The following is a 57671-nucleotide window of genomic DNA, read 5'->3' on the forward strand; positions in this document are numbered from 1 at the left end:
GGCGTGCGACGGCAAGCAGTGGGTCAACACCTACAACCAGGACGTGGAGAACGAGAGCACCTCCGAGCACGGCCCGTACGCCATGAAGGAGGCCATGGCAAAGTCGGTCAACACCTACTTCGTGCAGATGATCTCCGACATAGGCCTGTGCCCGGTGGTCAACATGACCGACAAGCTGCACGTGGTGCAGGGCAACGGCGAGAAGCTGCCCCAGGTGCCCGCCATCGCCCTCGGCTCCAAGGGCATCTCCCCGCTGACGATGGCGACGGCGTACGCCGCATTCGCCTCCCGCGGGGTGTACTGCACCCCGATCGCCATCGAGTCGATCACCCAGAAGATCGGCGGCCAGGAGAAGTCCCTGGCGGTCCCGAAGTCGACCTGCTCGCGCGCCATGTCCGTGAAGACCGCGGACACCGTCAACACGCTGCTGCAGGGCGTGATCGACTCCGGTACGGGTCGGCTGGCCGGACTCTCCGACCGCGACAACGCCGGTAAGACGGGTACGACCGACGAGCGCAAGAATGCTTGGTTCGTCGGCTACACGCCGAACCTGGCGGGCGCGGTGTGGGTGGGCAGCGCCACCCAGAAGGTCCAGATGACCAACATCCGGATCGGCGGCGTTCTGCACGGCCTCGTCTACGGCGCCGACGTCCCCGGCCCGATCTGGCGGGACGCGATGACCGGCGCCCTTCAGGGCAAGCCGGCCCCGTCCTTCCACCTCGTCGACATCCCCGACAAGGAGAAGGACAAGGACAAGAACAAGGGGCGCGGCCACGGCGGCGACGGGAACAACCGTGACAACGGCGGCCTCATCGGGGGCCTCTTCGGCGGCGTGACCAACGGCGGCACGACCGGGGGCGGCCCGAACCCGTCACCCACCATCTCCATCCCGGATGGCTTCGTCCAGGGCCAGGACGGCGGCGTACGCGGGAACGGGAACGGTGGCCGGCTCGGTTGACGGTGGCCGGCTCGGTTGACGGTGGCTGACGCGGCTGACGCGACAGGAATGTACGACGCCAGGGACGTACGACGACGGGAACGTACGAACGTACGAGCAAGGGGCGCACAGCGGAAAGCCGGCGCCCCTTCGCTTGCGCGCCCCAAGGGCCCCTACCGGAAACGGCCGGAGGGGACGGACGGCCGGATCAGCCGGCCAGCAGCTTCTTCACCGCGGCGGCGACCCGCCCGCCCTCGGCCTGGCCCGCGACCTTCGGGTTCACGATCTTCATGACCGCGCCCATGGCACGCGGCCCCTCGGCACCGGCGGCCCGTGCCTCCTCGACGGCCTGGGCGACAATCGCGTTCAGCTCGTCGTCGGACAGCTGCTTGGGCAGGTAGGCGGCCAGCACCTCGCCCTCGGCCTTCTCACGCTCGGCCGACTCCGTACGACCACCCTGGGCGAAGGCGTCGGCCGCCTCACGGCGCTTCTTGGCCTCCTTGGTGATCACCTTGAGGACCTCGTCGTCGGAGAGGACGCGCTTCTCCTTGCCCGCGACCTCCTCCTTGGTGATCGCGGCGAGCGTCAGCCGGAGCGTCGAGGAGCGCAGCTCATCGCGCTCCTTGATCGCGGCGTTGAGGTCTTCCTGCAGCTTCGACTTGAGCGTGGTCATGGTCCTGATTGTCGCAGGTACGGCAACGCCGGTGCGCGAGGATTTACGGGATGCCGCGCGCGTTGCCGCCGCCCGTCCGTACCGGCGTCCGTGCAGAACGTCCGTACAGGGCATCCGTACCGGACGTCCGTACAGAGCGTTCGTACAGGGCCGTCGCACAGGGCGGTCGTACACGGCCCAATTTCCGCTGCCCGGCACGCTCCTGAGACGATGGACGCATGCGCGCGCGATACCGAGTTCCCCTGGGCATCACGGCGGTCGCGACCGCCGGTCTTCTCTACTCGGCGGGCTTCGAGGCCCGCTCCTTCCGCCTGCGGCGGGTGACGGTCCCGGTCCTGCCCTCCGGCACGCGCCCCCTGCGCGTCCTGCAGGTCTCCGACATCCACATGGTCAGCGGCCAGCGCAAGAAGCAGCGCTGGCTGCGCTCGCTGGCCGGTCTGCGCCCGGACTTCGTGATCAACACCGGGGACAACCTCTCGGACCCGGAGGGCGTACCGGAGGTGCTGGACGCGCTGGGCCCCCTGATGGAGTTCCCGGGCGCGTACGTCTTCGGCTCCAACGACTACTACGGCCCGAAGCTGCGCAACCCCGCCCGCTATCTGCTGGAGAAGGCCAGCGGCCGGCACGGCCTGAACGGCAACGCCCCGGTGGTCGGCGCGATCCACAACCCGTGGGAGGACCTGCGCGACGGCTTCGAGGAGGCGGGCTGGCTCAACCTGACCAACACGCGCGGGATCCTCAAGGTCGAAGGCGTCTCGGTGGAGCTGACCGGCCTGGACGACCCGCACATCAAGCGGGACCGCTACGCGAAGGTGGCAGGCGGCCCGTCCGGCGTGGCGGACTTCTCGATGGGCGTGGTCCACGCGCCCTACCTGCGCTCCCTGGACGCCTTCACCGCGGACGGCTACCCCCTGATCCTGGCCGGCCACACCCACGGCGGCCAGCTCTGCATCCCCTTCTACGGCGCCCTGGTCACCAACTGCGACCTGGACACCGACCGGGTGAAGGGTCTGTCCACGCACACGTCCGAGGGCCGCACCTCTTACCTGCACGTCTCGGCCGGCTGCGGCACCAACCGCTACACCCCGGTCCGTTTCGCCTGCCCTCCGGAGGCGACACTGCTGACGCTGGTGGGGCGGGAGTAGCCGCGGGGTAACCCGCCCAGCCCACCCGGATCGCCGGTCATGCCCTCCCTCCCTACGGTGAGGTCATGACCGCCGCCCCCACACCCCCCACACCGGAAACACCGCCACCACCACCGGAAACAGCACCACCACCGGAAACGCCGCCACCCCCCGCACCTTCATTCCCTCGAGACATACCGGACCTCCCCGCGATCCCGGGTATCTCCGTACTGATGCCCTCGACCGTCCCGGCGACCGCGGTGATGACCCCCGTCCGGCGTCGGTGGACGGCGGCGTACCGCCTGCTGATCGCCGCGGCGGCCGCGGCGGCGGTGACCGCGGACATGGTGATCGGCCCCCCGCTGCGCGTCCTGAGTCACTTCGCGATCCAGAGCAACATCTTGGTCGCGCTGGTCCTCGCGTTCTCGGCCCGCAGGGCCTGGGCCGCCCGCAGCCCCGTACCCGCGGCACTGACCGGAGCGGTTGTGCTCTACGTCACGATCACCGCCCTGGTCCACCATGTGCTGCTGACCGACACCTCCCCGCCGTTCTCGATCACGGGCACCCCCGGCACCCACCCCCTGTGGCAGTCGGTGGCCGGCCACCTCCTCCACACGGCGGTCCCGATCGCCACCCTGCTGGACTGGCTCCTGCTGACCGCCCCCGCCCCTGTGCGTCTGCGCCAGGCGGCACCGTGGCTGCTCTACCCCCTGGCCTACCTGGCCTTCTCCCTCACCCGCGGCGAACTGCTCCCCCCGAGCGCGACGGACCGCTACCTCTATCCCTTCCTCGACGTCGCCCAGCACGGCTACAAGCACGTCCTTGCCAACGCCCTCCTCCTGGGCCTCTCCTTCTACGCCCTGGCCGTCCTCCTCGTGGCCGCCGACCACACCCGCCCGAACCCGATCCGCCGCCGCACGAAAACCGGATTTCGTCTCCGGCCACCGGTGGGCTAAAGTAAACGTCGTCGCCGCGACAAGCAGCGACACCGGGGTGTAGCGCAGCTTGGCAGCGCGCTTCGTTCGGGACGAAGAGGTCGTGGGTTCAAATCCCGCCACCCCGACGGTGAAGTACCAGGTCAGGGGCCTGATCCGCTCAGCGGGTCGGGCCCCTGAGTGGTTCCTGGAGATCGTTTGGGAGAAATCTGGGAGAAGATCTTGGTCGGGGTCTCCCAGGTGGCTGCAGCCAAGCCAGCCTGATCACCGCGTCGCCGCGTCATGCCCATGTGCGCCTTCGCGAATTGAGCGCTCCAGACGACCCGGAGGCGTCCCGCTGATCAGTCCGTGCAAGTCCGACTGAATCCCGACCAGCAACGGTCGCTCGGTGGCCACTGCCATCCCTGACCCGAGCAAAGGCAGTCATCCGGCGCCTGGGCAAGCAACGCCACGGGCGCTGACGGCAACCTGGCCTCCGTGGGCCTGCAGGAGACATAGGTGACCAGGAGGATGAAGCCGATGGCCAAGCTCACGGAGGAGCAGCGTCGGCAGCGAGCAGCCAAACGCGCTCAGCGCGCGGCGCTGGATGCCGAGGCGGAAGACCAGCGACGCCGTGAGCGGGATGGTCTGTGGAAGCGCGAGGGCACACGGCTCACCTGGGCTGAGTACGTGGCTGGTGAGCCTTGTCGCGGTTGCGGGTCGCCCATGAGAGACGACCTGGGGAGCTGGCCACCGCTCATGAAGATGTCCGAATCAGAGAAACGCGAGTACGACGAAGCCGACAGACGGTTCCGGGAGCGGCACACCGACTGCAGAGCTGCCCGATGGAGCGTCGACGGCTCCCGCGTGACCCATTGCTGCTTCTGTTGTCCGCCACCGCCCCTGAGCGCGAAGCAGATCGAGGGGATCGCCAAAATCTTCGCTTCCATGCCATCGCGCGAGGAGCGCAAGAAGGATCTCGATACCTGGGACCTCACCCTCCGATGTGAACACGTGGTCCCCTACATTCAGCATCGCGATAACGCCTATGTCTCCGCTCGTGTCGTCGACTGTCCGGACTGCGGGGAGCGTCGCGGAGTGGTGAGCAGTGAGCGCGTAGGGCCCGCGTACAGCGATGACGGGACTATCCGTGAGCATGCGGCAGCTGATCGGGAGCGGCTCGGCCAGGAGCTGGCAGCTGCCGAGGCGAAGCTGGCGCGTCAGCGGAAGAACGCGGCAGCAACCCAGCGGCGTATCACCGAGCTCCAGGAAAGGCTTGGCAATGGGTCCTGACGGAGCGAGGAGCAGTTGGTGTCTCCGGGCCATTTCCCGGTATCGGTTGCGGTGTGTTACCGGTCGGGTGTGATCTGTCTCATGCAGACGTGGGCAGCGCTCAACGAACGGCAGCTTACGGTCCTGAAGCGCATCGGTGCTGGCAGCGAGCCAGTGACCTCCAAGGACTCTAACCTGGCGACGACGGTGTACGCCTTACGCGGCCGGGGCCTCGTCACGACGCCGCGCCAGAACGGTGTGTGGCGCGCGGAGATCACCGAAGCGGGGACCTACTACCTGGAGCACGGGCGCCACCCCGACCTGCCGGACAGGGAACGTACCGCGTCGCGGCTTCCGTCAGCGAAATCGCCAACGCCTGCCAAGGACAAGCGTCGGGAAACGGACTCTATCCCCGCTGACGCGAAGGCAGAATCTGCCAGCCGGGCGGGGGCGCCCGCCCGGCTGGCACGGAAGACGCGTATCACCATCACTGCCGAGGAACTCATCGCTCAGATCCGCGCCGCAGGCGGCACCTTGCGCGTCGAAGATCCGAAGGATGACCTGCGGGCCGCTTATCGGCGCGCGATCGATGCAGCCAAGCGGCAGAAGGCAGTGCCGGCAGGCCATCATCTCCGGTACACAGGCAGGACCAACGGCAGCGGCGATCTCGTCGTCCAGCTGGCCGACGACAACAACCCGGACGAGACCTCATGGAACCGCGAGCGGCTCAAGCGCAGCCGGACGCTCACTGACGTGGACGCCATCATCAGCGCGGTCCAGCAGGACCCGGTTGCCCTGGAGGTGTCTACCACTGCCCTGCCTCGTGCTCTGGATCTCATCCGCGCGCTGGCCGAGGAGGCACTGTCACGAGGGCATGGCTTCTCCGTCAACAAGAAGCGGCGCCATCCCCGCCCGCGCGTGCAAGTCGATGGCGGAACGTGGGAGTTGACGTTCAAGGAGGAGCAGGAGCAGAAGCCCCACGTCCCCACGGCTGAGGAACTGCGGCAGCGGAAGGTCTACAGCTGGCAACGCGTGACGCCCAAGTACGACTCCGTGCCGTCGGGTCGACTGACGCTGGAGGCGCGGGCGAGTAGCTACGGCACGCCCATCCAGTGGTCCGACACCAAGCGGGTCCGGACCCTGGAAAAGCAGGTCCGCACGGTCTTCAAGGACCTTGAGGCGCAGGCCGAAGCCAGCCGCCAGGCCCACCGCGCCTGGGTGGAGGAGCAGAAGAAACGCGAGGAGCAGCGGAAGCGCGAGGAGGCCGAACAGCGGGCCAGGTGGGAGAAGGCGATGAATGCTGCCCGGGTCAAGGCCCGGGAAGCGCATCGCGAAAGGACTTTCCAGGACGGCCTGGAGCGGTGGCACGCTGCCGAGGACATCCGCGCCTTCTGCGCGGCACTGGAGGAGTCGGCTGCGGCGGATAGTGATCCCGTACGGATTGAACGGCTCGCACAGTGGGTCCGCTGGGGCCGCGTAAGGGCTGAAGCGATCGATCCGACGCGTGGTCCCGCGGGCTTCGGGGCCGAGGAGTTCGACATCGATCCCGATCCCGAGGCCCTCAGGCCGTTCCTCGGCAAGTGGAGCCCATACCGCCCTGAGGAAGAGTTCCGCTACAGTCCCCCGCCATCACAGCGCCAGCCAGTCACGGAGACTCCCCGGGACGAAGGTTGGAGATATGGACGCCAAGGTCGCGCTCAATGGTGGCGGCGATGACGCCGTGGCCACGGTCCCGGAGTGCCTTGGTGGCGCGTTCGACCAATTCGCCCAGTCGGATGACCTCAGCGCGCAGGGCGACCAGTTCGTCGTAGCGTTCGGCCTTCTCCTGGCCGCACCATTCCCCCAGCGCCCGCAGAAGTGACTCCTCGGCGCGGCGCTCCTTGTCGTTGAAGCGACGGTTCCAGGAATACTGGTGGTACTGGTCCTGCGCGAGCGTCTCGTGTCGCCGGGCCAGCTCCTGGAGCACCTCGTCCGCCAGCTTCTCGGCCACGCGACGCGCGAGGCGCCGGGTGACCGGCCAGGGCGCGATACACCGGCCGCCGCGGTCCTCGAAGAGCAGTGGAGCCGCACGCAGTTCCTCGGCGTCGAGGTCCAACCAGGAGGCGGTGCTGTCGAGGTCCTTGATCTCCAGGACACCCGCGTCCACCTTGCCGCGCCGCAGCCGGACCCTGTTCTTCGGCCTGACGAAGCCGAACACGAGCCGCGCTGCTTCCAGTTCGGTGCTGCCACGCACCGTGCATGACGCCTCAGCGGCAGCCACCTCACGCTCGTCGTCCGCCCGGAACACATCGACCTGACTCCAGGGCACCACGAGAGTGCCCGGGTTCACCCACTCCTGCACGCTGGCTTCCTCACCGTCCAGGAACCGCACATGTACAGCTCCGTAGCGGCGCGGCCCCCCGATCCGAACGATCTCCACGCGGTGGACCGGCGTGCCGATCGCCTTGGGACTCGGCCGGTACGCCCATACCTCACCCGTCTCCATGAAGACCATTCAGTCAGAGTCCATGTCGCCGGACCAGCGGACTTGACAAGCGCTGTCCTCGGTGTTGATAGGCGGCACCGCATGTGTCTGGACCGCCGCCGTCGGGGCGAGGCGTTCCGAATCCCGGTCGTCCGACCTTGCGGCCCGGTCCGTGCCAAGGCGCTATCGCTCCCCTGCCCACTGCGTCAGCGGCATCCGCTTTGCAGGCCATTGGTCTGGAATGCGCTGGTGATCCCGCTTGCGGTCGGGCACTCGTGTCGGCCGCGAGAGCTGCCACCGAACCCCGAAACGATCAGGCCATTCCATCGTTTCCGGTTCCACAGCCGTTCCTGCGTACCACGCGCGTCGGATCCCGCGATACGTCCGTATCGCGCTCAACGACCGAACCCACCCTCTACGTTCCGATTAAGCCAGCACGCCGGTCTGTACCCTTGTGTGCGCTCCTCGCCCCTGTCTTACGGTCACGCCCTTCCTACGGCGATCCGGCATTGCACAGGGGGTAGAACACGATGACGGCCGCAGCAGTCGTACTCGAGAACCTGATGAAGCCTTGGAACGTCCAGGTCGACTCGACCGCCAATCTGGCGGGCGCCGTAGCGGACGCTGCCGCGAAGGACGACAAGGAGCGGCAGGAAGACGGACGGGAACCGCTGCGGCGGAAGCCGGAGCTGAGGAGGCTGCCGGCGGCCGAGGCCAACCCGTCGGTCACGCTGACTCCGTGGGAGGTGCTGCACGCGCTCGGGCGTGCCACCGTGCTGTCCCGACAGGGTGCGGGGCGCGGGCTGGCTGAGCACTGGGGGTGTCTGAAGTACTGCCAGGCCCTGGAGGGAAGTACCGGAAAGTACATGGTGTTGTCGGCGGAGGGGCTGAACCCCAGACGCCATTACAAGACCGTGCAGTCCGGGTGAGCTGGGGATCGGGTTCGCGCTCGCCGTCGCCGAGCGTGTCGTCCGGAAGCGGTATCCAGGGCACATGGTCTCCGTCGTGGACGCGGACATCGCCCTGCAGGCCGGCTGGGCCCTGACGGGCAAGGACGTGCGCCGCCAAGACTGGGTGCGGCTGCGGCCTGACTTCTTTCTGGAGGCGTGGAAGCCGGGAGAACCGTCGAAGGTCATCCCTCTCGCCTGCAAGGGGACACACGGAAAGACCCCTTACGTGTAAACCCAGTTGGCCAACGCCTCGGCTCAGGTGGAGGCGGTGCACGTGGGTCCGTGGAACCAGACGCCAGTGCTGGTGACCTCGACAGAGCTACTCGGGCAGGACGGCATCACTGTTCACGTCCTGCACGCCCCCGGCGATGGGTCGCTGGCTGTCGCGCTCGACGGTGTGGCTGCCGACGCCGATCGAGCGCTCGACGATCTGAACATCTACCCGGACGTGCGTATCCCCGACCCTGACGGCGGTGAGGAGCAGCGGGTGAGCGGCTTCCAGGTGCCGCCGGAGAAGTTCGTCTGGTTCCGGCGGGCTCTCGCGCGCGCAGGGGCTGCTGGGCTGATGGGTTTCACTGGGGGTGGAGAGCCCACCGCCCAATACCTGACGAAGCGGCAGGGCCGGCGGCACTTCGAGGGCTTCACCCATGCAGGTACCGGCATCATCCAGGATGTCGACGTGGAGATCGACGGAGTGACCTTCGTCGGCACCGACCACGTCTTCCGATTGAACGGCACGCGGGTCGAGGCGTTCTCCGGCCTCGCTGAGGATCTCTTCCACCACCTCCGGGACGGACGGGTCGAGCAATACCGGCGTGACGCCCACGCCTTGCGCTCATCCTGGCGCTCCACCCGCTTCGTGGACGGCTGGGACGGCCCGGTCTCCCTGCATGAGGACGGCTCGATCATGGCAATGAGCCTGCTGCCCGAACCGCGCAGGAGGCACCGAGCCAGGCAGCGGGTCTGACCGGCGGGCGAAGCGCCGTACGACCGGGCGGACAAAGCTGGCCGGATGCCACCGCCCTTGTCTGCCCCTCGCTGTTGCCACCGGCACCTTCATGCCAGAGTCAGCGTGCGCACAGCACGGACAGCGATGATCCGAAAGCAAGGAGTGGTGCATGCAGGACAGCGCACCCCGATGGCAGATCGTTGTGCCCACCGGCGGCGACGCGCTCCGTCAGGAGCGGCTCACCCGGGATCTGTACGACACCCTGCAGGCGACGGACGGTCTGACCGTCGGCTTCAACGACGACGACAAGCCCGCCGAGCCCGGGCACAAGGGCGCAGCCGTGGGCGAGATCGCGCTCTGGGCGGCCACCGCCACCGCCGTCGCACGTCCGGCCTCCCAGGTCCTGATCGCTCTGATCAAGGAGTGGTGCGCCAAACAACGGCACCGCAAGGTCGAACTCACCTACGGGGTCCACTCCGTAAGGATCACGGGGCGTCCGGACGCGGCGCAGGAGCGGATGGTCCGCGACTTCCTGGACCGGGCGGCCGGCGGCGAGGACGCCGGACCGGAGGACGGCGCAGCGTGACCCGTCTGAACAAGCGCCGTGCCCTGCTGATCGGGAACGAGCACTACGACGACGACCGCTTCGCGCCGCTCCCGTCCGCGCGGGCGGACGTCTGGGGGATGCATCAGGTCCTGAAGCACCGCAACATCGGTGCTTTCGTCTCCGTGCGGACCGAGTCCGATCTGACCGCCGACGACATGCGGCTGGCCATCGGCGAGTTCCTGGAGGAGTGCGAGGAGGACGAGCTGGCGCTGGTGTACGTCTCCGGGCACGGCGTACGGCTGGTTCGGGACAGCGGCGAGTTCCACTTCGTCGCCCGGGACACCGACTTCAACAGGGTGGCCGAGACCGGTGTGAGCGCGGGCTTCGTCAACGAGTCGCTGGAACAGTGCTTGGCCCCGCAGAAGATCGTGATGATCGACTGCTGCCGCAGCGGCGGCTTCGCGGTCGGCCTGCGTACCTCGGACCGGCGGCCCGGGAGCTTTGTGGCTAAGTCCGGCGAGCAGGCCCTGTTGACCAGCAGGGGCGTGTACGTCCTGTCGTCCTCGCGGGCCGGGGAGGACTCGTACGCGGATGCGGGCAACGGCGATGACGTGAAGCCTTCCGCGTTCACGGCCGAGGTGATCGAGGCCCTGCGGACGGGCAAGGTCAGCAAGGACGGCAGCAGCGAAGTATCGGTGGACGACCTGTTCCACTACATCTGTCGGCGTATGCGCGCCCAAGGCGGCCATCAGGTGCCGGTGCACTCCGCGCACGGCGTCGACGACCGCATCGTCATCGCGGCGTGCCCGCTCGGCAGGGCCCCGATCCTCGACCCGCTGAGCGGCCGGCCGCGCCCCGGCGCAGAGGAGCCGCCGCAGCCGCGCGTCTCCAAGTCCGTCCATTTCCAGCCGACTTGGACCGACCTCCTGGACTACTACCGCGAGTGCGTCCTGGCCAACGACACCGAGACGCCTCTCATGGACGTGGGCCACCACAACACGTCGTACGTGTGCCTGGCCGGCACGGAACGATTCGTCTCGGGCGACGTCGACGACGACGGCTGCGTCGCGCTTCCCGAGGAAGCGGCCTCGCTCATCGAGTCGGCGACCGAGCAGGACGCCGAACTCTGGGCGGGCTACCCGGCCGTGGTCCTCACGGGGCCGCGCTCCGGACGCCCCTGGCGGCATCCGAAGTTCGCTCCTTTGCTGATACGCCGCGTCGAGATCGTCCAAGGAGAGGGCGAGGTGCGGCTGAAGCCCTACGGCCCGGTCCAGCCGCATCCTCAGCTGGCCCTCGACTGGCTCGGTGAGGAGGAGGCCGCTCAGCTCGCTGACACGTTCCAGCCCTCCTGGCACCGGGGCCAGCACGACCGCATGGCGGTGGAGGCACGCAACCTTCTCACGCAGGAGTTTGAGCTGCCCTGCGTGCAGGAGCTCCGTCCCGACCAGCTCGCGGACCGCATCGACATCCACACGCCCGGTCACGGTGCCCGCAACACCGCGGTCCTCTTCACCGCCCTGCCCGAGACCGGCTTCACGAAGCGGCTGCTCGACGACTTCACCGACATCGCGAAGCAGACGGACCGGATCCAGGCGACCGCCCTCGGCGCCCTCGCGCCCGACGCCTCGCAGCGCACGCGTGCACTCGCCCTGACGGACCCCGAACCGGCGCGCCTCGCGACGCCTCTGCCCTGCAACGAGGCGCAGACCGCAGTCCTCCGGTCCGCCATGACCCGCCGCCTGACCGTGGCCACGGGCCCGCCCGGCACTGGCAAGAGCCAGCTGGTGGCCAACCTCGTGGCCACCGCCGTCGCCGACGGCCAGACCGTCCTGGTGGCGTCCACCAACAACGAGGCCGTGGACGAGGTCTGGCGCCGTTGCGACAGGCTGGTGCCCGGCAGCGTCGTACGCACCGGTTCGGCACGGAAGAACGCCAAGAGCTACGCGGAGTACGAGACCGCCGCGCTGCACGCACTGCGCACTGCCGCGGAGCCCGCCGTCAACGCGGCCACGGCGGCCATGGACGCCGAGGTGGCGGCCGACCGTCTGGCGGATGTGCGGCAGCGCCTCGCGCACATCGCGGCAACGGAACGGAGGCTGCGCCAGGCAGGCGAGACCCGCGAGGATCATGCCGGGCAGCTCGGCGTCTCCGCCGCCGCGCTCCACGACCTGCTCGGCGGGTTGCCCCAGCCGAAGGAGATGGAGAACAAGGCGCGCCGCCTCGCCCGCACATGGTTCTTCGGGCCGTGGCGTCGAGCCCGCTTCCTCCGCGGGTCCGGCCTGGGCGCGTACGACGGCGACCTCGTCGCAGGCTGCCTCGCGCTCGCCGGTTTCGCCGCCACCGAGTCGGATTGGCGCGACCTGCGCGGGCGAGTGACCTCCGTGGACGACACAGCACTCACGGGCGCACTGCGCGATGCCGAGACCGCCGTCCAGGTCGCTTCACGCACCCTCCTCGCCGGCACGGTCCAGGCGGCCGCCCGGACCGGACGCCGCCGCATCCTCGACCTGCTGCTCGCACGGGACAGCGACCGCAGCGACTGGCCGGAAATGCGAGACGTCCTGGGCCGCTCGTATGGTCGGACGGACAAACCCGCGGTGGCCGGCTGGGCCGTGACCAGCCTTTCCGCCCGGCGTTTCCCTCTCGGCCCGGCCCTGTTCGATCTCGTCGTCATCGACGAGGCCAGCCAGTGCGCCATCCCGCACGTCCTGCCGCTGCTCTTCCGCGCGCGGCGCGCCCTGGTCATCGGCGATGCCATGCAGCTCACGCACATCGCGAAGACCAGCCCGGAACGCGAGGCTCTCATCCGACGCAGGATCGGCCTGCGGTCCGAGTGGCTGGAAAAGTACCGCCTCGCCTACCGGCGCCACTCCGCCTTCCACGCCTCCGAGAGGTCCGTCGGCGGCACCCTGCTTCTCGGCGACCATTTCCGCTGCCACCCGCATATCGCCGCGATCTCCAATGACCTCTTCTACGACGGCGGACTAACCGTCCTCACCGACACCCGCGGCCGACCCGCCCTGCCGCGTCCCGCGGTCATCTGGACACACGTACCCGGACGGGCCGCCCGCCCCCGGTTCGGCGGCTCCTGGGTCAACGCGGACGAGATCGAGAAAGTGGACGCCAGCGTCCGCTACCTGCTGGAACAACTGCCGCCCGAGGCCACCGTCGGCGTCATCACCCCCTTCAAGGCGCAGGCCGACGCCCTGCGCAACCGGTTGAGCCAGTACGACGAGGAGCGTCTGCGCGTCGGCACGGTGCACACCTTCCAAGGCGGTGAACGCGACGTCATGGTGTTCTCCCTCGTCGCCGGTGAAGGCATGCGCCCCGGTGCCGTCGAATGGGTCGGCGGACAGCTGAATCTCTGGAACGTCGCCGTCACGCGGGCACGCAGCCACCTCATCGTGGTGGGGGACAAGGACCGCTGGCGGAAACGGGGAGGCGTGGCCGCCGCGTTGCTGGACGCCGCGGAGCACAACGGTTCACACCCTCACGACAACGACGAAGACGCCCTACTCAAGCGCCTCTACCAGGTGCTCTCCCGGCAGACGGGAGCCACCGTCGCCTTGGGCGAGAGTGTCCACGGACATCCGGCGGACGCGCTGGTGCGCAGCGTCGACGGCACCGCGCCCAGGGCCGTACTGCTCGATCGCGGACCGGAGGAGGATGCCGATGCGGCACGCCACCTGCGGCTGATGCTGCACCGCCGGAACCTGCTGAGCAGCGGTGAAGACGGAGACGACGCCACCCGCTGGCCGGCCTGGAGGCTGTACGACACCGGCAAGGACTGAGAAGTGAGTGCCTGTCTCCACGTCCTCACGCGGCAGAGTCACTCTCCGTACGCCTGCTTCCAGCGCGTCCGGTGACGGACGTCGCCCTGGCCGCCGCCGTTCACCTCGCCGAGCGACAGCAGGGAGGCTCCGCTGTTCCACAGCCCCAGGTGATCACGGTGTACGGCCAGGATTCCGTGCTGTACCGCGAACCTCTCGGAGGGTCGGCTGAACCGCGTGGTCGTCACGAACACGGCCACATCGGCCCCGAAGTGCACCTTGGCACCCAGCAGGTCGCGCATTTCACGGCTCGCGATCGTGCTGGTCGGCGCGTACCGCTTGCACTGGATCACCATGGTCCGGCCGTCTGGAAGACAGCCGACGACATCAGCTCCGTTGTCGTTCGCACCGCCCACCCGACGCACCTCGGTGCACCCGTCCCGTCGGCAGAGGTCCGCGACCAGCTCCTCGAACTCCGTACCGGTCATCGCGTCCACCTCGGCCAGCGTCCGTCGCCCGGTCTGAATCCTGTCAGCCTGCCGCCACAGACGGTCCCGCTCACGCGCCACCCGGTCCGTGTGCAACAGCCACCAGGCGGCCATACCCACGCCACCCAGCAACAAGGCCCCGATGAGGTAGGGCCAGACCACCGACCAGAACACCACCAGGAGAACCGTCGCTGTGCCCCCGCCCATGGCCACCCGCTTCAGCCGGGCCGCCTTCCGCCTCCGCGCAGCCGCACCTCGTCCGCGCCGAGCCGCCATCCGCGCCTCCACTCCCCGTCGTCCCAGTACGGCAGTCTGGCCAACGAGGGTCGGCACGAGTAGAGCGCGAAGTCGGCCAATGGCCGGATCAGGCGCTGTCGCCTGGCCAGTGCTTCGGCGGTGACGTCTTCGGGTCGGTGATCTGCAGACGGTTCTGGCGCGACGGGTCGACGGCCGTCAGGAACACCAGGCGCTGCCCGTCGGCCCCTTCCAGTTCAGCGATGGCGTGCGGCAGCGCCGCGCACACGGTGGCTATGGCGGTGCCGAGGCCGACCAAGCCACCGTGCTTGTTGTTCTGGCGGTACTGGATGCGGTGGAGTCCCGACCGCGCGATCGCCTCGACCTCCAAGGGGCGGCTCAGCTGCTTGGAGTCGTTCGTGATGATCGCCTGAAAGCCCTCGGCCTGGGCCTTCGCGTACAGCTCGATGTCCTTCGTGCCGGCCCAGCCGTCCAGTTCGTGGACGTGCGTCACGTCGTGCGCGGTCAGCAGGATGCGAACGATGTTCGCCATGGGTCTGGGCACGTTCTCGTCGAGCAGCAGCTTCAAGCGGCGACCTGCCGAGAGCCGTCGACGTAGCTGTCTACGTAATCGCTGAAGTCGGCCGCGTCGCGTGCCGCTGCGGCGCTGACCCCCGGATAGAAGTCACTGACCCTGTCCGGGGGGACACCATCCCTCACCAGGGCCGCTACCTCTGCGGCCGGAATCCGTGTGCCGTCGATGACCGGCTCGCCACCGCGCACCGCCGCATCGACCGCGACATGGTCGCGCGGCTTCAGCAGGTCGGGAATGTGACGACCATCCTTGTAGAAGGGTGCGAGGACATCCACCAGCTGGTGGATGACGACGTTCCCGCCCTTGATCAGGTCGACCGCCTGGTCCGGCTCCGCCAGGTAGATCGTGTCCGGGCCCGTGACGAGCCTGTACTCGGACAAGTGCTCCCGCTCGCCCAGATCTTCTCGGAGCGTGTCCACGGCCCTGCGGATCTTCTGCAGGGACGTCTCCTTACGGAGCTTCACGCAGGCTCGCAGGGCCACCACGTCACGGAAGGAGTACAGGATCGGGCGCGAGTCGGAGATCTCCGGCACGAGGAGCGCGCCCTGCTTGCCGGAGGCACGACGCCAGTGGGAGAGCTGTCGCAGCGTGGCACCGGAAAGGGCCGCGGCGAGTTTGGGCTCGTACGACACCGCGTTCCTCCTCTCCGCCCCGTCCCTGGTGACCGTACTGCATTCTCGTGCCTTCCGCTGAGATCGGAAAAGACGGGCTCCGTTCGAGGTAATCGGAGCCCGTCTCCCGACCATCAGACCATCGTCGTGGCACGAGCGCGCAGCAGCCGATCGAGTACGGCGACCGGCGAGCGCGGGTGCAGGCTCCGACGGACGTCGAGCGCTGCTTCCCACTGCTCGGTCAGGCCGGCCTTGAGACGCTCACGCATGCCAGGGGTCACGTGGGCATAGCGCGCCGAGACCGAGCCGTCGATGTGGCCCATGCGCTCGTCCATGAGGACCTTCTCCGTGCCGAGGTCCTCCATGTGCGTGCGGTGGGAGTGGCGCAGGCCGTGCGGGGTGAGCCCCCTGGCGATCGGCAGCCAGCAGGCGTCGGCCCGGCCCTGGGCGTTGCGGCCACGCACCGGGACACCGGGCCAGGGCTCGCTGAGCAGAGGGACCGGGCGGGCCTCCTGGGGTGCCTTCTTCGGGTACCAGCCGGAGGTGGCAGGAGCGAACAGCCAGGTGGCGAAGCCGTTGCGGCGCCAGTGGGCGGCGTTCTGCGTCGGGGTGCCACCACGTACGAAGTTCAGCTCAGTGATGGCGAGTTCGACGCGGGCGCGGGTGTCCTCGCGTACGCGCTCCGGGTGGTTGAGGACGTTGGAGACCGTGCCGGTGGAGACGCCCGCGCGGCGGGCGACATCGACGAGCTTGGCGCCCTGGTGTCCGCCGGTGCGGGCGGTACCCTGCCCGCGGAAGACGTACCGCTTGCCGTGGCAGGGGCACGGGATGGGCTTCGTACGGGCGATGTGGTCGGCGACCAGGGCCGACAGCCAGTCCGTCGCATCGATGGTGCGGTAGCTGTCGTCCTTGGGCGGGCAGCGGACCAGTTCGCCGGAGTCGAGCTCGTACAGCTGGTGCTCTACGCGTATGGCGCCGGGCCGGGCGAACTCGGTTTCCAAGCCGACGATTTCACCCCACCGCATCCCTGTGTAGCCCTTGATTACGACGGCGACGAACTCGTCGTCGCGCCCGGACAGTAGCGCTGCTCGCTCGGCAATGAGCAGCAAGCCGAGCGGGTCGGTGATGACCTTCTCGGGCCCACGATCGCGGGAGCGGCCGGCGCGTTGCCGCGCCCGCGCCGCTTCGCTGCTGGGTTGGAGGCGATGAGGCCCTCGTCCACGGCGTCTTCCAGGATGAGGTGGAGCGTCGAGCGCCATGTCTTGACGCTGGATGCCGCGTAGATGGCCTTCTCCCGCTTCTCCCAGGTGTCCACGTCCGTGCGGAGGATGCCGGCGAGGGCCTTGTCCTCGAACTCGGGGAGCAGGTGCTCCTCGATGTGGCGCCGGTAGTTCTGCATGGTGGACGCGGCCAGGTCCTGGGCGTCGTACCAGCGGCTGGCGTACTCGCCGAACGTTTCCTGTCCGGCCGACGGATCGCGCCAGGTGCCGCGCCGGACCTTGGCCTCTTCCTCGTCGGCGGCCTGCTTCGCCTCTCTCTTGGTGGCGAACTTGACCACTGCGCCTGCCGGGTCGATGACGGTTGCGTACTTGCCCTCGCTGACCTTGTATCTACCGCGCCAGTAACTGCCGCGCTTCTCGGCGAAGCCCACGCCCCGCGTTCCCTCCTTTCTGTCTTGTGGCGGTGGTGTTAGACGGCGGTGCCGTACTGGGACCTGCGGGGTGGTCGGGCCCTCAGACGTGGGGCGGAGGAGATGGGCGGCCGAATCTGCGGAGTCGTACGTGACGGCGTCGTAGTCGACGCAGACGGATTGGCCGGTGACGGCGTCCGCTGTGCTCTCTGTGGCGCAGGCTCCTCGTGGATGCGGATGATCTCGGCGAGGTGGTCCGCTGTGAAGCGGTAGGCGCGGCCGACTCGCGTGTGCGGTATCAGGCGGCGCCGCGCCCGGTCCTTGACCCACCAGGCCGAGCAGCCGAGCATCTCGGCGATCTCTTCTGGGCGGTAGAGACGGGGCAGGGCGGCTTCGCCATCCGTTCGGTGCGGAAGGCATGCGAGGGCAGGGGGCATCGCAGGGTGAGGCAAAAGGATGAGTCCTTACTCAGGGGGATATCGATCAGTGAAGTTCCCCCAAGGCCGGGTAGTTAGCGTTCTCGCATGTCACGCAAGGGGCGTTGAGGAAGTCCTGACACGGAGCAACGGAGCTCGTTGGTACAGGCAGTCGTCCAAGACAGCTTGTTACCGAAGGAGCTCCGTTGCCTGGTCATTGTGTCCTGCCGTCGCCGCTGGCGACCATCACCCGTACGGTCACTGTGGCCGCGGGGCGGTTCGCGCCGGGGCATCTGGGGGAGCTGACGGCAATCATGCCGTTCGAGCTGGTTGATGCGGTCTTGTTGGAAACGAGGGTCGTGCAGCGACGGCTGCGTGATCTGCCTTCGCGGGTCGGGGTCTACTTTCTGCTGGCGATGTGCATGTTCCCCGAGGTCGGCTACCGGCTGGTGTGGGCCAAGCTGACGGCTGGCCTGTCGGGGATGCCGGTTGTCCGCCCGAGCACGAAGGCACTGCGTGATCTGCGCCGCCGACTCGGCAGCGCGCCGGTGCGTGCGTTGTTCGAGGTGTTGGCCGGGCCGTTGGCCCGCCCGACCATGCCGGGAGTGCGGTTCGGCCCGTATCGGACAGTGTCATTCGACGGCTGCAGCTCGATCAAGGTGCCTGACAGCGAACGCAACCGGGGCTGGCTGGGGCGGTGCCCCGCACGGCGGGTATCCCCAGGTCGAGCTGATGACGCTGGTCGAGACCGGCACCCGGGCCGTCATCGCAGCGGTCTTCGGCCCCACCCGGGAGGGCGAGACCTCCTACGCCACCAAACTGTTGCACCATTTGGGCCCCGGGATGCTGGTGCTGTGGGACCGGGGCTTCGACAGCAACGACTTCCTCACCGCCGTGCACGCCACCGGCGCACAGGTCTTGGGCCGCATCCGCCAGCGCCGCCGCCCACCGGTCCTGACGCCGCTCGCCGACTCCTCCTACCTCTCGGTCATCGGCGGCGTCCCGGTGCGCATCATCGAAGCCCAGGTGAGTATCACCTGCACCGATGGCAGCACCTTCGGGGGCTCCTACCGTCTGGTGACCACGCTCCTGGACGCCCGCCGCTACCCCGCCGACCGCCTCGTGCACCTGTATCACGAGCGCTGGGAGCACGAGAGCGCCTACTACGCCTTGCGCCACACCATCCTGCACGGACGTGTCCTGCGCTCGCACGACCCGGCCGGCGTCGAGCAGGAGGTGTGGGCCGTGCTCACCCTCTACCAGGTTCTGCGACGCACCATGGTCCAGGCAGCGGAGTCCCGGCCAGGCACCGATCCCGACCGTTGCGGCTTCACCGTCGCCCTCCAGACCGCCCGTGACCTGCTGGTAGGTGCAGAAGGAGTCTTCGAGCAGGGCATCGGGGAGATCGGCCGACGCGTCCTGTCGGCGCTGTCGCCCGCACGCCGAGGCCGCGTCAGCACCCGCAAGGTGAAGTCCCCCATCTCCCGCTACGCGGAAAGGAAACTGGACGGCCGCCCCGACGCCAGCAAGGCCGTGACCTCGACGGTGATCACTCTCCTGCCGCCGCCGGCGCCGGAGCCCGCACTGCCCACGGCCACGGTCCCCCAGTACGTCGGCCCCGGCCAGACCAGCAACCGCATGACACGCGTCCTGGCCATCCTGCAGGCAGAACCCGAACGGCTCTGGCGCTCAAGGGAGATCGCCGAACTCCTCGGCGACGTCACCCTCGCCGCTACCTACCGACAACTCGCCCGCTGGACCGAGAAAGGAATGATCAAGAGGGTCCGCACGGGACGCTACGCCGCAGTCACACAGGAAACGGCCCCCCTTGCGTGACCTGCGAGAACGCTAACTACCCGGCCTTGGGGGAACTTCACCTACCTCGGAAATCCATCCCGAAGCGACCATGCTCCGCCCCACGCGTCGCAGGCGGCCACAAACTTAGCATGCGTCGGTGAGCTTCCCAACTACATTGCTGCTCCACTTGCGTTCATGCATGGCGGCACTCGACCGCGTTCTTGATCCCAGCACCCATCCCACCGTGCACAGGACTACAGGTGCCCACTTCTTGATCGCTTGCCTCAGCCGGCAGAACCCCTCCCGGGCCGCGCAGCGGAACATCACGTTCTCGAAGGGATGAATTGCAGGCGTGCTTTGTCACAGCGGCGGCGGGCCCCTCGTTGCCGTAGCAGCGTATCCCGCACCCCCTGGAGGCTCTGGCCAAGGACGACCCCGCAGACGCCGACTCGGTTGTTGATCTGGCACGGGGCATGCGGGGCCCCGAGGGGGAATAACACATCCTCAACGGAATCATAGTATTGGAGAACGTCGTCACGGATGTGCTCGCAGATACCTCGCTGCATGAGAGTGACTTCACCGAACCCGAAAACCGTCGCAGGTCATTCAGGGGCGCAGCGAGCGCAATCTTCACGTTTGGAGTCCGGACGAGCCTCTGCGCAGTATCCACAGGATGGGCAGAGGTAGCTGCGCGTACGCTTCCAGCAAGGTGCGGCAAGCAAATCCTGAGCGAAAGTTCGGTCCAGACGGTCTCCGTCGCCGCCGATCTTGCCCTCAGAGTCAGTGGTCGTGAGCACTGCGTATCGGTCACTGCACTTCACACAGCGACGATTCTCCCAAATGGATCCACAGTGGTCGCAAGCACATCGGTATGTGTCGCCACGGCGTTGGAACGCTTGGTCGGATCGGGTCGGGAGCCGACTACAAATCGGGCATCTGAGCAGGCGACGGATTCCCTCAGCTCCGTCATGCAACGCACGCACCAGCCCATCGACTTTCTGCTGGTGGTCACCTCGCTGCCGGACATGTGAAGTCGGGATGCCCAGCTGGTCAATTGAGGAAGGCATTGCGTCCAGTTCTTCCGGACTGGGTGGGCGTACCACGATGATTTCGTTCCTGCCTGGCTCCACCCAGTTCAGACTCTTGGCGACAGGCGCCACGAATTCTGCACGACAGGGCACCCGGACTGGGAACTCTGCCAGTACGGGACCAACCAGCGCGGCACGCAGCAAGCGGCCCACGCGCGCGACGCTGTCGATATCGGATGGGCTGACCGGCACGAACGTCGGAGCGGCGGGGCCACTGCTGCCCCAGCCACCGTGGACACCATGGACTGCAAGTCTCAGGTGGATCGGCAGTCGCTCTCGTTCGGCGGGCTCACCCGGGTAGAAGATCACTAGGGGTTCGCGGTTTGTTGTCGCCAGTTTGGAGAGCCATGACGTGATCTCCTCCGGGTCACCTGAGGCAGTGAGGGCATGAGGAAGAGGGACCATTCGCAGGACCTGGCGTCCGCGGAGGCGGAGAACGAAGGTGTCATCGCTGTTTCGGCTCAGCCATAGCGCGTCCGCGTGATAGCGGTAGCGCAGCCTCAATTCGTCTGGGCCGAGGCTCTCGACGGTGGGTTCGGGCTCAGCCTGCAGCCCGAGCTCGTCGAGCGCCTGTACGACCAGGAGCAGAACGAACTGCGCGAAGCTACGGCACCAGGCGGCCATCCTGGAGTGTGGGTCTGTATTGGCATCGCCCTTGCCGCGCAGTTTGACCCAGGAATTCCACAAGTCCCGACTGTGGCGATAGTTGGCGTCATTGAGAAACAGGTTGGTTGGGCGCAGTTCGGGTCTGCCGTCATAGGGAGTGCGGATCCCTTTGCGGAGGCGTGAGTCCAACTGTGGGGCCAAGGCATTGCGTAGGGCATTGAGTTGACCTCGCAGTTGTTCGATTTCCTCGTCGAACTTTTGCCCGTCGAGCAATCTGCTGATCATTTCGTACAGTCGGGCTCGGCCACGCCAGTTTGGCCGGGCTGCGGCCTCGCTCAACAGATCCTGGCCACGCTCCACCATTGACGCTATCGATTCGAGTTCGGCGGAGCGGGCTAGGACGTGCTGCCACAATCGATCCACAAGTGCAGCCACGACCCGGTTCTCGTACAGGTCATAGTCAGGAACACGGACCGGCGTGAGCAACTGGGCGGGTTCAACGCCTCGCAGACGACGGGCTGCCCAAGTCTCGCTGTGTGCGGAAAGGTGTACCACCGTGCGCCATGTGATGCTGCGGGCTCGACTCACCGGGACGAGCGTGTGCTCGGTGCGCAGTCGCGCGTGCGGAGCACGGCAAACCGCTCGTACGAAGCCCAGTTCAGCACGGATGCGGTCCTCCAGCGGGTGCGGCCGCAACCTGCTATCGGTGTCGGTCACTACAGGGGGAGTGGAGATCCACTCGGCCAACGGGGCACCGTGCTTCACTGCCTCTGTCACCGTGTCGCCGACCTGGAGCACGTTGTCCACTACAAGTGGGTCGGGGAGCGGTCGATGCCCGAAGTCACCGGACCACCAGGTGCGCTGGTCCGCCCGCAACAGCCAGTTCCCCTCCCGGCCGACGAGGTAGTCCCCAGGGGCTGCACGCCGGGTATCCAGCAAGAGCGTGTGTTCATCGGTGGGGATCATGTAGCGACCGAGCGGCACCCGGCCGTCGGGTGGTGGCACCAGCCGACCAGTCAGCCGGTCGAACAACCTGACTGGGTTCGCCGACTCCATGAGACCCCCGGGGCGGCTCACAACACACCCCGGTAACGGATCTCGTCGTCCAGGGCGCGTAGCGAATCGGTGGGTTGTGTTCGGTCACACAGTTGTGGCCATAGCGTCTGAATTTCGGAACGGAGCGCCTGAAGGTCGGTGGAGTGCACCTCAGCCCTCCCTTGAAGTTTGCGGAGCACCTTGGTCGCGAGCAGGTGGTCGGCCGCCTCTCCGATCTCTCCGCCTGCAGCCCGTACGACGGGGATAAACGACTCGGCCTGCCGCTTCAGGCGACTTCCCCAGGAGATGCCGAAGCTTTGCCGGAGGCGTTGACCGAGCTCGTTGTCGAGGAAATCCAAAACCTGAGCAACGTCGTCCACATGATTTTCCTTGGCATCCGTGAAAGCGGCGGACAGGGCTCCAAGCGAAATGGGAGGGATCAGCTGCGTATCACCAGGGTCGAACTGTTCCGGTTTTGTCGGCAGCTCAAGTACGTGCGCCCGGTCATACGTCTTGTCCGCGAAGGAGACCGTCGTCTCATCGTGGTTGGCCGTACCCACAAACCAGATATTGTCCGGCAGGAGTAGATCGCATCCGTCCCGCAACAATTGCGGTGCCGGGTCGACTCGGGAAGTCATCAGTCGAAGGCGCTGCGGCCCGCTCTCACGCAACTCCAGTGCATGCAGGATGTCGCTGAAGTATTGCTCTGGGTGGGACAGATTCATCTCGTCGAGTACGACGAAGAAGGGCTTGGCGCGAAACAAGGGGAGCTGCGCGCGATACAGAGCCTTGGTGAAATCTGTCTCGTAGAACTTGCGCTCGAAAGCGTTGTAGTAGCCCATCAGGTCCTGCGGGCTGCGCCACTCGGCGGCGACGGCCACGGTTTCGTAGCCGGCACCGATCGCTCGAGCAAAGGCAAGCGGAAGCCGGGTCTTGCCGATCCCGCTGATGCCTTGCAAGAGGTGGAGTCGGCTGGCAGCCAAGCCGCCGAGGAAACAGCGCAGGTCACGTTCGGAATAGTACAACCGTTCATTACGTGCGATGATGTCACGCACTCTCTGGACCAGGGTAGGCAGCGATGGCGCACCCCTCCGCAGTTCTGGTTCCCTGGAGTAATTGGGGTCCAAGTCCATCTCGACGCAGGCCGGGAACGGCGACGTGTTGCCGTTGCTTGCCTGAAGTTTCTCCAGTTCAGCCGACTGTTCGGCGATCTCCCGGCGAAGTGTCTTGTTCAACTGCTCCAGCGCGTTGTTGACGAGCTGGGCTGTCTGCTGCTCGGCTACCGAGATGCGGCTGGCAGCAATGTGGAGTTGCAGTTCCTCGTTTTTCCTCAGTAGCTCTTCTCTGTCGATGGCCAGTTCTTGGCAGCGGGCTTCCAAATCAGCCAGACGTTCCACAGTCGCTGACGGGCGGGCTGCCAACTCAGCGAGCAGCTCGTCGTTCCTGCGCCGCAGCTCTTCCAGCTCAGCCGCTGCCTCCGGCAGCGACAGGTCGCCCAAGGCCAATTCAGCTGCTTCCCGCTTGGCCAGCTCGTTGGCACGCCGCCTGGCCAATTCCGACGCGGCATCGTGACGTCGATTCGCCGCCTCCAAGTCGAGGCGAAGTGTCTCCAGCTCACCGGCGAACCTCGCTTCAACCGTCTTCTGCTGGTCAGCCATCTCCTGCACGAGATCCTGCTCACGTGCGGTCAGACGCCGCTCCGCTCTCTCCAGGTCGTGTCGGCGGCGGTCGAGGTCGGCTTCGTATGCGTCCAGCCCGGCCACTCGTTCGGCCAGTTCCTTCTCCTTGTCGCCAATGCGAAGATCGGCCTCCTGGGCGCGCTGCCGCTCCTCTACCTCCACAGACGCCCGTCGCCTGGAAAGTTCCTCTCCCAGCTGCTGAAGCTGAGCGTGACGGTATTCTGCGAAGTCGCTCTGAGCAGCCTGCTCAAGTTCGAAGAGTCGCGCTTCCCATTCGCTCAGCCGTTTGGCCTCCTCGGCCAGCCGGGCCTGTTCCTCCTTCGCCTTGGCAACACGATCATCCAACCCTTCAATACGGGTACCGAACTCAGCGTTCTGCTGAGCTTCTTTGACACGGAGCTCCTCACGCTGCCTGTCGATGGCTTGCTTGGCACTTTCGTGATCGCGCTGACGGCGTGCGGCGAGGTCCTTTGCTCGTTCGAGACCTTGGATGGCGGTCTTGAGACGCTCCGTGCTGACCTCAACAGTAAATTCCGTATCCATGGGCGCGGCTTCGGCCGGCCCGTGTTCCATGGTCTCCGCTGCTATGAGGGCTTCCGCCGTGTCGATCAGCTTCCCACTAGCCTCCCCGGACGACGGGGGAGCGCCCACGAAGCGGTTAGAGGCACTCCCGGAGGAGGATGCAGGGTGGCCGCGGGTTTTGCGGGCCTTGGCGCGCCTTTTGCTCATCGTGCGCTGGTCCTTTCTGGCTCCGGTGACAGATCGAGCACGGTTCTGGCCGCATCCAGGGCGAGTTCTCGACACCACTGGGCGTCATCGCTCGTGGAGGCGTCCCGGTCGCCGTGAGAACCGCGGTTACGGAGAGAGTTGACCTGCTCCAGTTCGGTCAGCAGGTTTGGGCGGCGTTCCGCGAGGCCACGCAGTGGATGCTGCAGGTATTCCGGGTTATCGGGGCTGGCGGCCGCGACGAGCGCCCAAGGCGCCAACTCCTTGACAGAGCCCTTCTTGACCAGAGCGGAGATCTGCTTCGTGAACTTCGCTGGGTTACTCTGCGCCGTCGCGAGACCTTCACCGAATTCCCTGAGGTTCCCGCTGATGAGGAGCGGTACACGGCTAAAGCCGAGACGAGCCGCACACTCTGCCAGGTGCTCCCTGAGGATGCGAGCGACGCCTGCGCCCTGCTGCATCTGCCAGTTCGGCGCGACTGGCCGATACTCGTCGACCAACCGACGGAACAAATGCTCGTACACGCGGACGGTCTCTCGTGCAACGGTTTCGATATCTGCGTTCGAAGCCATCCTTGCTGCGGCGTCCTCAAGCCCGAAGAGCAGGTCAAGCATGGACGGGTAGCTGCGGATTCGGTCGCCCAGTTGCTGCACCAGCTGTTCCTCAGACCGCTCACGGACTGCGCGGGCGATCTTTCGGTACCGGTGGTTCAAGTCATCGTCAAGGGCCAACGTCAGATGGGAAACGGCCTTAGACAGCCTTTGGTCGGAGTGCATGTGAGACAGCACAAGCTGTTGGAGCATCAGGCCGGGATCGAGCCCGAACGGGTCTCGGGCTCGCCACCCCGGTGAACGTGATGAGCCCTCGGTGGTTTCGGCGTTCAGCTCCAGCCAGGTGAGCAAGTACTCGGAGGTGGGCGGGCGAATATCCCAGACACGGTTCACCTGCTCCTCCGGAGGCATTGCGAACTCCGTGTGAAGGGCCTGAAGCTCCTGCTCGGCTTCGTATGCAGCGAGCGTCGGCTCGGCGGCCTGGTTGAACTGGGTCACGCGGCGCTCGGCGAGAGCGCCGCGATGTGCCGCGACCGCATGGATGATCTGGTCTGCGCTCGGCGCCGGCAGCTCTCCGGCACGCGCTTGATCGCACGGCGGAACCAGGTAGGCAGTCTCCTTGCGTGGATGCCCAGCACTGTCCAGGCGCAGATCGGCATCTGTCCCACGGACCCGCTGCACCGGTTGGAAGTCGAGATTCGTCGCAGTCCGAGGCCAGAGCTCTCCCGCGGGACTGCTCGCATCCTGAAAGACGTGGGTAACCACAAGCTCCGCTTCCTCGTCCACCCTTCCTGTGGCCACGGTGCGTAGACCCTTGCGGGTGGGAACGGCGGAAGCATCCAGCTGGCCTGAATCCTTCAACTGCCGTATGACGTAAGCGCAGAGTTCCGTGTTTTGGTGAATACGGCGTGCGATTGCGTCCGGCTGCCTGACACCGGCCCGGCACAGCCCCAGGACGACCTTCTCGAAGATGTTGAGGTGGTGCACTCGCAGTACGGGAGCCGTGACCCGATGGACGAGGACAGGCCAGCACACGAACAGCAGGTTGCGGGACCTCGGTGGTGCGGAGAACAAGAGCACACCACGTTCAGCGTGGAACGTCACCTGACCACCGTTCCGTCTGTCCCACCGAGGCACATCCTCCGGAAGTCCATCAGGGGTTCTACCTCATCTGGGGCGACGCTCGGCTCGAAGAGCTGGTCGTCGCCCACTACAACCAGCAGCCGCTGTTGCCGGCTCATGGCCACGCACATGCGGTTGCGCAGTACCAGGTGGCCGTAGGTCTCACGCACCCAGGCCGCATAGCTGTCGGGCTGGGTGTGTCTCTTCTGCTCTACGTCTTCCGGAACGGGCCGTGACCGGGTGACCGACAGGAATGCGACGTCGAACTCCTTGCCCTGGAACGCGTCTACAGTTCCCACTTGCAGCCGCACTCGTTCATTGTTGCGGTCGTCCCTCAGCAGTGCCTCGACCGGCCGGTACTCGCGACCGCTGCGCACGGCGAGCCCCTGTCGTTCCAGTTCAAGCCAGATGCGTTGCACCTGTGCCGCATAGAAGCTGATCACTCCAAAGGTGAGGTCCCGGCGTTCCAGCGCCAGACGCTTGAGTTCCTTGGCGATTGCCCTGGCCTCCACAGGACGCGTCTTGCTGCGACCCGGTACCTCACCACCGGAACCGTTAGGCAGGCTCAGCCATGCAGCGGGCTTGCCGTGATAACCGTCGAGCGCGTGAACGAAGTCCTTGTCCGGCCGTGGCGATTCCAGAGTCTTGTCGTAGAAGTTGCGGCTGACGAAGTCGCCGAGCACACGGTGCATGCGGAATTGGGCGCCCAGCCGGACAGTTCTGCCAGGCTTGTCAGGGTCCTTGCGGAGCAAGGTGAACAACTGCTCGAAGACACTTCGGCGAAGCATCGTGAGCTCGCCAGTCCGCCGCTGCTCCTCCAGCCCACGCTCGACATCAGGCTCCAGCATGTGCGGCAGCTGCTGGTGGTCTCCGACGAGGACGATCCTTCGGGTGGCTTTCGTGAGAGGGATCAACAGGTCTAGCGGATTTGCGCGAGCGGCCTCGTCTACGATCACGGTGTCGAAGAGCACGTCTTCACCTTCGGCATCCTTGGCTGCCGCGAGCCCACGTGAATCGGCCTGCTGGCAGGTTGTCGCCAGCGACGTGGTGTAGAGACGCAGCGTGTGGTGGACGGCGATGGGGTTGCCGCGAAGATCATCCAAGTAATCCGCGAGTACCTGATCCACGCCTTCGGCCGAGCTGCCCAGCCGGTCTTCCAGGTCTTCCACGATTGCGATGAGGAGGTCCACTACGTCCTGCCGTACAGCAGGACGGGCAAGTCGCTGGACCGGGATCATCTGGTCAATCAGGCGGGAGCGCAACTCAACCAGTTCCGGTAGGAACGGTGGTACATCGCCCTCCACCCAGTCTGCAGCGCGATCTAACAGCTCGCGGTCCTTGTCCTCGACAGAGCCGAGATGCCGTAGGCGGGTGAGCACGGCTGAGGCCATCAACGGGCCGTCGTCGGCGAATGCCGTTGGCGTGCACCGCAGTCCTCGTATGGCGCGCAGGGTCGTCTCGCGGCGTGGGTCGCCATTCAGGGAGGCAACGCGCCGAGCGACCTCCAGACTGGTGCGCAAGCGGTCAAGGTCGTCCATGAGCGCATCGGAGATCAGGCCGCGGGCATGTGCGGCGACCCGCTCCAGTAGCGCCGGAACTTCTTCCGCTGCGACAGGCGCCAGAGTGTAGGCGCCTGCCTGCCGGGCGATTTCCCTGAGAGCCAGAGTACGGCGGCCCTGCATGCTTCCACGCAGTTCACCGTCCAGAGCCGTGATCGCCTCCGCCCGCCACGCGCTGATGTGCGCTGTGGAGCCGCGATTGCGTGAGTCCACCTTGATGGCCGGCAGGTCCCACACCTTGGAGCGTTCGACAAGATTGTCCACAGCGGCATGCTGAAAGCTGGTCAACAGCATGCTTCGACTCACGACGGCGTGGCCCTTGCCCTCTTCCGCCAGCCGGGTTTGCAGGGCAGCGATCAACTGGGTCTTTCCAGTGCCAGGAGGCCCCTGGACGACTGCGATGTCCGGGGTGTTGAGTGCAACATCGAGGGCCAGTTTCTGCGACTCGGTCGGTGTCCCTTTGAAACAGGCCCACGCTGCCTCGCTATAGGGCTTGATGCGTCTGCGCTGGTGGCCGCGCTCCAACTTTCCTTGAAGAAGCAAGTGCAACTGAGGTAGCGGGATGTCCTCGTTCTGTACCCGCTTGATTGCCTCGGCACGACGCTGCAGTCGTCGCCGGTCACCCCCGACTGCAGCGTGAAGGAAACCGCTACGGGGAGGCATCCTCCGAAACAGGCTGGGCCCGACTCCCTCAGTGAGGCTGTCCCGTGTGCTAATCCGCAGATCTAAGGTCTGAGAATCCACATCGACGCTCTGTACTATGCCTGTCTCGTTGCCCCGTTCTGCTTGGACATCGAGCAGACCGAGCACGTCTCCTTCCAGCCCAGTGGACTTTGAACCCCCCAGCACATCGGGGAGCTCGGCTGCACACTCCAGTTCCAGCTCCTCGCCCGCCCGGACGGCGCTGGCGATATACCTCAGTACATCTTCTTGCCGATCCGGATCGGTCTCTTCCGAACCGAGGTGGAAGCGAATGACATGGTCAGGACCGTCCAACCGCCGGTACTGGGAGTACTCCATATAACGGAACTCACGCATGCGGCGCAGCGCATACCGGTTCTCCAGCTCATGGTATTCACGCCACCGGGCCAGGAAACTGTCCTCAGCCCCGGTTGTCCTAAGCCGATCGACCTCTTCTCGTACTTGTCGGCGCAGCCGAGTGTCGGTCGACCTGTCCACGAAGTCGAGGTCGCCGTGGACCAGGGCGAGCCGCTGGCGCTCATCGGGTTGCCGACCGTGGCTTCGTACGTTGGTGATACGCCAGCCCATGTTGTCGCGTGCGAGCGAGACCGCGATGTTGTCTCCGAGCAGTATGCATGGCTCAGGTTCGTGCAAGTCCTGCCCTGGGGCGGCCAACGCGGAGAACCGGTGCGGCAGCGTGGCTCCCGGGAGAGGGCCGAGCCTCGTCCGCTGCCGAAGCCAGTCCAGCGGCGCACCTGGTGTCTTGAGCTTCGTGTCATCAGCAATCCTGCGGATTGCGTCCAGCGCCCGGTCATCCAGTGCGACGCGCAGCGGCTGTCCCCACTGGCGCACCATGTCGTAGGGATGCGCCCGAAGACGGAGCCAGGTTCGGCCCCGCTGGTCCTGCTCTTGAGTGTTGAGCACCGCCACCACTCCGCGGAACGGGTCGATCAGCTGGCGCAGCGACTCGTCGTCACGGTCCCCACGAGGCCGTACCCGCCAGCTGAAGCCGCTGTCTGAGGACTCGTTTAGCCCTGCCGTGACGATTGGCCCGTTCCAAGCGAGCACGACTTCCCGGCCCCTGGCACTTTCAGGTATCTCAGTGCCCGATGGCCCGCTGATCCACAAGAACAGAGGCTTACCAGGCAGCATGTCGATGATGTCGCCTCCACTGCTCACCGGTTCACCCCCTGTTGGAGAGGCTGGCTCCTGAACCGCAGGAAACAGTGGATCTGCTCGTTGGGCCCGAACCGCACCGTCCACCGACCCGAGCTGGACACCGGTATCTCCTTGCGGTAGCCGAGTTGCAGGAGAACACGGCGTTCACCGCTGGGATCCTGCAGCCATACCTCGTGGCGACCGACCCGTTCCACAGTCACCTCCGATCGGCCGTCCCAGGCGATCTCGACCACGGGCTCATCGGCGTCCACAATCAGTGACGACGGGCCGCGGTCCAGGCACACCAGTGCATTGCGGGCCCTCACCGGAACGGGCTCGCCAGACGTGAGCAGGAGCGACTCCAACCGGCCGGTCTCCATGTCCCGCTGCGGTAACCCCGACCTTTCAGGCTGCGCTGGCACGTGGGCGTACAAGTCACATCGGGCAAGGAGAGGCCGCACCGTTCCGCACCAAGGGCAGGCAGCGGATGACGGATAGTACGAGTGAGCGCAGCTCGGACACATGATGGCGGACATCGCTGCCTGGTCGAGCTTAGTGCGCCACTCCAACAGAGCAGGCCGAAGACCGGCTTTATGCAGGCCTTCCTCGAAAGTCAGCGCGAACAGACGCTTGAGGCCCTTGGTGAGCACCGAGTCGCGAGGCAGCCCCTGACGGGTGCGATTACGGTCATCAGTTGGGTGGTCGATCCAAGGGAGCTTCCCGGAGAACGCGTCATCCTCCAGCGCAAACGGATCTTCGTAGACCCGTTCGCCAACGAAAGGGTGGGCCAGTACCAGAACGTGGAACGCCAGCACGGCGAAGGCGTAGGAGTCGCTGGCCGTGCTGCATCCCGACAGCTCGCCAACAACTTCCGGTGCGCCGTAGCCAGGTGTGTATACCGAGGTGTCCGCCACCGTTGACCCCACGGTCAGGTTGTCGGGATCGATCAGCCATACCTGCTCGTGCGCACTGTCGCGTGATACGCGGATGTTGTCTGGGGACACATCGGCATAGGCGACCGCCTTGGCGTGCAGGCCGCCGAGTGCCTCCGCCGCCAGAGTGAGCAAACGCAAGCGGCGGCGCAACCCGCCAGTCCGCCGGTACCAATCGACAACCGGTTCGGTCGTCGGCGGCTTGGCCAGGGAACCGATCCCGGTCATGTCGCCCAGCAGTTCCATCACGTAGCCGACGCGGCCGCTTTGCTCTCTGTCGAGCATGGCAAGCGGCCGCGCAATGGGGATGCCACCGAGGTCGAAGCGGCGCACCAACTCAAGTCGGGTTCGTAGCCGGTTGACATCCTCGCCCCTGACAGTACGCAGCACCTTCACGGCAGAGCGTCCGCCGGCGACTGACCAGACTTCGCCCTGTCCGCCTTTACCCAACTGCTCTTCGAGTTTCAGCGCGGTGCCGAACTCGTCTTGGAGGACATCGCCTCCGCGCAGCCTGCCGCGCCCCCTCGCGCCTGTGTTCACTTTCGTGTCCCTTCCCCCATAGGTTCGGCGTTCTCAGTCGGTGAGGTCGTACAACTCATCTGAGTCGAAGGTGGACAGATCGTCAGGGCTACCGCTACGAACACGAGTAGCCACACTCACCGTGACCCACTGGAAGAACTGCCTCACGCGGTCGAGCTCGTCGGTGCGCACCACCGGGATGGCGGGGTTGGCGACGAACCGCTCCAGTACCTGGTAAGCCTGACCGCCCGCTTCCGGGCCGACCGCGACGGCCAGCCGTATCGCCTTCTTCCCGCGGGGGGAGGCCAGTAGGCGTTCGAGTGCGGACTCCCACTCGTCGGTGGGTATACCGTCGGAGACCAAGACCAACGTCGGCTGAAAGGCCCGCTTCGGCACGGCTTCTGGGTCCTCGAGGACCGTCCGCGCGAGGTCGAGCGCAGCACCAAGAGGAGTGCGACCACCAGCCGACATCGAGTTCCAGTGGGCCTGGGAAGCTGGCACCAAGGGCTGGTGCAGTCGAGCTTCCGCCCCTCCGAAAGTGATCACGCCGACGGTGATTTCCCCGTACAGCGAGTCCTCGGCGGCGAAGGAATTGATCATGCTTGCCATGGCGTTATTGAGCGTTTCGATCTTCTTGTCTTGGTCCATGCTGCCGCTCACGTCGGCCAGCACCAAGACAGGCAGCGGGCGGGCATGCTGTACCTCAACTACAGGTGTCCCAGACTGATTGCCCTCGGTCACGGCAGACCTCCCCATGAGAAGCAAAAACCACACAGCATCTATCTTGAGTCGAACAAACCAGAATCTCGTGTCGCTGATGTCGAGATCAAGGGCTACTCATGGGTAGCTTGACTTGGCTTCAGATGTACGACATGAGCCATCTTGTGGCCCAAGAGAGTCAGTACTGTACCCATCCGACACCTGACGGACGAGGCGGTCCTCACAGGCGGAAGCACCGCTGCGGAACCGCCCCGCTGTCGTCGTCTCGGCCGCACTTACGCAACTTCGGCAACGACGATGACACGTAGTCCCGCTCCGCCAGCAGCCCGGCCTTCCACTCCGGCCCGACCACCTGACTGCGCCTCGGCGGCGCCCTTGATGCCGCAGCAAGAGGCACGGCGTGGCCAAACCTCCGAATGTCAAATGACGGCGAGCTCGCGCAAACTTGCTCGTGCAATGCAGCGCACGACTACGGCTACCGCCCCGCCGGCCCACCACCTGGGAGAAAACTGGGAGAAGATCTTCTCCCGGAGCCCCTGCCTGGCCGTTCCAGACCAACCGAGACCACACCGTTGACCTGCGCAAACATCCCCCGGAGCAGGTCGGGATCTCGCCCGAACCTCATTCGGGACGAAGAGGTCGTGGGTTCAAATCCCGCCACCCCGACGCCGTAGTATCAGGTCAGGGGCCTGATCCGTGAGAGCGGATCAGGCCCCTGGTTCGTTTGTCGGCCCCTCTCGGGAGCCAGCTTCGGAGTCCGGCTCCCAGCCTCCGTCGGCATGAGCCTTCGCCACCGCCGCTCACCGGAGAAGCCACGGGGTGTGGCGGGCACCTGGCGTCCGGGAGGGGAGCCGCTCCGTCGGAGCGTGACGAGCATCCAAGGCAGGTGGAACACAGGTGTGTGTACCGCCCCTCCACGTCGACATGCCCTGGGACTGGCCGACACCCACGCCGGCGCGAAGTTGCCGGAAGGCGGCAGGGTTCAGCTGATTCTTTCTGCCGGAAGTTGCCGCTCACGGTGGATGACCAGGTGCGTATGATTGTTCGAGCAGTCTTCGCCGAATGAATTCGGGCCGGAGTTACGGGGGGTGCCACTCGATTTCGAGGTGCGTTGATCGCGCGTTGATTCGAGGCGACAAATTCCCGGGGGCTTCGCGATACACGCCGCCCAGCCCATGGCTGTGGCTATTTCGCTGATTTCAACGACGCAGGCGCGCTGCGGGACCGTAGGTCCCGGCCATGGAAGATCACGTCGTGTTTCGCCTCGGAGGAGCCGCGATCATGCATGCCCACCTGACCACAGACGATTGGGGGCTCATCGCGGGCGCGGTCACCGTCGTCTACATGGCCGCGATGTACTGGTGCATGCCGACACCGAAAGCGAAGCGGCGCATGATCATCGCCCCGCTGGCCGGCTGGGTGTTTCTGTTGCCCAACGCCACGGTAAAAGGCTATTCCGTCTCGCACACCCTGTATTTCTACAGCTGCGCCCTGATGATGTTCGTCATCATGCTGGTGCCGGTCGCGAAAAGGGTCGCAGCCGACATTGCGGAGCAGGAGGCGAAGCCCTGGGACAAGGTGCCTCTCAACACTTTTTCCCTGTACTGGATGGCCGGCTCAGCCACGGGGTGCGTGGTGGGAATGGTCTACCTCTGGCCGTTCCTTGCATAGGAGGGACCACAACAGCCGCTCCCTGTCGCGGGCCCCTAGCCGCCCGCTGATCGGGCGGTCGGTGGGTGTTCGGCGTGGGGCGCGGGGAGGAGGATGAGAGGCGGGGCGATCTTGTCGGCCGGAGGTCGCGGAGATCTCGTAGGTCTCGGGGGCCACTGTGGGAACTGAGGGGGACCGCCGAAGGACGGCACAGGTGGGGCTCGCGATGCCGGTGCGGGAACTGGTCGCTGGGCTGCTGCGCAGTGTGCCGGAGCTGGCCGTGCACCGCGTACAGGAAGAGCAGCCGACCCGCGTGGCCAGGCCCGCGAGGGCCATATCGGGGCGATGCCCCGCCCGCAGACGGGGGAAATCCGGGGGCGGGGCAGTGACATCAGGGTCGGGTGAGGGGCATGGATACGGCTAAAGCCGGCCTCGAGGCCAGGGCGTCGTCGCCATGGACGCCCGGCCGCCGCGCAATTGCCGACGTTCGAGTTACTGGACGAGCCTTCAAAGATGGGCCGATGCCCCGAGGGGCACCTCCGCCCATACCGTCTTGCCCACGGGGGTGGCGTGGTGCCCACCCCCAGCGTGCGGCCACCACGTCCACCAGAAGCAGCCCCCGACCGGACTCTCCCTCGGGGCACGACGTGGGCAGGGCCGTGGGCGGCCGTTTCGTGGAGGCGGCGTCCGTGACCTCGACACGGACCAGGCCCGCGGTGGTGTCGAGGGAGCGCCGGAGGCCGAAGTCGCGTCCGGTCACCCGGCCGTGCTGGACGGCGTTCGCCGCGAGTTCGCCGACGACGAGGGCGACCGTGCACGAGAGGTCCGACGCCGGCGGGTGACCCCACTCCTCCATGCACCGGACGGCAAGACGCCGGGCGAGCCGCGCCCCTCGCCGCGAGGAGGTGAACTGCCGGCTCAGCGAGGCAGGTTCGCCTTCGCAGGCGAGCGCGATGGTGTCCGGCGCAAGGGGTGCGACGCTCCCGTGCGGCTCGTCTCCCGGCGTGGTCGTTCCTGTCAGCACGGCTTGTCCGTCCTTCCCTGTCGCACTCGAAGCATCGCGACGTACACATGTCGTCACGTTCCGTGCTCAAGGGTCGTCGTTTCGCCCTACGCTCAACAGGTGGCGCAGCCTTACTGCTCAGGCCATAAGCAACGGAAGTGACGCTTTGGCCAACGGAATTGATCCCAGTACGTCGATGGCGGCGCTGTTCGGCGCGCGGGTGCGCAGGCTCCGTACGGCGGCCGGACTCACCCAGGCCCAACTCGGGGCCCGAACACACGTCGTGAGCACACGGATCACCCAGATCGAGCGGGCGTCCGGCGCGAAGCCCACGCTGGAGCTGGCCCGTGCGCTGGACATGGCCCTCGGCGCGGACAACCTGTTGGTCGAGTTGTGGCCGTACGTGTACCGGGAGGCGTTTCCGGACTGGTCGCGGAAGTTCATGGAGTACTCGGAGCGGGCGGTGGCCGTCCGTGAGTACGCAGCTCATGTGGTGCCTGGCTTGTTGCAGACGGAGGACTACGCGCGATCGGTCCTGAGAGTCGGTCGAACGCTCGGCAGCAAGGAGCAGTTGGAGGAGCGGGTCGCCCTTCGCATGGGACGGCAGGAACGCCTGTGCGCTCCCGGTCGGCCCGAGCTGTGGGTAGTCCTCGACGAGGCGGTGCTCAGTCGTCCGGTCGGCGGCCAAGCAGTGATGCGTGAGCAGTTGGCGCGGCTGCTCGGGACGGCGGCGGAGCATCACGTCACCGTGCAAGTTCTGCCGTTCGACCAAGGCGAGCACGATGCCATGGGCGGTTCGCTCACCGTGCTCACGATGCCGGACGGCTCGGAGACCGCCTATACGGAAGGCGCTCACTACGGCCAACTCATCGAGGATCCGGACGAGGTCAGGAGGGCGGCAACTGCGTGGAGGTGGCCGACGGGTTCCGAGCCGTCGTCCCCGTCCGTGACAGCAAGGTCCCGCACGGTCCGGCCCTGTGCTTCGAAGCCGCTTCCTGGTCCGCCTTCATAGGCGAGTTGAAGGCCGGGGGCCACCGTCCCTGAGGTCGCCGGGTCTCGGCCACCATCCGTCTTCCGGGCTCACCGGACCCCTGTCCGCGAGGGTCCGGCGGGCCACTGACCTCCTCAAAGAACCGGGGTAAAGAACTACCCGCCCACCCACCCACCCTGCCGGAAAGCCCACGTCACCCGTCCGGGTGACCGGCTTGCGGGTGTGGGACACGGACGGTGACGTTCGCCGCGACAACCGCAAACAGATACGGCCCCCGGCCGGGAGTGGCATCCCGATCGAGGGCCTGACCGATCAGGAAGAAGACACCTTCCCGATGGCTGACCCGCAGTCTAACGCGCCCCTGCGCGCCGACGGCGGAGCTCCGAAAGCTCCGGCCTCCGGCGTGATTCACGTTCGTACCCGCCTCGCGGCCAACTTCACCGTGATCTCCAACGCCCTCGTCCAGCGACGCGGCAGCGCGGTCACGATCGGCGTCGCGGCGTACATCTCCTCCCTGCCCGACGGCTCCCCCGTGAGCATCGCCGCCCTGTGCGAGCACTTCACCGAGGGCGAGATCCTCAGCTCGCGAGCGCTCAGGGAACTCGAAGCCGCCGGGTACCTGGAGCGCCGACGCGAGCGGACGGCCACCGGGCAGGTCCGTACCCGCACGTACTTCTACGACATCCCCGGCGGGGACGTCGATCCGGACCCGGATCCGAACGGGCCTCCCAAGCCCCCAAAGCCGGGCCGACTCCGCAAGCGGCCCGCCGCCGCGACGACGCACATGCCGGCGTCCGTGCCCCCGCAGGAAGTGGCGCCTGTGTCCTCACAGACCGAGGCGGAGACCCCGGCCTCGCTCACCGACGCCGACCCGCAGGCCGTGGCCGTACTCACCTCTCTGCGCCGGGTCGATCCACGCCTGATCCTCTCCGAACGGGAGGCCGCACGACTCGCACCGGCCGTCTCCCAGTGGCTCGCGGCCGGCGTCGAAGCGCCCGAGATCACCGAGTTCCTCACCGCACGGCTCCCCGACCGCTTCCGCGCCCGCCCGGCAGGCATCCTCGCCTTCCGCCTGCGTGAGACGCCTCTGCCCGCCCCGCCACCGGCGGCGCCCCGTACGGACCGCCCGGCTGCCCTGCCCTTCCAGAACTGCGACGGCTGCGACCGGGCATTCCGCGCCCCGGAACCCGGACGCTGCCGGGAGTGCCGCTCCGGAAATCGTCTCCGTGCGGCCTGCTGAGCCTGTGGCCGGGTCCGTGACGCGATCCACCTGGCCGTCGAGAAGGACGGTCCGACGGTCCGGCGGCCCACGCAGTACGACACGACCGTATCGAGCACACCTGGCCATGACGGAGGGCGGCCCGGTGGCGGAACCACCGGCGGGCTTCAGGCCGTTCCGCCCATCCAGCCTGCCGCGTCCAGCCGGAACGCCCCAGGGGCCACCACGGTGCTCAGGTCGTCCTCGATGGCGCTGAGGCGGTCCTCGCCCAGTTGGGCGGCCCACTCGGCGCGCAGGCGGTCGAAGATCGCGGCCGAGCGGGCCAGGACGTCGAAACCGCGCGCGGTCAGGCGCACCACCTTGCGGCGGGCGTCGGCGGGGTCGTCGGCGCGCTGGGCGTAACCGAGGGCGACCAGGCGATCGACGGTCTTGCCCGCCGCCTGCTTGGAGATGCCGAGGCGTCGGGCGATGTCGCTGGCGGCGCTGCCCTCCGGGCCGATCGCCTGGAGGGCGAACCCGTACGCCGGGCGCACCTGCGGGTGTCCCTGCTCGGCGAGTTCGGTGTGCAGCGCGTCGATGAGTGTCCTGAAGCCCGCGAACAGCAGCAGCGGCAGCTCGTAGCCGGCTCTCGGCCGGTCGGCGTCGCCGCCGTGCGCTTCCGCGCCCTTCCCCGGAAAGGCAACCTGGTTTACCATCTCATCGTCAACCATGTTGACCATCTTAGGAGGTGTCATGTTCGCCGCACACACCATGGAGAGCGCCCCACAGGCGTCGCGACCGGCGATGCGGTCCGTCGCCGACGGCTTCGGCGGGGCACTGCCGGACGCCGTGGCCCGGCTGGCCGCGTCACCCGAGCTGCTCAACGGATTCCTGTCGCTGAGCGCGAGTTTCGAGCGCTGCACCCTGGACCCGCTCTCCAGGGAGGTCGTCATCATGACGGTCGCCGTCCGCAACCAGTGCCACATCTGCATCAACCTGCACACCGGCAGGCTCCGCAAGCTCGGCGCGGACCCCGGGCTCGTCGCCGCCCTGCGCGAGGAGCGCGCCCCGGCCGACGAACGGCTCGCCGCGATCCGTACGTTCGCCCTCGACGTCCTGACCACCGCCGGCGCCGTGGACGACGACGGAGTCAAGGCCCTCCTGGCCCACGGATACACCGAGCGCAACGCCCTGGAAGTCGTCCTCGGCATCGGCACGTACACGATGTCGACCTTCGCCAACCGCCTCGTCCGGGCGGCGTGAGGTCCGGGGCCGGACTGCCGGAGGGCCGGGCTCTCAGAGGGTCAGGCTGACCGCCGCGCCGATGCCTCCCAGGACGAGGGCGAGGGTCGCTTCGGGCCAGCCGCCCGAGCCCCAGCGGAAGAACCGGTCGACGGCCAGCCGGCCCGGGCCGATGGCGGCGACGGCCAGGGCGACCACGGCGATGCAGACGTTGTACTCGACTCCTTGCTCCGAGGCCCACAGGCCCTTCGCGCCGGTGACCGTCACCATGGCGTTGATCATCACGCCGATGAGAGCGGCGGCGGCCAGCGGGGTGAGCAGCCCCAGGGCCAGGCCCAGGCCGCCGAGGAACTCGGAGGCGCCGCCGATCACCGCGAAGACCCGTCCGGGGCGGTAACCGAGACTCTCGAAGAACCGGCCGGTCGCCGTCAGGCCCTGGCCACCGAAGAGACCGAACAGTTTCTGGGCGCCGTGCCCGGCCATCAGCAGCCCGAAGGTCAGCCTGAGGAGCAGAAGTCCGCAGTCGGCCGCGGACGCGAGGGGGACGGCGGCGGCGCGCGCGGCCGTTTCCGTCGGGCGCGCGGGACGGGCCAGGATGCGCTTGGTGACCATTGAATGCTCCGGATAAGTCCGGATACCCCGGATGCTTCCGATCCTTTCGCAGTCGTCACCGTCGTGCATCTGGGACGCGACACGAAGGGCCGGCTCGGGGAGATTTCTCCCGAGCCGGCCCTTCGGACATCGAAAAGCGCGCGAATCAGAACGAGACGGTCGCGCCGACCTGGTGGTACTGACCGAGGGTGCCCATCGCGGTGCCGAGGGCTCCGGCCGTGGCGGCCTGGGCCTGGCCCAGGACGTCCGAGTCGCTGATGGCCGTGGGGCCGGCGACGACACCGGCGTGCGGGCTCAGGCCGCCCAGGCCGCCGGAGACGTCGTCGAGCTCGGCGTCGGAGATCTCGGTGGTCTGGATCTGGGGAGCGGAGTTCATGTGGGAACTTCCCTTCGCATGGGTGTGGCACGAGGGGGCGGTCCCGCTGGGGACTGCGAGCCGCCGCGACCGCAGGCGTGCGGCATCCGATTCCGGACACCTCGGCTCCACCGGCGGTGCAACGGATCAAACCACGGAGCGCGCCGCGCATCTAATCAACGACCGCTCCCTCCAGGGCCGTTGAACGCTCCGGTTACGCATCTGTGTGCGCGCCGCCACGAAGAGGGAGCAGCTTCTCTACATGCTCCACGACATGGTCGACGAATCCTGAAGTGACAGGTGTTGCCAGAGTGGTTCCGAACGGGACACTCCGCGCCAATGCCGCACCACCCGGCGGCCTTCGGTACCCCCGCGCCACCTCCCGTGCCGCCGTTGCGCAATCGCCGTGAAGATTCGCGGCAGCCGGGCCCCGGCGGGCCGCCACCCAGCGAACACCGCCGGGCACAGAAACGGGAACTTTCATGATTTTACGGACAAAAGCCATCCCATTCGCGTCCTGCACCGTATCCAGTACAAGACCCGCTCAAGGAGGAGCGGACAGGAGAGGAAGCACGCTATGGCGATCTTCAAGGATCTCTTCCCGGCCAAGAGCCACGGTCACGGGGGCAGTGGCCACGGAGACCACGGCGACCACGGCGACCACGGCGACCACGGACACGGATCCGGACACGGCGACTCCTCGAGGAGGGGACGTCGGCACGGTTCGCGTCACAACGACTACTGATAAATGAGGTTCACCACCACCACTGACAAAGGGCCGAAACGGCCGAGCGGACCGGCGCACGAGGGAGCCGGTCCGCTCCGTCGGCATGCCCGGCGACATCCCGGACGCCGGCTGCCGCACGGACGGCGGCTGCTCCACGGACGGCGGCTGCTCCACGGACGGCAGCTGCTGCGCGGTCTGCTGTCGGTCGGCGCGGACACGGACGCCGTGGTCGCGGCGGCCCCGCCGCTGTCCGTGCGCGAGGTGTTCCGCAGGTTCTGGCCGTACACGCGCGGCCGGCGGGGGCGACTGCTGCCGCTCGCGCTGTTCAGCGTGCTCGGACCGCTCGTCGACGGCGGGGAGCTGTGGCTGTTCAAGGTGGTGGTGGACGAGGTCCTCGTCCCGAGGGACCTGTCGCCGTTCCTGTGGATCGCCCCCGCCTATCTGGGGCTCATCGTCGTCTCCGGGATCCTGGGGTTCGCCGACGACGTGCTGTCGGCGTACGTCAGCGAGAGCTTCCTGCTGGACTTGCGCTCCGATGTCTTCCGGCACGTCCAGGGGCTGTCGCTGGGGTTCTTCGAACGGCGGCGGCTCGGGGACCTGCTGTCCCGGGTCACCGGTGACGTGGACGCCGTGGAGACGTTCCTGCTGTCCGGTGTGGCCGACGTGCTGTACTACGTCATCCAGCTGGGCGTCTTCCTCGGTCTGCTCTTCTACCTGAGCTGGGACCTCACCCTCCTCGCCCTCGTCATCGTGCCGCTGTTCTGGGGCGCCGCCCGGCACTTCTCCCGGCTGGTCAAGGAGGCGTCCCGGGAGCGCAGGCGCCGCAGCGGTTCGCTCACCGCGGTCGCCGAGGAGTCGCTGGGCAACGTGGCACTGGTACAGGCGTACAACCGGCAGGCCTGGGAGGGCCACCGCTTCGAGCGCGAGAACCTGGGCAAGTTCCACGCCGCGATGGCCTCGGCGCGGATCCGCGCCGTCTACCGGCCGCTCGTCGAGCTCATCGAGGTGTGCGGCGCCCTCGCCGTCATCGGGCTGGGCACCTGGAAGCTGGCCCAGGGGCAGCTCACACTGGGCGGCCTGCTGGTCTTCCTGGCGCTGATCAGCAAGCTCTACGGCCCCGTCCGCGACCTCTCCCGGCTCGGCACCACCTTCTACTCCGCCTCCGCCTCCGCCGAGCGGATCGCCGAACTGCTCGACCAACGTCCCCAGGTCACCCAGGCCCCCGACGCCCGGCGGATCCGGCGGGCGCGCGGCGAGATCGAGTTCGACGCGGTCTCCTTCCGCTACCCCGGCACCACCCGCCCGGCGCTGTCCGACGTCTCCTTCCACGTCTCCCCCGGCGAGACCCTGGCACTGGTCGGCGCCAGCGGGGCCGGCAAGTCCACCGTCGCCAAGCTGCAACTGCGCTTCTACGACCCCGACCTGGGCGCCGTCCGCCTCGACGGGACCGATCTGCGCCGCCTCGACCTGACCGACGTACGCGAGAGCGTCGCGGTCGTCCTCCAGGAGACGCTCGTCCTGCACGGCACGGTCCGGGAGAACATCGCCTACGGCCGGCCCGACGCCACCGAGGCCGAGATCGTGGCGGCGGCGCGCGCCGCCGACGCCGACGGCTTCGTCCGGCTGCTGCCGGACGGGTACGACACCGTGGTCGGCCAGCGCGGGCGGACGCTGTCCGGCGGGCAGCGCCAGCGCCTGGCGATCGCCCGCGCGATGATCAGGGACGCGCCCGTACTGCTCCTGGACGAGCCCACCACCGGACTCGACGCCCAGTCCGGCCACCGGATCATGGACCCGCTGCGCCGCCTCATGGCCGGCCGTACGACCGTCGTCATCTCGCACAACCTGCTCACCGTCCGCGACGCCACCCGCGTGGTGGTCCTCGACCACGGTCGGGTCGTCGAGTCCGGCACCCACGACGAGCTGTTCCTGCGCGACGGCGCCTACGCCCGCCTCCACCGGCTGCACGCCACGACCGGCCCGGCAGGCACCACGACCGGCCCGGCAGGCACCACGACCGGCCCGGCAGGCACCACGACCGGCCCGGCAGGCACCGCGGCCGGCCCGGCAGGCACCGCGGCCGGCCCCGAGGGGAACGGACCGGGGAGGGTGCGGCCGTGACCGAGACCCAGGTGCGTGCTTCGGCCGGCCCAGCCCCGCCGCTGCCGGCGGGCACCCGGCCGGTCCCCGGATACCTGTACCTCGGGCACCTCACGCGCACCGGATGGCTGGACCTGTACGACTCCTGGAGCGAGGAACGCGACTGCCGGTGCGTCATCAAGGTGGTGCGCCCGGACCGCCACGGCGAGGCGGACCTGACCGAACGGCTGCTGCGCGAGGGGCAGTGGCTGCGCGACTTCACCCACCCGCACCTGGTCCGCGCCTACGAGGTCTTCGTGTCGCCCGAGCCGCTCGTCGTCCTGGAGACGCTGAGCGGGGAGACCCTGTCCCACCTCGTCCACCGGCTGAAGCGGCGCCCGGCCGCCACCGACCTGGCCGTGCTCGGGGCGCAGCTGTGCTCCGCGGCCCACTATCTGCACGGCCGGGGCCTGCTGCACCTGGACCTCAAGCCGTCCAACGTCGTAGTGGAACGCGGCCACGTCAAGGTGCTCGACCTCAGCCTGGCCCGCCCGCCGGGCCTGGCCCCGCCGGGGATCGGCACCTTCGCCTATCTCGCCCCGGAGCAGGCCCGCGGCGAGCCGCTCACCGCCGCGACCGACGTGTGGGGCATCGGCGTCACGCTGTACGAGGTGGCCTGCGGAAGCCTCCCCTTCACCGCGCCCGGCGACCACTGCCCGAGCTCGTACGGCTATGACTACGGGGACGAGCGATACCCGCAGCTGGAGGAGACCGCCCCGCCGATCGGGACACGGCGGCGGCTGCCGCGCGAGCTCGCCGCGCTCATCGACGGCTGTCTGCGGGCGGACGGGCGGGCGCGGCCCACGGTCCCGGACCTGGCGACGGCGCTGCGTGCGCTGCTTCCCGCCCCCGAGACGCACGGGTGAAAAGACCTCGGCAGGGATGGGAGAACCCCGGCACGGGCGAGAGGACCTCAGGAGCTCAGGTCTCCGCGCCCGTGGCGAAGTGGGTGGTGGCCAGCACGGTTCCGTCGGGTGCCGTCAGCCGGGCGCCGGAGAGCCCCGCGCGGTCGGCACCGGCCGGGGTGGGGGCTCCCCACGAGCCCTGGCCCTTGTGGAGGCTGAAGCTGCCGACCCGGACGCTGCTGCCGTCCTTGTGCACCAGCAGGCAGGAGACCCGGCCGCTGTAGGGGGTGCCCGCCCCGGCGAGGTCGACGGTCATGAAGATCCAGCCGGGGGTGCCCGCGTGGGCGTAGACCTCGCCGGCCGGCTTTCCGGCCTGGGCCTGGGCGGACATCAGCCCGCCCCACAGCATGCCGGTGTCCTGGTTCGCGGTGGTCGGAGCGGGGCCGGACATGGTGTTCTCGATGGCCGTGCCGACCGACCAGCCGCCGAACCCGACGGCCAGGACGCCCACGGTGGCGACGGCGGCGACCCCCGGCCGTATGCGCCGGGCGAACCGGCCCGGACGGCGCCGGCCGGGCACCCCGGCGAGCGTGCGGCCCTCGTGTGCCGCCGCGCTCACCGCCGCCTCCTGCGTCAGCACCTGTGCTGCCCGGGTCTCGAACCCGACCGGCGGCTCGCTGCCCGGCAGCAGCCCGATCAGCCGGTCGCCGACCTGGGTCAGCTGCCGGATGTGCTCACGGCAGTCCGCGCACCGCTCAAGATGCGCGACGGCGCCGGCCCGCTCGCGGCCGGGCAGCACACCGAGAGCGAGCTCGGCGCCGATCTCGCGCAGCTTGTCGCACATCACGTCATTGGGCATGGTCGTCGCCTCGGCACTCGGACGCGAGCGTGGTCCGCAGCTTGCCCATGGCCGCCCGGACCCGGGTCTTGGCCGTGCCCAGCGGGATGTGCTCCCGGTCGGCGATCTGCTGGGCGGTCATGCCGTAGATGCCTGCCATCACCAGCGCCCGGCCCTGCTCGCGTGGCAGTTCCGCCACGGCCGCCCGGAGCCGGGTCGACGCCTCGTCGGCCAGGGCGTGCTGCTCTGGGGTCTCACTGACGACGCCCAGGATGGCGTCCAGGTCCTCGGGCGGCACCGGCTCCGATCTCCGTGACCGGACGGCGTCGATGGCGAGGTTGTGGGCGATGGTGGTCAGCCAGGTCGTCACCGACCCGCGCCGCGAGTCGTAGATCTGCGCATGACGCCACGCCCGCTCGAACGTCTGCTGGGCGATGTCCTCGGCGAGTTGCGGGTCTCCGGTGACGGCGATCGCGACACCGAAGACGCGATGCTGGAACCTCCTCACGAAACTGACCGCGAGCTCCGGGTCACCGAGGGCCAGCCCGGACAGCAGAGCCTCGTCCGGGAGACGGCCCACAGTGAACCGGAATCTCGACATATCCCTATATACGGGCCGGAAGCGCCTCGGGATTTCCCGGCTGATACGGAATCCCATATTCCGATTCTCCTCCGGGCCCGCTCGCCCGCATGTTCTCCTCCGGGCCCGTCCGCACGGATGCCGGGCCGGCCGGCGACCCGGTCGGTCAGAGCGCGTCGGCGATGCGGTCGACCTGGTCGGGGTCGAGGCCGTAGCAGTAGAGCATGACCTCGTCGGCGCCCAGATCCCCGTAGGCAGTGACGGCCTCGCGGACGGCGCGCGGGGTGGTGAGCATGCCGGAGACCATGCGGTCGGGCATGCCGGTGAAGGTGTAGTACGCGTGCATGGCGGCCCGAGCGTCCTCGACGACCTGCTCCGGGCCCAGCGCGACGTTCACCTGCGCGACGAGGCGCGGGGCGCCCTCGCGGCCGTGCTCCTTCCACTGGCCGCGCACCGTGTCGAACAGGCCGCCCGCCCAGGACGGCGGCGCGGCCGCGAGGAAGCCGTCGCCCCAGCGGGCCACGCGCCCCAGCGCGACGGGCTTGAAGCCGCCGAAGAGCACCTCGGGGCCGCCGGGACGGAACGCGGCCGGGCCGACGGGGCCCACACCGTCGCCGTACGGTTCACCGGACCACAGACGGCGCAGCACGGGCATCTGTTCGTCCAGGCGGCGGCCCCGGGAGCGGATGTCGACGCCCGCGGCCCAGTGGTCGTCCTCGCGGCCGCCGATGCCGAGCCCGAGGACCAGGCGGCCGCCGGTCATCCGGTCCAGGGTGGCCGTCTGCTTGGCGAGCAGGGCGGGGTCCCGCAGCGGGGCCAGCAGCACCTCGGTCTGGACGCGGATCCGGGACGTGGCTCCGGCGAGGACGGCGAGGGCGACCAGCGGTTCGGGGTTGTCGTAGACGAGCCGGTCGAGCAGGCCGAGGGTGGTGAAGGGGCCGGCCTCGGCGCGCCGGGCCCAGGTGAGCAGGGCGGCGGGGTCGCCGATGGGAAGACCGATTCCGACGTTCATGAAGAGCCTCCGTGGAGAGGAAACGTGCGACAGGGAGAAGGACGGGTCGACAAGGACAGCGGACAGCTGCCGCCCTCTCCTGCGCCTCGCCGCGATGCCCCGGCGAGGCGGGACGCTCCCGCTCTGCGGCGTACTTCCGGGGAGGTCTCTTCGAAGTGCCGCCAGTCTAGGTCGCCTTCGGCCACGGGAGCCAACGGTTTTCTCACTGGTTCCACGTCTCGTCGTACGGGTCGCGCGGTGTCGGGACCGGCTTGGCGGCGGTGATGTACAGGTAGGGAATGGGGCCGTTGTTGACCGGGTCCGTGGTGCGGCGGGGCGTGTAGGTGCCGGTGACCTCCAGCCAGGCGTCCGGGCGCAGGACCGGGGGGATCCTGCCGGTCAGGGCGATCTTCACGGGCTGGGCGTCGGCGGCACAGCAGTTCAGGGCCATGCGTACGAGGTACGGCGTGCCGTCGCCGGCCAGGGCGACGAATCCCGTGATCTTCAGGCGGCGGCCGGACAGGAAGCGGCCGTGGTCGTAGACCGCGCGGTCGGCGTAGTCGACGACGCTCAGGCGCAGGGGGTCGGACGTGGGGAGGTTCTCGTAGCCGTACGGCTTCTGGAGTGCCGTGCCCGTGCGGACGGCACTGTAGGAGCCGAGGGCGGGCGGGGCGAGGAGGACCAGGGCGAAGAGGGGCAGGAGCAGGAGCCAGGAGACACGGGGTTCGCGGTGCACGTGAGCATGACCGTCCCCGCCGTGCTTCGTGCCTCCCCGCCACTCGTACCAGACCGTCGCCGCCGCGGCAGCGATCAGCACCGCGCCCGACAGCAGCAGCAACGGCTGGAGTCCCGCCTTGACATAGCGCAGATACAGGCCGGTGAAACCCGCGTGCAGCAGGACCACGCCGGTGAGGAACAGGACCGCCGCCTGTGCCTGGCGGTTCACAGGAGCACCGCCCCGGTCAGCACCGCGCCCGCGATCGCGAGGGCGAAGGTCGCGGGGGCGAAGCGCAGGGCGAAGCCGCGGCCGAACGTGCCCGCCTGCATCGCGAACAGCTTCAGGTCGATCATCGGCCCGACCACGAGGAACGCCAGCTTGGCCGTGAGCGAGAACTGCGTCAGTGACGCCGCCACGAACGCGTCCGCCTCCGAACAGATGGACAGCAGGACGGCGAGGACGGCCAGCGCCAGGATCCCGACCAGCGGATTCTCCGCCGCCGTGCGCAGCCCGCTCGCCGGGGCCACGGCCTTGAGCGTCGCGGCGGCCATCGCGCCGACGACCAGGAAGCCGCCCGCGTGCACCACGTCGTGCCGGACCGAGCCCCAGAAGGCGGCGCCCTTGGCCCCGCCCTCGAAATGCGGGCGCTCGGGCGGGCGCAGCCAGTCGGCGCGGCCGACGCGCTGCCACAGCCAGCCCATCACGCACGCCACGAGCAGGCTGGCGACGAAACGGGCCGCCACCATCTCCGGGTCGCGGGGGAAGGCGACCGCCGTCGCCGTCAGCACGACCGGGTTGATCGCCGGGGCGGAGAGAAGGAACGCGAGGGCCGCGGCAGGGGTGACGCCCCGGCGTACCAGCGCCCCGGCCACCGGCACGGACGCGCACTCGCAGCCGGGGAGCACCGCGCCCGCCATCCCGGCGACCGGGACCGCCAGAGCGGGCCGCTTCGGCAGGGCGCGGGCGAAGAACGACGGCGGGACGAACACCGCCAGGGCCGCCGACAGCAGCACGCCGAGCACCAGGAACGGCAGGGCCTGGACCACCACGGCCACGAACACCGTCATCCAGCTCTGCATCACCGGCGCCGACAGCGCCCCGCGCAGCGGGCCCTGCGCGACGACCACCACGAGCAGGAGGACGGTCAGCGCGACGGGCGAGGTGAGATGCCAGCCGTCCCGGTCCGGCTCGGCTCGTTCGGCTGATTCGCCCTGTCCGGCCGGGTCGGCGGGGTCGGCTGATTCGCCCTGTCCGGCGGGGTCGGCGGGGTCGGCCTGCTCGGCTGCGGCGGTGCTGATGCTGGCCACGGGTGCGGTACCTCCGGCGGGCTGCGCGCGTCGCCGTCACTGGCGTCGTGACCGGCGTCCCCTTCAGTACGCGCCCCGTGGCGCGCGCGTTCACCGGACAGGCACGGGCCGTCGGTGGAACCACCCGTCCCGGTGAGGCAGTCTGTCCCCTCGTGGGGAGCGTTCCGAATCAGGGTGGTGCGCCGGGCGACGCGGGCGGCGCGCACATGGTGGTCTGCGGTGACGACGGCCTGGCGCACCGGCTGGCCGCCGAGCTGCGCGGGGTGTACGGGGAGCAGGTGACGCTGGTCGTGCCGCCCTCCGGGCGCTCGGTACGGCCGCCGGTGGTGGGCCGCGTCCGCGCGGCCTCGGCGCTGCTGGACCGTGTGGTGAGCGCGGCCGTGAGCCGGGCCGGCGGCAACGGGGGCGGCGGTGGCAATGGCTACCGTGACAGTGAGGGCGGTCAGACGGGCCAGGGCGGTCAAACGCTCGCCGCCGACCGGGTGTTGGAGGCCACCGAGCTGACCGAGGCCGTGCTCGCGGAGGCGGGGGTGGACCGGGCGACCGCGATGGCGCTGGTGTACGACGACGACGAGACCAACATCCGTGCCGCGCTGACCGCGCGCCGGCTCAACCCGCGGCTGCGGCTCGTGCTGCGCCTGTACAACCGCCGGTTGGGGCAGCACATCGAGGAACTCCTCGACCAGGCCGCCGCGTTGGCGACCGGGGACGACGACACCTGGCTGGGCGCCGACGCCTCCACGACCGTGCTCTCCGACGCCGACACGGCCGCGCCCGCGCTCGCCGCCAGTGCCGCCCTCGGAACCACCAAGGTGGTGCAGACGGACGGGTTGATGCTGCGCGCGGTGGAGCGGCAGCCGCCCGCACCGGGGCAGGTCGCCGACCCCGGGCTGTGCACGCTCGCGCTGCTGTCGGCGACCAGCGGTGATCCGGCCGGCGCGGACGGGTCCGAGGGCAGCGGCGACCAGCGGCCCCACCTGCTGCCGGACGAGACGGCCGTACGCGAGGCCACCGGCCGCGGGACCGTGGTGCTGGAGCAGGTGTCGTACGCCACCGGCCGGGGTGCCGCGCGGCGCGGGGTGGGGGTCGGGGCCGTTCCCCCGCTGACCTCACTGTTCTCACGGCAGCTGCGCTGGTCGCTGGCGGGGCTGGTGGGGTGCGTGTTCGCGCTCGCGGTGGCGCTGTGGCTGGTGACCGGCGTCCATCCGCTCGGTGCCCTCTATCTGACGCTGCTGGACCTGTTCGCGATCGACGATCCCGCGATCGGGGCGCCGACCGGACGGCAGGTGCTGCAACTGCTGTCCGGGCTGGTCGGGTTGCTGTTGCTGCCGGTGCTGCTGGCGGCGGTGCTGGAGGCGCTGGGTACGTTCCGGTCGGCGTCCGCGCTGCGCAAACCGCCGCGCGGGCTCGGCGGGCACGTGGTGCTGCTGGGGCTGGGCAAGATCGGCACCCGGGTGCTGACACGACTGCGGGAACTGGGCATTCCGGTGGTGTGCGTGGAGTCCGACCCCGAGGCGCGGGGGCTTGCCACGGCGCGGCGGCTGCGGGTGCCGGTGGTGCTCGGGGACGTCACGCAGGAGGGCGTGCTGGAGTCCGCGAAGATCCACCGCGCCACCGCGCTGCTCGCGGTGACCAGCGCGGACACCACGAACCTGGAGGCCGTGCTGTACGCCCGGTCGGTGCGGCCCGATCTGCGGGTGGTGCTGCGGCTGTACGACGACGACTTCGCGACCGCGGTGTACCGCACCCTGCGGGCCGCGCACCCGCACGCGCAGACGCGGAGCCGGAGCGTGTCGCACCTGGCGGCGCCCGCGTTCGCCGGGGCGATGTTCGGGCGGCAGATCCTGGGGGCGATCCCGGTGGAGCGGCGGGTGCTGCTGTTCGCGTCGGTGGACGTCGACGGGCATCCCCAACTGGAGGGCAGGACGGTCGCGGAGGCCTTCCGGGCCGGGTACTGGCGGGTGCTGGCGCTGGACACGGACGCCTCGGCGAGCGCGAGTGCGGGTGCGGCGCCGGGGGCGGGGGCGGCGGCGCAGGACCGTCGCGAGCCGGCCGCCCAGGAGGCGGCCGAGGGCGGGGGACGCGCCTCGGGCCTGCTCTGGAACCTGCCCGCCACGTACGTCCTCCGCAAGGAGGACCGTGTGGTGCTCGCCGCGACGCGGCGCGGTCTCGCGGAACTTCTCGGCCGGCGGTCCCGGCAGCGGACGGTGACGTAGGCGGCGGGCGCGGCCCCCTGGGTTTCGCCCCCGCCGCCCCTACCCGTCCCTTCCAAGGGGCGCCGCCCCTTCGACCCCGGCGGGGCTTCGCCCCGGACCCCGTTTCCCACTCGCCCACCCGACTCGGTGAGTTGAGAGGGCACCCCCTGGGGCTCCGCCCCAGACCCCGGCGGGGGCTCCGCCCCCCGCGCCCCCGGAGGGCGTGCCTCCCACCCCGGACCGCGGCGTGCCGCCGCCTTCGGCCCTCCCTCCGGCGTCCCCATCCCCCGGGCCACGAACTCGCCCTGCCGCTCCCCCGGGCGGCCGACCGCTCTACCTCGGCAAGTGGCTTTCGGCGAAGTCGAGTTCCAGGCGGAGTTGTTTGATGCGTTCGTCCACGACGAGGGAGCCGTGGCCGGCGTCGTAGCGGTAGACCTCGTGGACGGCGCCGCGGGCCTTGAGGCGTTTGACGTAGTTCTCGATCTGGCGGATGGGGCAGCGGGGGTCGTTGACGCCGGCGGAGATGTAGACCGGGGCCTTGACCTGGTCCACGTAGGTGAGCGGGGAGGACGCCTCGAAGCGTTCGGGGACCTCCTCGGGGGTGCCGCCCAGCAGGGTGCGGTCCATGGCCTTCAGGGCTTCCATCTCGTCGTGGTACGCCGTGACGTAGTCCGCGACCGGGACCGCCGCGATGCCCAGCGTCCATGCCTCCGGCTGGGTGCCCAGGCCCAGCAGCGTGAGGTAGCCGCCCCAGGAGCCGCCGGTGAGGATCAGGCGCTCGGGGTCGGCCAGACCCGAGTCGATCGCCCACTGCCGGACCGCCGCGATGTCCTCCAGCTCGATCAGGCCGACCCGGTGCTTCAGGGCGTCCGTCCAGGCGCGGCCGTAGCCCGTGGAGCCGCGGTAGTTGACGCGGACCACCGCGTAGCCGTGGTCCACCCAGGCGGCCGGGCCCGCGGCGAAGGAGTCGCTGTCGTGCCAGGTGGGGCCGCCGTGGATGTCGAAGACCGTGGGCAGGGGGCCCGCCACGCCCGCCGGCCGCTGGACCAGGGCGTGGATGCGGCCGCCGGGGCCGTCCACCCAGACGTCCTCCACCGGGACCGAGCCCGGGGACTTCATGCCGGGAGGATCCAGGACCACCCCGCCGTTCGTGGAACGGACGGCGGACGGCTCGGCCGCCGACGACCACAGGTACTCCACGCTGCCGTCCGGACGGGCCGTCGCCCCCGAGACCGTGCCGGGCAGGGTGGGGATCCGCGTCAGTTCGCGGCCGACCGGGTCGTAGCGGAACAGCTCGCTGCGGGCCTCGAAGCTGTGCGCGACGAGCAGGCCGCTGCCGTCCGGGTACCACTCGGCGCTCACGTCGCCGGGCAGGTCCAGCTCCAGGTCCGTCTCCTCGCCCGTCGCCACGTCCCACACCAGCGGCTCCCAGCAGCCCCGCCGCTGGTGGCCGACGAGCAGCCGGGTGTCGCCGTCGACCGGGGCGAAGCCCAGCACCTCCAGGCCGAGCTCCAGCGTCCCGCCCTTGGTGTCGTCCAGCTCGGCCACCGGCGTGCCGTCCGGGCGCAGCACGCGCAGTGCCGAGTGCATGGCGTCGCCGTGCTCGGTGTGCTCGATCGCGATCAGCGAGCCGTCGTGGGAAAGGTCGCCGACGCCCGCCGACTCCCGGTGCCGGTAGATCTCCACCGGGTCCTCGCCGGAGCCCACGCGCGCGAGGTGGATCGTCGTGCCGTCCTCGTCCGTGGAGCGGCCCACGACCGCCGTACGCCCGTCCCGCCCGAGCGCGAGGCCCGCGGGGTAGGACGCCTCCAGTCCGGGCACGGCTTCCTCGTCGGGGCCGCCGGTGAACGGCTGGCGGCGCCAGACGCCGAACTCGTCGCCGTCCTTGTCGTCGAACCACCAGATCCACTCGCCGTCCGTGGACAGCACGCCCTCCGTCGTGCCGTTCGGCCGGTCCGTCGCCTGGCGCTGCTCGCCGCTCGCCCGGTCCCAGGCGTACAGCTCGTACGTCCCCGTCGCGTTCGACACGAACAGGGAACGGTCGGGTGCGTCCTCCGCCCAGTCGGGCAGCGAGACCCGGGGCGCCCGGAAGCGCTTCTCCCAGTCCGGCATCCGCTCTTGCCGGTCCCGCCCAGCCGTCTGGCCCTGCCCGTCCCGCTGGTCCTGCGCCGCGGACCCGTTGCTCTCAGTCATGGCCCCATAGTGCCTGGCCGCACCGACAACGCGCCGCCCCGCTCCCCAGCCTGTGGACAACCGACCCGTCCGGCCCCCGGCAACCTGTGGAAAACTCCGCCCCACCCCGACCCCGCGACCGGACCGTCCGGCCGGGGGCCGTACCGTTGAGGGCGTGTACCGGTTTCTGCTGACGCCCCGCTGGTGGGGCATCAACGTCTTCGTGCTGCTGGCCATCCCCTTCTGCGTCTTCATGGGGTCCTGGCAGCTGAGCCGGTTCGACGCGCGGGTGCAGGAGCACCGGACCGCGAACACCCAGGCCGCCTCGGACCGCACTCAGACCCCCCGCCCGCTGGCCCGGCTGCTGCCCGTCGACAAGCGGACCTCCGGCATGCGGGCCACCGCGACCGGCCGGTACGGCAAGCAGCTGCTGGTCCCCGGCCGTGAGCTGGACGGCAAGCGCGGCTTCTACGTGCTGACGCTGCTGCGCACCGACTCCGGCAAGGCACTCCCGGTGGTCCGGGGCTGGCTGCCGGGCGACGCGAACGCCGCGAAGGCCCCGGCGCCCCCCGCGGGCGAGGTCACGGTCACCGGTGCGCTCCAGGCGTCCGAGACGCCCGGTGACAACGGGGTCAGCGCACAGGGCGGCCTGCCGGCCGGACAGACCTCGGCGATCAGCGCCGCCTCGCTGGTCAACCTCGTGCCCTACGACCTGTACGACGCGTGGGTGACGCTCGACGAGGCCGACTCCGGGATGAAGCCGGTGCCGGCCAAGGCCCCGGACAACACCGGGCTGGATCTGAAGGCCTTCCAGAACCTCGGCTACACCGGCGAGTGGTTCGTCTTCGCCGGGTTCGTGGTCTTCATGTGGTTCCGGCTGGTACGCCGCGAGGCGGAGGCCGTACGGGACGCGGAGCTGGGACTGGTGCCGCAGGAGCAGAAGGGCGAGCAGGCCGCCGCGGTGTGACCGCTCGCGGCCACGCGCCCCGCGGACTCGCCGCCACGCCCCTACGACACGGCCAGCACCCCGGTGCGGTACACCGTGCCCGCGCACGCGTTCGGCACCGTCGCCGAGACCGCCGGGGAGCCCGCCTCCGGCGTGTGGGAGACCACGACGCTGCCCTCGGCCGTGCCGCCGTCCTCCGTCATCAGCTGCGTCGTGGTGCCGGCGTCGGTGCTCGTGCCCGCGGACGTGCCGCCCGTCGTGCCGGAGTCCTGGCTGGAGGAAGGATCGGGTGAGGGCGCGCCGGTCTCGGTGCCGCCGCTGCCGGTGCCGCCGCTGGTGGTGGGACAGGTCTCGGAGGGCACCCAGGCGAACTTCACCTCGTACGCCGAGCCCGGCGTCAGGACCAGCCCGGAGCCCTCGGTGGTGGGGGCGGGCAGGGCGGTGGCCGGGTCGCCGGCGGTGTGCTGCGTGACGGTGATCTTGCTGGAGTCGGCGGCGCCCTGCGCGAGCGTGGTCACCGTGCCGGGCCCGCCGACGGTGCAGCTTTCCTTGGAGATGTTGGTGACGCGGAACGTGCCGTAGACGGCGCCGGAGGCGTCGGGCGCGCCGGTCGTCGCGGTGGCGGAGCCCAGCTGGGGCGCCGTGCACACAGGGGCGCTGGTGTCGGCGGAGGCCGAGGGTCCGCCCGTGCCGGGGCCGGCGGTTCCGCTGCCGGGGGTGGCGCTCTTGCCGTCTCCCCTGTGGTCGTCCGGCTTTCCGCTGCTGCCCTTGCCGGGCGTCCGGCCGGAGGTGCCGCTCGCGGTGCCCTGCCCGGCGTCCGGGCCCTTGCCCTGGCCGGTGCCGCCCTGGGCCTGCGAGGCCTGGCCGGCGATGGCCGGGTCGACGCCGGAGCCGCCGGCGTCGGAGACGTGCACGAGCGCGGGGATGGCGGTGCCGATGAACAGGGCCGCGGCGGCCATGCCGACGGCGGCCTGCCGCTTGCGGGCGCGCCGCGCCGGAACCGCGCGCCGGAGGTGGTCCAGCGTGCCCTCACGCGGCTCGACCTCCTGGACCGCCTGGTGCAGCATCCTGCGCAGTGCCAGCTCGTCCGGGTCGAGCCCCTCGGGGTTCCTTTCGTCGGGGCTGTGGTTCACGTGTCCGTTCCCAGCGTGCGATTGCGTGTCGTCCTGCTCCGGCCGCGTCGGCTCGCGCCACGCGTACGGCTCGTGGCGCTCATGCGAGTCGCGTCCCTCGGCGTTCTCGCTCATGCCCGCGCCTCCATCGCGACCCTGAGTGCCGCGATGCCGCGTGAGCCGTACGCCTTGACCGATCCGAGCGAGATCCCGAGGGTCTCGGCGACCTGCGCCTCGGTCATGTCCGCGAAGTAGCGCAGCACCAGCACCTCGCGCTGGCGGCGCTGCAGGCCCTTCATCGCCTTGATCAGGGAGTCGCGCTCCAGCTGGTCGTAGGCGCCCTCCTCGGCGCTCGCCATGTCCGGCATCGGCTTGGAGAGCAGCTTCAGGCCGAGGATGCGGCGCCGCAAGGCCGAACGCGAGAGATTGACGACGGTCTGACGCAGGTAGGCGAGCGTCTTCTCGGGGTCACGGACCCGCTTGCGGGCGGAGTGGACGCGGATGAAGGCCTCCTGGACGACGTCCTCGCAGGAGGCGGTGTCGTCGAGGAGGAGCGCGGCCAGGCCCAGCAGCGAGCGGTAGTGGGCGCGGTAGGTCTCGGTGAGATGGTCGACGGTCGTGCCGGCCGCCACGGTCTCCTCGGCGCCGTCACGCTGGTTCGGTATGCGGGCGGGCCGCGCGGCGGGCATGGGGGCGATCACCGGCAGGCCACCGGATGAGCCGGGCAAGCCGGACATTCCAGGCGCGAGCGGTCGAAGCGTCGCACGGCGCGGCCGCAGGCCGCCGCGGGTCGCCGCTTGGAAGTCGAGTACCTCTGCCACGCCAGTTGGACACGCCGCCCCCCTCGGGGGTTGTACGTGCCGAGCGTCACTTTCGCGCCGAGTGTGCCGAGCGACGCGGCCGACAACGTTCTCGCGTCAGGCAGCACCCCGTCCGGTGCCCCACATGCCCTCATGCGTCCCGCTCTTCCCCTATATGTGAAATGACGAGGGCGCCCCACGCCCTCGCGGCGTCCCCACGCCCCCGAAAGGCGACCGCAAAGACGCTCCCCGCCCTGCGCGCGGTTGCGGAGGGCGGGGAGGAGAATCTTCGGACGCCGAGGCAGCACGGTACAAGTGGTACGGACCATTGATCCGACCATGTTTCTTACACAGATCCTACAAAGGAGCAGAGCCATGGCCGGCGCTTTCCCCCCGGTAACAGGCCTCGGTACGGCCCCAGTCGGCCTCGAAGCGGCCTCAACCGGCCTCCGAGCGGCCCTCAGTCCGCCTCGGCCGCCACCAACTCCGCGATCTGCGCCGCGTTGAGCGCGGAACCCTTGCGCAGGTTGTCACCGCAGACGAAGAGCTCCAGCGCCGTCGGATCGTCGAGCGCCCGCCGCACCCGGCCCACCCATGTCGGGTCGGTGCCCACCACGTCGGCGGGCGTGGGGAACTCGCCCGCGGCCGGGTCGTCGCACAGCACCACACCGGGTGCCGTGGCCATGATCTCCCGCGCCTTGCCGACGGTGACCTCGCCCTCGAAACGGGCGTGCACGGTCAGGGAGTGGGTGGTGACCACCGGGACGCGTACGCAGGTCACGGCGACCGGCAGCTGCGGCAGCCCGAGGATCTTGCGGGACTCGTCCCGCACCTTCATCTCCTCCGAAGACCAGCCGTCGTCACACAGCGACCCGGCCCACGGCACCACGTTCAGCGCCACCGGCTCCGGGAAGGGACCGGTGTCGTCGCCCACGGCGCGCCGTACGTCACCGGGACTGGTCCCCAGCTCCGTGCCCGCCACCAGGGACAGCTGGCGGCGCAGCGTCTCCACGCCCGCGTGCCCGGCCCCGCTCACCGCCTGGTACGAGGAGACGACCAGCTCACGCAGGCCGAACTCGGCGTGCAGCGCGCCCAGCGCCACGATCATGGTCAGGGTGGTGCAGTTGGGGCTGGAGACGATCCCGCGCGGGCGTCGCCGCGCCGCGTGCGGATTCACCTCGGGCACGACCAGCGGCACGTCCGGATCCGCGCGGAAGGCCCCGGAGTTGTCCACCACGACCGCGCCCTTGGCGACGGCGACCGGCGCCCACTGGGCGGCGACCTCGTCGGGGACGTCGAACAGGGCGATGTCCACCCCGTCGAAGGCCTCCTCGGCGAGCGCGGCCACCTCGACCTCCTCGCCGCGCACGGCCAGCTTGCGGCCGGCCGAGCGCGGCGAGGCGATCAGGCGGATGTCGCCCCAGATGTCCGCGCGCTGGGACAGGATCCGGAGCAGGACCGTGCCGACGGCTCCGGTCGCTCCCACGACCGCGAGCGTCGGTCGACCGGTCATCGTCGTACGCCTCCGTCACATCCGTACGACGGAACGGCGGCGGAGCGGACGGTCATCGCCCGGTGCCGCCGTAGACGACGGCCTCGTCGCTGTCGGAGTCGAGCCCGAAGGCGGTGTGCACGGCGCGCACGGCCTCCGGCACGTCGTCCTTGCGGGTGACGACCGAGATACGGATCTCGGAGGTCGAGATCAGCTCGATGTTCACGCCCGCGTCGGACAGCGCGGTGAAGAAGTCCGCGGTGACCCCGGGGTTGGTCTTCATACCCGCGCCGACCAGGGAGATCTTGCCGATCTGGTCGTCGTAGCGAAGGGAGTCGAAGCCGATGCCGGCACGGTTCTTCTCCAGCGCGTCGATGGCCTTGCGGCCCTCGGTCTTCGGCAGCGTGAAGGAGATGTCCGTCAGACCGGTGGAGGCGGCGGACACGTTCTGCACGACCATGTCGATGTTGATCTCGGCATCGGCGATCGTACGGAAGATGGAGGCGGCCTCGCCCGGCTTGTCGGGCACGCCGACCACCGTGATCTTGGCCTCGGAGGTGTCGTGCGCGACACCGGAGATGATGGCCTGCTCCACCTTCTTGTCCCCTTGCTCGATCGGCTCGCTGCTGACCCACGTGCCCTGCAATCCGCTGAAGGAGGAGCGGACGTGGATCGGGATGTTGTAGCGCCGGGCGTACTCCACACAGCGGTGGAGCAGCACCTTCGACCCGGACGAGGCCAGCTCCAGCATGTCCTCGAAGGAGATCCAGTCGATCTTCCGGGCCTTCTTCACCACACGCGGGTCGGCCGTGAACACGCCGTCGACGTCGGTGTAGATCTCGCACACCTCGGCGTCGAGGGCGGCGGCCAGCGCGACCGCGGTGGTGTCGGAGCCGCCGCGCCCCAGCGTGGTGATGTCCTTCTTGTCCTGGCTGACGCCCTGGAAACCGGCGACGATGGCGATGTTGCCCTCGTCCAGCGCGGTCCGGATACGGCCCGGCGTGACGTCGATGATCCGGGCTTTGTTGTGGACCGAGTCGGTGATGACACCTGCCTGGCTGCCGGTGAACGACTGGGCCTTGTGACCCAGGTTTTTGATCGCCATCGCCAGCAGGGCCATGGAGATCCGCTCTCCGGCGGTCAGCAGCATGTCGAGCTCGCGCCCGGCAGGCATCGGGGAAACCTGCTCGGCGAGATCGATCAGCTCGTCCGTCGTGTCGCCCATCGCGGAAACGACCACGACAACGTCGTTGCCGTTCTTCTTCGCTTCCACGATTCGCTTGGCGACGCGCTTGATGCCCTCGGCATCGGCTACGGAGGAGCCTCCGTACTTCTGCACGACAAGGCCCACGTGCGCTCCTCGCTCAGTCCGTGTGTATCGCACTTACGCAGATGCAGTGCGGTCGGCTCAGTCTATCGAGCGTCCGAATTTTCCCCCTGCGATACCGCATGGTGAGATCTCCGGCGCCCGCTGTTCAGAACGGCTCATGCCCAGGGGACGGGACGGCACTCGGAACGTGGCCGGGGTCACAGCACGGGGAGAAGCCGCGGAGAGGAACCCACGGAGAGCACGGAGAGCACGGAGAGCACGGAGAGCACGGAGAGCACGGAGCGGAACGCCTTCCGGGTGGGCGGGACGGGTTCGCCCTCCGCCGCCGGCGTCAGGTCACTGCGGCCCGTGCAGGCCCAGCGGGGCCGCGATCTCCTTCGCCATGACCTTGCCCGCCTCGAACTCCAGGGTCTCGTCGCCCATCCCCTGGTCGGTGTCCAGGCCGTCCAGTTCCTCCAGGGGCTGGTTGAGGCGGACGTGGTTGACGATGGACTGCAGGGCGCGCAGCACGGCGGAGGCCGTCGAGCCCCAGTTGGAGAAGTAGGAGAACTGCCACCACCACAGGGCCTCGGTGGTGCGGCCCGCCCGGTAGTGGGCCATGCCGTGGCGCAGGTCGGTGACGACGTCGGCGAGGTCGTCGGAGAGACGGGCCGGGACCGGGGCCCGGCGCGGCTCGTAGGG

General features: G+C 68.9%; 45 protein-coding genes, 1 tRNA gene and 4 pseudogenes (2 of these 50 cut by a window edge). 22 read left to right on the top strand and 28 right to left on the bottom strand.

Annotated features, from left to right (window positions below; translation table 11 throughout):
• On the top strand, positions 1–958 hold the final stretch of the coding sequence (locus tag R2S09_RS00235; RefSeq protein ID WP_316739060.1) for a transglycosylase domain-containing protein. The gene continues 1331 nt to the left of window position 1, outside the view; 958 of the gene's 2289 nt are visible here — the last part of the coding sequence; its start codon lies off the left edge, out of view; it ends in the stop codon at positions 956–958.
• Between the two features lie 187 nt (positions 959–1145).
• On the opposite strand, the gene R2S09_RS00240 is transcribed toward R2S09_RS00235, so the two are convergent.
• The gene (locus R2S09_RS00240) at positions 1146–1610 is read right to left on the bottom strand and encodes a GatB/YqeY domain-containing protein (RefSeq protein WP_306188717.1); all 465 of its coding nucleotides are present in this window, start codon (positions 1608–1610) and stop codon (positions 1146–1148) included.
• 218 nt (positions 1611–1828) lie between these two features.
• Between R2S09_RS00240 and R2S09_RS00245 the strand changes: the two genes are divergently transcribed.
• From R2S09_RS00245 to R2S09_RS00265, 5 genes are all read left to right on the top strand, one after another.
• Positions 1829–2755 carry a metallophosphoesterase gene (locus R2S09_RS00245; RefSeq protein WP_306188718.1) on the top strand — a complete coding sequence of 309 codons (927 nt, stop codon included), beginning with the start codon at positions 1829–1831 and terminating at the stop codon, positions 2753–2755.
• Between the two features lie 212 nt (positions 2756–2967).
• Positions 2968–3690, top strand: a complete 723-nt coding sequence (locus tag R2S09_RS00250) for a Pr6Pr family membrane protein (protein WP_316739062.1) — start codon at positions 2968–2970, stop codon at positions 3688–3690.
• Between the two features lie 33 nt (positions 3691–3723).
• A tRNA-Pro gene (locus R2S09_RS00255) sits at positions 3724–3797 on the top strand.
• A 391-nt stretch (positions 3798–4188) separates the two neighbouring features.
• Entirely contained in the window at positions 4189–4941 is a 753-nt protein-coding gene (locus tag R2S09_RS00260; RefSeq protein WP_316739064.1) for a hypothetical protein, read from the top strand.
• A gap of 81 nt (positions 4942–5022) precedes the next feature.
• Positions 5023–6636 carry a PE-PGRS family protein gene (locus R2S09_RS00265; protein WP_316739065.1) on the top strand — a complete coding sequence of 538 codons (1614 nt, stop codon included), beginning with the start codon at positions 5023–5025 and terminating at the stop codon, positions 6634–6636.
• Here the strand turns inward: R2S09_RS00265 and R2S09_RS00270 are convergent.
• Positions 6566–7291, bottom strand: a complete 726-nt coding sequence (locus R2S09_RS00270; RefSeq protein ID WP_316739067.1) for a PE-PGRS family protein — start codon at positions 7289–7291, stop codon at positions 6566–6568. The genes R2S09_RS00265 and R2S09_RS00270 overlap by 71 nt on opposite strands.
• Before the next feature lie 623 nt (positions 7292–7914).
• Between R2S09_RS00270 and R2S09_RS00275 the strand changes: the two genes are divergently transcribed.
• From R2S09_RS00275 to R2S09_RS00295, 5 genes are all read left to right on the top strand, one after another.
• Entirely contained in the window at positions 7915–8313 is a 399-nt protein-coding gene (locus R2S09_RS00275; RefSeq protein WP_316739068.1) for a hypothetical protein, read from the top strand.
• Between the two features lie 64 nt (positions 8314–8377).
• A complete protein-coding gene (locus R2S09_RS00280) occupies positions 8378–8566 on the top strand; it encodes a hypothetical protein (protein ID WP_316739069.1) in 189 nt (62 codons plus the stop codon).
• Between the two features lie 6 nt (positions 8567–8572).
• On the top strand, positions 8573–9301 hold the full coding sequence (locus R2S09_RS00285) for a hypothetical protein (protein ID WP_316739071.1): 729 nt from the start codon (positions 8573–8575) through the stop codon (positions 9299–9301).
• Between the two features lie 151 nt (positions 9302–9452).
• Positions 9453–9869, top strand: coding sequence for a hypothetical protein (locus R2S09_RS00290; RefSeq protein WP_316739072.1), 417 nt, complete (start codon positions 9453–9455; stop codon positions 9867–9869).
• Entirely contained in the window at positions 9866–13621 is a 3756-nt protein-coding gene (locus R2S09_RS00295) for a caspase, EACC1-associated type (protein ID WP_316739074.1), read from the top strand. The genes R2S09_RS00290 and R2S09_RS00295 overlap by 4 nt, the downstream gene beginning before the upstream one ends.
• A 38-nt stretch (positions 13622–13659) precedes the next feature.
• On the opposite strand, the gene R2S09_RS00300 is transcribed toward R2S09_RS00295, so the two are convergent.
• The 5 genes and pseudogenes from R2S09_RS00300 to R2S09_RS00320 form a co-directional block, all read right to left on the bottom strand.
• Positions 13660–14295: a restriction endonuclease gene (locus R2S09_RS00300; RefSeq protein ID WP_316739075.1), complete on the bottom strand. Its 636-nt coding sequence runs from the start codon at positions 14293–14295 to the stop codon at positions 13660–13662.
• Between the two features lie 157 nt (positions 14296–14452).
• Positions 14453–14911 carry a DUF5615 family PIN-like protein gene (locus tag R2S09_RS00305; protein ID WP_316739077.1) on the bottom strand — a complete coding sequence of 153 codons (459 nt, stop codon included), beginning with the start codon at positions 14909–14911 and terminating at the stop codon, positions 14453–14455.
• On the bottom strand, positions 14908–15549 hold the full coding sequence (locus R2S09_RS00310) for a DUF433 domain-containing protein (protein ID WP_316739079.1): 642 nt from the start codon (positions 15547–15549) through the stop codon (positions 14908–14910). Before R2S09_RS00310 ends, R2S09_RS00305 begins: the two co-directional genes overlap by 4 nt.
• A gap of 113 nt (positions 15550–15662) precedes the next feature.
• A pseudogene (locus R2S09_RS00315) lies at positions 15663–17179 on the bottom strand (LacI family DNA-binding transcriptional regulator).
• A gap of 38 nt (positions 17180–17217) precedes the next feature.
• Complete coding sequence (locus R2S09_RS00320) at positions 17218–17595, bottom strand: helix-turn-helix domain-containing protein (RefSeq protein ID WP_316739081.1); 378 nt, start codon at positions 17593–17595, stop codon at positions 17218–17220.
• A gap of 185 nt (positions 17596–17780) precedes the next feature.
• Between R2S09_RS00320 and R2S09_RS00330 the strand changes: the two are divergent.
• Positions 17781–19410, top strand: a pseudogene (locus R2S09_RS00330) (IS4 family transposase).
• Between the two features lie 563 nt (positions 19411–19973).
• Here R2S09_RS00330 and R2S09_RS00335 read toward each other — a convergent pair.
• From R2S09_RS00335 to R2S09_RS00360, 6 genes are all read right to left on the bottom strand, one after another.
• The gene (locus tag R2S09_RS00335) at positions 19974–21872 is read right to left on the bottom strand and encodes a hypothetical protein (protein ID WP_316739084.1); all 1899 of its coding nucleotides are present in this window, start codon (positions 21870–21872) and stop codon (positions 19974–19976) included.
• 266 nt (positions 21873–22138) lie between these two features.
• Positions 22139–24352 carry an AAA family ATPase gene (locus tag R2S09_RS00340; protein ID WP_316739085.1) on the bottom strand — a complete coding sequence of 738 codons (2214 nt, stop codon included), beginning with the start codon at positions 24350–24352 and terminating at the stop codon, positions 22139–22141.
• Positions 24353–24504: 152 nt separating this feature from the next.
• On the bottom strand, positions 24505–26043 hold the full coding sequence (locus tag R2S09_RS00345) for a hypothetical protein (protein WP_316739087.1): 1539 nt from the start codon (positions 26041–26043) through the stop codon (positions 24505–24507).
• A 113-nt stretch (positions 26044–26156) separates the two neighbouring features.
• A complete protein-coding gene (locus R2S09_RS00350; RefSeq protein ID WP_316739088.1) occupies positions 26157–29597 on the bottom strand; it encodes an AAA domain-containing protein in 3441 nt (1146 codons plus the stop codon).
• Positions 29594–31048, bottom strand: a complete 1455-nt coding sequence (locus R2S09_RS00355) for a protein kinase domain-containing protein (protein WP_316739090.1) — start codon at positions 31046–31048, stop codon at positions 29594–29596. Before R2S09_RS00355 ends, R2S09_RS00350 begins: the two co-directional genes overlap by 4 nt.
• Positions 31049–31081: 33 nt before the next feature.
• A complete protein-coding gene (locus tag R2S09_RS00360) occupies positions 31082–31768 on the bottom strand; it encodes a VWA domain-containing protein (RefSeq protein WP_316739092.1) in 687 nt (228 codons plus the stop codon).
• A gap of 1218 nt (positions 31769–32986) precedes the next feature.
• On the opposite strand from R2S09_RS00360, the gene R2S09_RS00365 reads away from it, so the two are divergent.
• Entirely contained in the window at positions 32987–33418 is a 432-nt protein-coding gene (locus tag R2S09_RS00365) for a hypothetical protein (RefSeq protein WP_306188720.1), read from the top strand.
• A 486-nt stretch (positions 33419–33904) separates the two neighbouring features.
• Here the strand turns inward: R2S09_RS00365 and R2S09_RS00370 are convergent.
• Positions 33905–34352 (bottom strand): annotated as a pseudogene (locus tag R2S09_RS00370) (ATP-binding protein).
• 244 nt (positions 34353–34596) lie between these two features.
• On the opposite strand from R2S09_RS00370, the pseudogene R2S09_RS00375 reads away from it, so the two are divergent.
• The 3 genes and pseudogenes from R2S09_RS00375 to R2S09_RS00385 all read left to right on the top strand — a co-directional run.
• A pseudogene (locus tag R2S09_RS00375) lies at positions 34597–35295 on the top strand (Scr1 family TA system antitoxin-like transcriptional regulator); the annotation flags it as partial.
• 17 nt (positions 35296–35312) lie between these two features.
• Positions 35313–35444, top strand: a complete 132-nt coding sequence (locus R2S09_RS00380) for a DUF397 domain-containing protein (RefSeq protein WP_399143902.1) — start codon at positions 35313–35315, stop codon at positions 35442–35444.
• Between the two features lie 281 nt (positions 35445–35725).
• Entirely contained in the window at positions 35726–36631 is a 906-nt protein-coding gene (locus R2S09_RS00385) for a hypothetical protein (RefSeq protein ID WP_316739096.1), read from the top strand.
• Between the two features lie 146 nt (positions 36632–36777).
• On the opposite strand, the gene R2S09_RS00390 is transcribed toward R2S09_RS00385, so the two are convergent.
• Positions 36778–37329, bottom strand: a complete 552-nt coding sequence (locus R2S09_RS00390; RefSeq protein WP_316739098.1) for a MarR family winged helix-turn-helix transcriptional regulator — start codon at positions 37327–37329, stop codon at positions 36778–36780.
• 13 nt (positions 37330–37342) lie between these two features.
• On the opposite strand from R2S09_RS00390, the gene R2S09_RS00395 reads away from it, so the two are divergent.
• Positions 37343–37852: a carboxymuconolactone decarboxylase family protein gene (locus R2S09_RS00395; protein WP_316739100.1), complete on the top strand. Its 510-nt coding sequence runs from the start codon at positions 37343–37345 to the stop codon at positions 37850–37852.
• A gap of 33 nt (positions 37853–37885) precedes the next feature.
• Here R2S09_RS00395 and R2S09_RS00400 read toward each other — a convergent pair whose 3' ends face one another.
• On the bottom strand, positions 37886–38443 hold the full coding sequence (locus tag R2S09_RS00400) for a DoxX family membrane protein (RefSeq protein ID WP_316739102.1): 558 nt from the start codon (positions 38441–38443) through the stop codon (positions 37886–37888).
• 145 nt (positions 38444–38588) lie between these two features.
• Positions 38589–38819, bottom strand: coding sequence for a hypothetical protein (locus R2S09_RS00405; RefSeq protein ID WP_306188728.1), 231 nt, complete (start codon positions 38817–38819; stop codon positions 38589–38591).
• Positions 38820–39375: 556 nt separating this feature from the next.
• On the opposite strand from R2S09_RS00405, the gene R2S09_RS00410 reads away from it, so the two are divergent.
• Genes R2S09_RS00410 through R2S09_RS00420 form a run of 3 tightly spaced genes read left to right on the top strand, consistent with a single transcriptional unit; the run spans position 39376 to position 42530 of the window.
• Positions 39376–39543: a hypothetical protein gene (locus R2S09_RS00410; protein WP_316739104.1), complete on the top strand. Its 168-nt coding sequence runs from the start codon at positions 39376–39378 to the stop codon at positions 39541–39543.
• 3 nt (positions 39544–39546) lie between these two features.
• Positions 39547–41646 (top strand): ABC transporter ATP-binding protein, encoded by a 2100-nt coding sequence (locus tag R2S09_RS00415; protein WP_316739106.1) that lies wholly within the window; start codon positions 39547–39549, stop codon positions 41644–41646.
• Entirely contained in the window at positions 41643–42530 is an 888-nt protein-coding gene (locus tag R2S09_RS00420) for a serine/threonine-protein kinase (protein ID WP_316739107.1), read from the top strand. Before R2S09_RS00415 ends, R2S09_RS00420 begins: the two co-directional genes overlap by 4 nt.
• A gap of 55 nt (positions 42531–42585) precedes the next feature.
• Here the strand turns inward: R2S09_RS00420 and R2S09_RS00425 are convergent, their stop codons facing one another.
• From R2S09_RS00425 to R2S09_RS00445, 5 genes are all read right to left on the bottom strand, one after another.
• Positions 42586–43368: a zf-HC2 domain-containing protein gene (locus R2S09_RS00425; protein WP_306188734.1), complete on the bottom strand. Its 783-nt coding sequence runs from the start codon at positions 43366–43368 to the stop codon at positions 42586–42588.
• Positions 43358–43948: an RNA polymerase sigma factor gene (locus R2S09_RS00430; RefSeq protein ID WP_030180178.1), complete on the bottom strand. Its 591-nt coding sequence runs from the start codon at positions 43946–43948 to the stop codon at positions 43358–43360. The genes R2S09_RS00425 and R2S09_RS00430 overlap by 11 nt, the downstream gene beginning before the upstream one ends.
• 145 nt (positions 43949–44093) lie before the next feature.
• Entirely contained in the window at positions 44094–44939 is an 846-nt protein-coding gene (locus R2S09_RS00435; protein WP_316739110.1) for an LLM class flavin-dependent oxidoreductase, read from the bottom strand.
• 202 nt (positions 44940–45141) lie between these two features.
• Positions 45142–45864 (bottom strand): TIGR03943 family putative permease subunit, encoded by a 723-nt coding sequence (locus tag R2S09_RS00440; RefSeq protein ID WP_316739112.1) that lies wholly within the window; start codon positions 45862–45864, stop codon positions 45142–45144.
• Positions 45861–46784: a permease gene (locus R2S09_RS00445; RefSeq protein ID WP_399143911.1), complete on the bottom strand. Its 924-nt coding sequence runs from the start codon at positions 46782–46784 to the stop codon at positions 45861–45863. The genes R2S09_RS00440 and R2S09_RS00445 overlap by 4 nt, the downstream gene beginning before the upstream one ends.
• A gap of 365 nt (positions 46785–47149) precedes the next feature.
• On the opposite strand from R2S09_RS00445, the gene R2S09_RS00450 reads away from it, so the two are divergent.
• Positions 47150–49159: an NAD-binding protein gene (locus R2S09_RS00450; protein WP_316739574.1), complete on the top strand. Its 2010-nt coding sequence runs from the start codon at positions 47150–47152 to the stop codon at positions 49157–49159.
• A 312-nt stretch (positions 49160–49471) separates the two neighbouring features.
• Here the strand turns inward: R2S09_RS00450 and R2S09_RS00455 are convergent, their stop codons facing one another.
• Positions 49472–51331 carry a prolyl oligopeptidase family serine peptidase gene (locus R2S09_RS00455; protein WP_316739114.1) on the bottom strand — a complete coding sequence of 620 codons (1860 nt, stop codon included), beginning with the start codon at positions 51329–51331 and terminating at the stop codon, positions 49472–49474.
• 154 nt (positions 51332–51485) lie between these two features.
• On the opposite strand from R2S09_RS00455, the gene R2S09_RS00460 reads away from it, so the two are divergent.
• Complete coding sequence (locus tag R2S09_RS00460; protein WP_316739116.1) at positions 51486–52277, top strand: SURF1 family protein; 792 nt, start codon at positions 51486–51488, stop codon at positions 52275–52277.
• A gap of 41 nt (positions 52278–52318) precedes the next feature.
• Here the strand turns inward: R2S09_RS00460 and R2S09_RS00465 are convergent, their stop codons facing one another.
• The 5 genes from R2S09_RS00465 to R2S09_RS00485 form a co-directional block, all read right to left on the bottom strand.
• Positions 52319–53503: a hypothetical protein gene (locus R2S09_RS00465; RefSeq protein WP_306188744.1), complete on the bottom strand. Its 1185-nt coding sequence runs from the start codon at positions 53501–53503 to the stop codon at positions 52319–52321.
• Positions 53500–54189, bottom strand: coding sequence for a SigE family RNA polymerase sigma factor (locus R2S09_RS00470; protein ID WP_372337711.1), 690 nt, complete (start codon positions 54187–54189; stop codon positions 53500–53502). Before R2S09_RS00470 ends, R2S09_RS00465 begins: the two co-directional genes overlap by 4 nt.
• Positions 54190–54628: 439 nt before the next feature.
• Positions 54629–55681, bottom strand: a complete 1053-nt coding sequence (locus tag R2S09_RS00475) for an aspartate-semialdehyde dehydrogenase (RefSeq protein WP_316739119.1) — start codon at positions 55679–55681, stop codon at positions 54629–54631.
• A gap of 52 nt (positions 55682–55733) precedes the next feature.
• Positions 55734–57011, bottom strand: coding sequence for an aspartate kinase (locus R2S09_RS00480; RefSeq protein WP_030180206.1), 1278 nt, complete (start codon positions 57009–57011; stop codon positions 55734–55736).
• 315 nt (positions 57012–57326) lie between these two features.
• On the bottom strand, positions 57327–57671 hold the 3' portion of the coding sequence (locus tag R2S09_RS00485; RefSeq protein WP_306188749.1) for a DUF5063 domain-containing protein. 315 nt of this gene lie beyond the right edge of the window; the window shows 345 of its 660 coding nt (coding positions 316–660); its start codon lies off the right edge, out of view — the gene reads right to left on this strand; the stop codon is at positions 57327–57329.

The sequence above is a fragment of the Streptomyces sp. MK7 genome, from assembly GCF_032658145.1.
Taxonomy (GTDB): domain Bacteria; phylum Actinomycetota; class Actinomycetes; order Streptomycetales; family Streptomycetaceae; genus Streptomyces; species Streptomyces spiralis.

Coding starts and splice junctions, on each gene's coding strand:
- R2S09_RS00240 (WP_306188717.1), bottom strand. CDS start 1,610: ATGACCACGCTCAAGTCGAAGCTGCAGGAAGACCTCAACGCCGCGATC.
- R2S09_RS00245 (WP_306188718.1), top strand. CDS start 1,829: ATGCGCGCGCGATACCGAGTTCCCCTGGGCATCACGGCGGTCGCGACC.
- R2S09_RS00250 (WP_316739062.1), top strand. CDS start 2,968: ATGCCCTCGACCGTCCCGGCGACCGCGGTGATGACCCCCGTCCGGCGT.
- R2S09_RS00260 (WP_316739064.1), top strand. CDS start 4,189: ATGGCCAAGCTCACGGAGGAGCAGCGTCGGCAGCGAGCAGCCAAACGC.
- R2S09_RS00265 (WP_316739065.1), top strand. CDS start 5,023: ATGCAGACGTGGGCAGCGCTCAACGAACGGCAGCTTACGGTCCTGAAG.
- R2S09_RS00275 (WP_316739068.1), top strand. CDS start 7,915: ATGACGGCCGCAGCAGTCGTACTCGAGAACCTGATGAAGCCTTGGAAC.
- R2S09_RS00280 (WP_316739069.1), top strand. CDS start 8,378: ATGGTCTCCGTCGTGGACGCGGACATCGCCCTGCAGGCCGGCTGGGCC.
- R2S09_RS00290 (WP_316739072.1), top strand. CDS start 9,453: ATGCAGGACAGCGCACCCCGATGGCAGATCGTTGTGCCCACCGGCGGC.
- R2S09_RS00300 (WP_316739075.1), bottom strand. CDS start 14,295: ATGGGCGGGGGCACAGCGACGGTTCTCCTGGTGGTGTTCTGGTCGGTG.
- R2S09_RS00320 (WP_316739081.1), bottom strand. CDS start 17,595: ATGCCCCCTGCCCTCGCATGCCTTCCGCACCGAACGGATGGCGAAGCC.
- R2S09_RS00340 (WP_316739085.1), bottom strand. CDS start 24,352: ATGGAACACGGGCCGGCCGAAGCCGCGCCCATGGATACGGAATTTACT.
- R2S09_RS00365 (WP_306188720.1), top strand. CDS start 32,987: ATGGAAGATCACGTCGTGTTTCGCCTCGGAGGAGCCGCGATCATGCAT.
- R2S09_RS00385 (WP_316739096.1), top strand. CDS start 35,726: ATGGCTGACCCGCAGTCTAACGCGCCCCTGCGCGCCGACGGCGGAGCT.
- R2S09_RS00390 (WP_316739098.1), bottom strand. CDS start 37,329: ATGGTCAACATGGTTGACGATGAGATGGTAAACCAGGTTGCCTTTCCG.
- R2S09_RS00395 (WP_316739100.1), top strand. CDS start 37,343: ATGTTCGCCGCACACACCATGGAGAGCGCCCCACAGGCGTCGCGACCG.
- R2S09_RS00400 (WP_316739102.1), bottom strand. CDS start 38,443: ATGGTCACCAAGCGCATCCTGGCCCGTCCCGCGCGCCCGACGGAAACG.
- R2S09_RS00405 (WP_306188728.1), bottom strand. CDS start 38,819: ATGAACTCCGCTCCCCAGATCCAGACCACCGAGATCTCCGACGCCGAG.
- R2S09_RS00410 (WP_316739104.1), top strand. CDS start 39,376: ATGGCGATCTTCAAGGATCTCTTCCCGGCCAAGAGCCACGGTCACGGG.
- R2S09_RS00415 (WP_316739106.1), top strand. CDS start 39,547: ATGAGGTTCACCACCACCACTGACAAAGGGCCGAAACGGCCGAGCGGA.
- R2S09_RS00425 (WP_306188734.1), bottom strand. CDS start 43,368: ATGCCCAATGACGTGATGTGCGACAAGCTGCGCGAGATCGGCGCCGAG.
- R2S09_RS00430 (WP_030180178.1), bottom strand. CDS start 43,948: ATGTCGAGATTCCGGTTCACTGTGGGCCGTCTCCCGGACGAGGCTCTG.
- R2S09_RS00435 (WP_316739110.1), bottom strand. CDS start 44,939: ATGAACGTCGGAATCGGTCTTCCCATCGGCGACCCCGCCGCCCTGCTC.
- R2S09_RS00450 (WP_316739574.1), top strand. CDS start 47,150: ATGGTGGTCTGCGGTGACGACGGCCTGGCGCACCGGCTGGCCGCCGAG.
- R2S09_RS00455 (WP_316739114.1), bottom strand. CDS start 51,331: ATGACTGAGAGCAACGGGTCCGCGGCGCAGGACCAGCGGGACGGGCAG.
- R2S09_RS00465 (WP_306188744.1), bottom strand. CDS start 53,503: ATGAGCGAGAACGCCGAGGGACGCGACTCGCATGAGCGCCACGAGCCG.
- R2S09_RS00475 (WP_316739119.1), bottom strand. CDS start 55,681: ATGACCGGTCGACCGACGCTCGCGGTCGTGGGAGCGACCGGAGCCGTC.